This window comes from Pseudomonas sp. CGJS7 (assembly GCF_036961695.1).
Genome location: NZ_JBAMDI010000077.1, coordinates 1 through 53,823, shown reverse-complemented (window position 1 = coordinate 53,823; position 53,823 = coordinate 1). Strand labels below are relative to the sequence as shown.

Here is a 53,823-nt window from a genome sequence, read left to right as displayed (position 1 = left end):
GTGTAGGAGCGGGTTTACCCGCGAATACGGTAGCGGCGGCAACGGTGAACAGCAGGTGGAAATTGGCCACCAGGCCCGGCCCTTTCGCGGGTAAACCCGCTCCTACGGGGGTTCACAGCCGGCAAATCAGTAAAGATTAGGCTCCATCTCCAGCTCAACCCCAAACCGCTCGAAGATATCCGCCTGAATCTTGCGCGCCAGCGCATGCATCTGCGCCCCGCTCGCCTGGCCATAGTTGACCAGCACCAGCGACTGCAAGCGATGCACGCCAGCATCACCCTCACGATGGCCCTTCCAGCCCGCCTGCTCGATCAACCAGCCCGCCGCCAGTTTCACCTGGCCATCAGCCTGTGGGTATGCCACGACACCGGGATACTGCGCGCGAATACGCTCGACCAGATCAGCCGTTACCACCGGGTTCTTGAAGAAGCTCCCGGCATTGCCCAGCTCTGCCGGATCTGGCAGCTTCTCGCGGCGAATGCTGCAGATTGCATCACTGATCGCTTGCGCGGTCAGCTCGGTCACACCCCGCTCAGACAGGCGTTGGCGCACCGGGCCGTAATCCAGATGAGCGTGCAGGGTGCGGGTCAGGGCAAAGCGCACCCGCAGGATCAACCAGCGGCCAGGGTTGCGCTTGAAAAGGCTGTCGCGATAGGCGAAAGCGCATTCTGCCAAACCGAAGTCACGCAGCTCGCCCGTCTCACGGTCCAGGGCTGTCAGCCCGGCGAATACGTCCTTGATCTCCACCCCGTATGCGCCCACGTTCTGCATCGGCGCAGCACCGACGGTGCCGGGGATCAGGCTGAGGTTCTCCAACCCGCAATAGCCCTGCGCCAGCGCCCACTGCACAAACGCGTGCCACGGCTCACCGGCCTCGGCCTCGACCACGATACGCTCGCCATCGTCACTGAGCACACGCCGACCGCGGCTGGCCATGTGCAGCACCAGTGCATCGATATCGCGGGTCAGCAGCAGGTTGCTGCCACCCCCGATCACCAGTACCGGCAGGCCCCTTTGCTGTGCCTGGTCCAATGCCTGGCGCACCTGCTGGTCGTCCTGCACCTGACTGAAATAGCGCGCCTTCACGTCGATGCCGAAGGTATTGTAAGGCTTGAGCGATACCTGCTCCTGCCACTGCACTGTCATAGACGCCCCTTGATTTCCAGTACCAGCGCCTGGCAAGCCGCTTCCACCAGATCCAGCACCTGCTCGAAGCCGTCGGCGCCACCGTAGTACGGGTCTGGCACTTCATCCAGGGCTGCACCGTAGCGGCGCAGGAACAGGTCGAGTTCGCCCACTGCCGTGGACGGGCGCAAGGCCCGCAGATCGCGCAGGTTGTGCTCATCCATGGCCAACACCAGGTCGTATTCGGCGAAGTGCGATGCCTTGACCTGTTGGGCGCGTTGCTGCGACAGGTCGTAACCACGCGCCAGCGCCGCCTTGCAGGTGCGGCTGTCTGGCGCCTTGCCGACATGCCAATCGCCGGTGCCGGCAGAAGCCACCTGCACCTTGTCGGCGAGCCCGGCGGCCTGCAATTGATGGCGTAGCACGCCTTCGGCAGTGGGCGAGCGGCAGATGTTGCCCAGGCACACGAACAGGACGCGCATCAGGCCTCCAGCAAGCGCCGTACGCGCTCCAGATCCTCAGGGGTGTCGACACCCACGGCAGGCGCCTCGATGGCGTCCTCGATGTGAATGCGTACGCCGTGCCACAGGGCACGCAGCTGCTCCAGCGCTTCAGCCTGCTCGAGCCAGCATGGGCCCCAGCTGACGAAGTCGTGCAGGAAGCCGACACGGTAAGCGTACATGCCAATATGGCGGCGATATGGCACTCCTTCCGGCAGCACGTCGCGGGCCTTGGCGAAGGTATCGCGGGCCCAGGGCAGCGGCGCCCGGCTGAACGTCAGAGCCAGGCCGTTCTTGTCACTCACCACCTTGACCGCGTTAGGGTTGAACACGGTTTCCGGCTCATGGATAGGCTCGGCCAAGGTGGCGATGCCCGCTTCCGGATGCGCAGCCAGGTTGGCCGCCACCTGGTCGATGATCACCGGCGGGATCAGCGGCTCGTCGCCCTGCACGTTGACCACGATGGCGTCAGCCGGCAAGCCGAGGTACGCGGCCACTTCGGCCAGGCGGTCAGTGCCCGATTCATGATCGGCACGGGTCATCAGCACTTCGGCGCCGAAGGCCTGGCAGGCTTCAAGGATGCTGGTGTCGTCGGTGGCGATGACCACACGGCTGGCACCGCTCTTGCGGGCCTGCTCCCACACATGTTGCACCATCGGCTTGCCGGCAATCAGCAGCAGCGGTTTGCCTGGCAGGCGGGTGGAGCGCAGCCGGGCGGGGATTACTACCGTAAATTCCAGGCTCATTTGTCAAGACGCTCGTCGTCGGTCAGGGTGCGTGCCTCGCTTTCCAGCATGACCGGGATACCGTCGCGAATCGGGTAGGCCAGGCCAGCGCCTTTGCTGATCAGCTCGGTCTTGTCGGCGCTCAGCTTGAGCGGGCCCTTGGTGATCGGGCAGGCCAGGATATCGAGCAGTTTGGTGTCCATTGGAGGCTTCCTTTAGGCCAGGTGGCCGGAAATTGAAAACGGGCTCAGGGTTTGCGCAACAAGCGTTGCAGCTGGTTGTCGAACCAGGCGCTGAAAGCCGGCGTAGGCTGCGCTTCGACGGCCAGGTACCACCAGTCGTCAGCGGCAAAGGCCCGGCATTTCACCGCGTCCTTCTCGGTCATGACCAGCGGCAGTGGCGGGCTGAAAGCCAGGCTCCGGGCACTGAACTGCGCATGGTCGGCGAAGGGATGCGGCACCGGCTGCCAGTTTAGCCCCAGCAGGGTGTTGAAGAAACGTTGCGGGTTACCGATACCGGCCACCGCATGCAGGCGCTGGCCGGCGGGGAAATGGTCGAGCGCACGGCGCTCGCCACTGCGCACGTTGACCAGGGCGGATGGCTGCAGGCGGAAACCGAAACCATCGGTGCGGTCTTCGCTGGCGCCGTTGAACAGCACCGCGTCAGCCTCGCGCAAGCGGTCGGCCGGCTCACGCAAGGGCCCCGCCGGCAGGCAGCGGCCATTGCCCAGGCCGCGGGCAGCGTCGATCAGCACCAGTTCCAGGTCACGGGCCAGGCGGTAATGCTGCATACCGTCGTCGCACAGGATCAGGTCGAGGGGTTCGCTGGCCAGCAATGCCTGCACGGCACGGGAGCGATCCGGGTCGATCATCAGTGGCACGCCGGTGCGTTGCAAGATCAGCAGCGGCTCGTCGCCCGCCTGATCGGCCGCCTGATCGGCCTGCACCCGCCAGGGCAGCTGTGGAGGCTTGGCACCATAACCGCGGCTGACCACACCCACCTTCAGCCCCTGCTGGCGACAGTGTTCGATCAGCCAGAGGATCATCGGCGTCTTGCCGGTGCCACCGACGGTGATGTTGCCCACCACAATAACCGGTACCGGTGCCCGGTAGCTGGCACTGTCACCCCTTAGAAAACGCGCGCGCTTGCGCGTGACCACGCGGCGATACAAGGCCTCCAGCGGTCGCAGCAGCGCCAGCGCCGGGTGCCCGGCATACCAGGCAGCGAGCAAGCGGTCGGCGAACGCCATCAAGGCGTGCCCTGGGCCGCCTCGACGGTGGTCATGCGCAACTGGCTGAAACCGAGCTTGCCGGCAGCATCCATTGCGGTGACCACAGCCTGATGCGGGGTCTTGCCGTCGGCGCTGATGGCCAGCGGCAACTTGTTGTCTCCGCCCGACTCGCGCTCTATGGCCTCGCTCAGGGTGGCCAGGTCGCTTTTGGGTAGCAGGTGGTTGTTCACCGAATACACGCCTTCGGCGCTGATGGTGATTTCCACCAGCTTGCCCGGGTCGGCCGGCGCCGGCTCGGCGCTGGTAGCTTCGGGCAGCTCGACGCGAAGTTGCGTTTCGCGGGTGAAGGTGGTGGTAACCACGAAGAACAGCAGCAGGACGAACACCACGTCAATCAGCGACGCCAGGTTGATGTCGACGTTCTCCCGCTGGCGATTGCGCCGGAACTTCACGCCTTGCCTCCGGCCACTTCCACTTCACGGTCACCCTGGATCACTTCCACCAGCTTGATCGCCTCCTGCTCCATGCCGATGACCAGTTCATCGATGCGGCGCAGCAGGAAACGGTGGAAGAACACTGCCGGGATACCGACCATCAGGCCAGCCGCAGTGGTGACCAGGGCCTTGGAGATACCACTGGCCAGCACGGCGGCGTTGGCGGTCATCTGCGAGCCCATGAAGGCGCTGAAAATGTCGATCATGCCCAGCACGGTGCCCAGCAGGCCCAGCAGAGGCGCCATGGCGGCGATGGTGCCGAGGGTGCTGATGTAGCGCTCCAGTTCATGGATGACGCGCGAGGCGGCCTCCTCGATGCACTCTTTCATGATCTCCCGACCGTGACGCGAATTGGCCAGGCCCGCCGCGAGGATTTCACCCAGTGGCGAATCGGCACGCAGGGCCTTGAGCTTGTCACTGGTCAGTTGCTTGTCCTTGATCCACATCCATACCTGGCCCAGCAGGTGCGGCGGGGTGACGCGACTGGCGCGCAAGGTCCACAGGCGTTCGACGACGATAGCCATGGCAGCGATGGAGCTCAGAATGATCGGCAGCATCATCCAACCACCGGACTTGACCAATTCCCACACAATAAACGCCCCTTCGGAAAAAGGCCGCCACTCTACCATAGGCGCGCCGAGGGCTCATCTGCCGGAGGTCAGGGAATTGGGGTCTGGGCTGGCAGATGCCTGCCTCTGCCTCACTCCCCTCGAACCCGCCAGAACCGCCGCTGCCCCCTAACCCCCTCGACTACCCCATGCCGCCCCAGCACCAACCGCAATGCCCCCTCCACCGCCGTATCATGCATCACCACCCCATGCCGCCCATACCGTTCGACCACCTGCACGTGCGGGTGCCCGAAGCTGTTGTTGCGCCCCCGCGAAATCAATACCCCGCGCGGTGCGGTAGCCCGGACGAACGCCTCGGTGGACGAGCTGCGGCTGCCATGATGCGGCGCCTGCAGCCAGTCGATACGCGGCATTTCAGTGTCCGCCAGCCAGGCCCTTTCGGCAGCAGCTTCCATATCCCCCGCCAGCAGCAAGCGCTCGCCCTGCGCCTCGACCAACAACACACAGGAACGGTCATTACTGCTCTGCCCGTCCACCCAGCGCCACAGCGAAAAACGCACGCCATCCCAATCCCATTGCTCGCCACTGGCACAAGGCTGCAACGGAACATCAACCAGCGCTTCCCCACCGATTATCCGCTTGATCGGCAAACCACGCGCAATGGCCACGGCCCCGCCCGCATGATCGGCATGTGCATGGCTGATCACCATCACGTCAAGGCCGCCCACCCCCAGCTTGCGCAAGGTTGGCAACACCACGCGTTCCCCCAAGTCGCTTTCCCCCCTGGCCGGCCCGGCATCGTAGAGCAGGCTGTGATGCCGCGTACGCAAGAGCACCGCCAGCCCCTGGCCGACATCCAGCTGCCAGACCTCGACCTGGCCGAACGGCACCGGCTCCCGGGGCACCCACAGCGCCAGCAGCATCACCCCTCCCAACCCGCGCAGCGGCACACCACGGGGCAGTAAAACCAACAGCGCACCCAGACATACCAGCAGCCAAGCCCACAACGGCAGGGCCGCCGGAACCCATGCCGGACGCTGCTGCGCCACCAGCGCCAGCCCGCGGAACAGCACATCCAGCAGGCCACCTGCCAGCCAGAGCAACGCCTCGCCAACGCCCGCCAGCGGCAACATCAGCGTGCCCAGCAACGCCAACGGCAAGACCGCCAGGCTGACCCACGGCACCGCCACAAGGTTGGCCAGCGGCGCACTGAGGCTCACCGGCAAGCCCGTGGCCAGCAACACCGGCAGCAAGCCGACAGCGATCACCCATTGCGCTCGTGTCCAGGCCTGCCAGGGCCGCCAACCACCCAACCGGGCACTGAAGCAGTAGATGAGCGTGGCCACGGCGGCGAACGACAGCCAGAACCCAGGCAGCAACGCCGCCAGTGGCTCGAAGACAAGCACGGCGACCAGTGCAACCAGCAACGGAAAAAAAGCGCCAAGGTGGCGAAAGCGCAGACGCCAGAGCAACACCACGGCCAGCATCAGGCAGGCCCGCTGCACTGGCACCCCACCGCCAGCCAGCCACCCGTAGGCCAGCGCTGCGGCCATGGCCAGGCCGCAGGCCCAGGGCAACCACGGTAGCCTTGCCGGCCATAGCCCCCAACGCGCCAGCCCGGCGACCAGGCCATAGAGCAAACCGGCGACCAGGCCGATGTGCTGGCCGGAAATCACCAGCAGGTGCACCGTGCCGGTGGCCTGCAACGTCTGCCAGTCCTCCCGGGCCAGGCCCGCACCATCGCCAAGCACCAGGGCCACCAGCGCTGCCTGTCGGCCATTGGCTTCGACCATCAGCAAGCGCTGACGCAGTGCATCGCGCCAACCACCGGCGACTGGCGCCAGCAACTGCCCCGCCTTGACCGTACCCGTCGCGCCCACCCGTCGCGCCAGCAACTGCGCTTCACGGTCGGGCCCATGCGGGTTCAGCAGCCCGTCCGGGCGCTGCAAGGTCACGGCCAGCCGCCACTGCTCGCCCGCCCGCAGCGGCGGGCCGTCAAACCAGCTCAGTTGCAGGCGCTGAGGCAGTTCGGCCCGCCGCGAGCGTGGCGCTTCCAGCTCGAAACGCACACCGTGTGCAGTGCGGGCCGGCAAACCCGCCACCCGCCCCTCCAGCCACAAGGTGCGACCCTCCAGGCCGGCAGCCAGACGATCATCAAGGGCCTGCTGAGCAGACCCGCACGCCCAACACAAGCCCAGCAGAAACCAACCCAACGGCCATACGCGGGTAAACAGGCTGCCGACAGCGCAGGCTGTCAGGGTTATCAACCATCCGACCGATGGCAATGCGGGCAGAAAGCCCAGGCACAACAGCCCGAGCGCGAGCGCAAACATCCCTGTGCGCATGAGGTAGAGCTCCAGAAGGCGAATCACCTCCTGAGGCATAGCCCAATTGCCGGCAACGCTTGCTCAACAATTGTCACAAACTCTAAACGAGTCGGAGCAGGATTAAGGGCATACTGCCAGGGTCAACGCTCCGGGAGCCTACATGCCGCGCCGACTTTTCAAACGCTACATGCCGGACCCGACCAGCATTCGGGAACACAAATCCTTACGCTTTTTCGGCAAGTTGCTGCACGATCCCAACCTCTGGCACCTGAACCGCCATTCGGTGGCCAGAGCCATGGGTGTGGGCCTGTTCGCGGCGCTTATTCCCATCCCGATGCAGATGCTGCTGGCGGCGGCCCTGGCGATCCCGGTGCGCGGCAACCTGCCGGTCGCCGTCAGCCTGGTGTGGCTGACCAACCCGTTGACCATGCCGCCGGTGTTCTTCGTCACCTACATGACCGGTGCCTGGCTGATGCAGGTACCGCCGCGCACCCTGCCCGACGAGCTGACCTTCCAGTGGATCACCGACCAGCTGTCGACGCTGTGGCAACCCTTCCTGCTCGGCTCGGTGGTGTGCGGCGTGGTGCTGGGCATCCTTGCCTACTTCTCCACCATGTTCTACTGGCGCTGGTGGGTGGGCCGGCAGTGGCGTCGTCGCCAATGCCGGTGCAGGGCTTCAGGCACGCATGCCGCGGCCGCTGACCAGCAAGCGAACGCAAACAACGTAGAGCACCGCAGTGGCCACCAGCATGAAGGTGATCGCCGTGCCAATGCTGATATCCGACACCCCTAGAATGCCGTAGCGGAACGAGTTGACCATGTGCAGCACCGGGTTGGCTAACGACACGGTCTGCCAGAACGGCGGCAGCAGGTTGATCGAGTAGAACACGCCGCCCAGGTAGGTCAGCGGCGTCAGCACGAAGGTCGGGATGATCGAGATGTCGTCGAAGTTGCGCGCGAACACTGCGTTGACGAAGCCAAGCAGCGAAAAGATGGTGGCTGTCAGCAGCACCACCACCACGGTCACGCCCAGGTGGTGCACCTGCAGGTCGGTGAAGAACATCGACAGGATGGTCACGATCACACCCACCGCCAAACCACGCAGCACCCCACCCAGCACATAGCCGACGAGAATGGTGTGCGGCGACACCGGCGACACCATCAGTTCTTCGATCGAGCGCTGGAACTTGCTGCCGAAAAAGCTCGACACCACGTTGCCGTAGGAGTTGGTGATCACCGACATCATGATCAGCCCCGGCACGATGTACTGCATGTAGGTGAAGCCACCCATGTCGCCGATCTGCCGGCCAATCAGGTTACCGAAGATGACGAAGTACAGGACCATGGTGATCGCTGGCGGCAGCAACGTCTGCGGCCAGATGCGCAGGAAGCGCCGCACTTCGCGGTAGACGATGGTGTTCAGGGCGACCCAGTTGGTGCGCAGTTCCACACTCATACGGCCACCTTCGACAGGTTTTTTTCCACCAGGGACACGAACAGCTCCTCGAGTCGGTTGGTCTTGTTGCGCAGGCTCTGTACCTCGATGTTCTGCAGCGCCAGCTGGCCGAACAGTGCGGTGATGCCGATGTCCTTCTCCACCTGCACTTCCAGGGTATGCGGGGTCAGCAGTCGGCACGGGTAGCCCTGCAGTACCGGCGCGGCGGCCAGGTCCTGCTTGAGGTCGAGCACGAAGGTTTCGACATGCAGCTTGCCCAGCAACTGGCGCATGCTGGTGTTCTCGACGATGGTGCCATGGTCGATGATGCCGATGTTACGGCACAGCTGCTCAGCCTCTTCCAGGTAGTGGGTGGTGAGGATGATGGTGATGCCCTTCTGGTTCAGCTCGGTGAGGAAGCTCCACATCGAGCGGCGCAGCTCGATATCCACCCCGGCGGTGGGTTCGTCCAGGATCAGCAGGCGCGGTTCGTGGATCAATGCGCGGGCAATCATCAGGCGCCGCTTCATGCCGCCGGACAACGAACGCGACTGCACATCACGTTTGTCCCACAGGCCCAGCTGGGTCAGGTACTGCTCGGCGCGCTCCTTGGCCAGCTTGGGCGGGATGCCGTAGTACCCGGCCTGGGTCACGACGATGTCGAAGGTCTTTTCGAACTGGTTGAAGTTGAACTCTTGCGGCACCACGCCCAGGCAACGCTTGAGCGCGGAGGGCTCGCGGTCCAGGTCGTGACCGAACACGTTCACTGTGCCGCTGGTCTTGTTCACCAGGGTCGAGAGAATGCCAATGGTGGTGGATTTGCCGGCGCCGTTGGGGCCGAGCAAGGCGAAGAAGTCGCCTTCGGCAACATCAAGGTCGATGCCTTTGAGGGCCTGAAAGCCATTGCCGTAGGTCTTGGTCAGCTGTCGGATGGACAGGGCGGAACTCATAGCGGGTCACTTACCGAAGAAAAAGGTGCAGGACACGCCAGGTAAAGTCACTGGCGCAGTGAGTGCAGCCATGGTGCAAGGCCAGGCTGCACAAGTACAGTCACATCTATTGATAATGACTATCGAAGCGGGTTCAAGTGAGCGCGGTCATCACGGCGGCCTGGTAGGCCGGGCGTTGCTTCAGGCGTTCATACCAGGCTTGAAGGTGGTACATGTCCGGGCGCTCGATGGGCAGTTCGAACCAGGCATAGATGAAGCTACCCAGTGGGATGTCGCCCATGCCGATCTGGTCACCGGACAGGTATGGCTGACTGGCCAGGGTTTCGTCGGCAATGGCCAGCAATTGCGCGCACTGCTTGTGCGCGGCGTTGATCGCCACCCAGTCGCGCTGGTCTTCCGGCGTGCGCAGCAGGCCCCAGAACAGGGGCCGGAATGGGGTAGCGAAGGACGATGTGGTCCAGTCCATCCATTTGTCGGCCAGGGCGCGCTGGCGTGGGTCTGCCAGATACCAGCCCTGCTCCGTACCGTACTCCGCGCACAGGTAGCGGACGATGGTGTTGGATTCCCACAAGGTCAGGTCGCCGTCTTCGAGCATCGGCACCAGGCCGTTGGGGTTGCGGGCGCGGTAGTGCGGCTCGTTGACCACGCCGAAGGCGCCGCCGGCGTCGATGGATTCGAAGTCCAGGCCCAGCTCGTGGGCGATCCACAGCGCCTTGCGCACATTGCTCGAATTCTTGCGGCCCCAGATCTTCAGCATGGCAACATCCTTTTGAGTGCGGAGGTGGCACAGTCTACTCCAGACCTTCGCCGCCTGTACGGGCCTCTTCGCGGGCAAGCCGCCCCTACATCGCTCTGTAATGTTGCCACATACCGTCGTAGGAGCGGGTTCACCCGCGAAAGGGCCGGACCTGCCAGCCAATATCCCAGATCATTCACCGTCGCAGCACCATCGCATTCGCGGGCAAGCCCGCTCCCACATCGATCGGGGGCTCGCCACACCGTCGTAGGAGCGGGTTTACCCGCGAAGAGGCCGGTACAAGCGAACAAATGAACTGAAACTCCCCCCGCCACACCCTGTCACTGTTCTGAACATGCCGTTCACAGCATTGCGTCTAAGCTGTCTGGAATGGCTCAAGCCCTTGGTTCCAAGGAGGACCGATTATGTTGCTGTTGTGGTTGGTGGTGCTGGTGATCGGCGCGGCGTACCTCACGCACCGGCGCCTGGCGCCCTTGCAGATTCTCGGCATCGTGGCGGCCTATGTGCTGTTGATGGGCATTTTCAGCAGTGCCCCCGGCTGGCTGCTGGCGCTGATCTGGGTGGTGCTGGCCCTGAAGATCGCCCTGGTTGCGCTCCCGCAGTGGCGACGCAAAGTCTTTACCGCCCCGGTATTCCGCTGGTTCCAGCGCACTCTGCCACCCATGTCGCAGACCGAGCGCGAAGCCATCGACGCCGGCACCGTGTGGTGGGACGGCGAACTGTTCAGTGGCCGCCCCGACTGGCGGACTTTGCTGGCCTACCCGGCACCAAAGCTGACTGAAGAAGAGCAAGCCTTCATCGATGGCCCTACCGAAGCGCTGTGCGCCATGGTCAGCGACTGGCAGATCGGCCAGGACCTGGACCTGCCGCCCGAAGCCTGGGCACATATCAAGCAGCATGGCTTTTTCGCCTTGATCATCCCCAAGGAATACGGCGGCAAGGGCTTCTCCGCCTACGCCCACTCCCAGGTGGCGATGAAGCTGGCCACCCGCAGCGGTGACCTGGCCTCCACAGTGATGGTGCCCAACTCCCTGGGCCCTGCCGAACTGCTGCTGCACTACGGCACCGACGAACAACGCAATCACTACCTGCCGCGCCTGGCCCGAGGCGAGGAAATCCCCTGCTTCGCTCTCACCGGCCCACTGGCCGGCTCCGACGCTGGCGCCATGCCCGACACCGGCATCATCTGCAAAGGCCAGTGGCAAGGCGAAGAAGTGATCGGCCTGCGCCTGAACTGGGAAAAGCGCTACATCACCCTCGGCCCAGTCGCCACCCTGCTGGGCCTGGCATTCAAGGCCTACGACCCGGACCACCTGCTGGGCGATGAGGAAGAACTAGGCATCAGCCTGGCACTGATCCCCACCGATACCCCCGGGGTGGAAATCGGTAAACGCCACCTGCCACTGGGCGCCGCGTTCATGAATGGCCCCAACAGCGGCAAGGACGTGTTCGTCCCCCTGGACTTCCTCATTGGCGGCCAAGCCATGCTCGGCAAAGGCTGGATGATGCTGATGAACTGCCTGTCGGTAGGTCGCTCCATCTCACTGCCTGCCGTGGGTACAGGGGCCGCCAAGTACACCAGCCTGGTGACCGGCCAGTACGCCAATATCCGCGAGCAGTTCAACGTGCCACTGGCAGCCTTCGAAGGTATCCAGGAATCACTGGCACGCATCGGTGGCAACGCCTGGCTGATGGACAGTGCCCGCCTGCTGACCGCCAAGGCCGTGGACCTGGGCGAGAAACCCTCGGTGCTGTCGGCGATACTCAAGTACCACCTCACCGAGCGTGGCCGCGAATGCATCCAGCACGCCATGGACGTGCACGGTGGCAAGGGCATCATCATGGGCCCGAACAACTACCTGGGCCGCAACTGGCAAGGGGCGCCGATCTTCATCACGGTCGAAGGCGCCAACATCCTTTCGCGCAACCTGATGATCTTCGGCCAGGGCGCCATTCGCTGCCATCCGTTCGTGCTCAAGGAAATGGCATTGGCCGGGCGTGAAGACCACGATCAGGCGCTTCAGGAATTCGATGACCTGCTGATGAAACACATCCTGTTCGCCGCCGGCAATGCGGCCAGCACTTTGGTGTTCAACCTGGGGCTGGGGCTTTTCGAGAAAGTACCGGGGGACACGCTGAGCCAAGGCTACTTCCGGGCCCTCAACCGCCAGGCCGCCGCCTTTGCCCTGCTGGCCGACCTGTCGATGATGCTGCTGGGCGGGGCGCTCAAGCGCCGGGAGCGCCTGAGTGCGCGGCTGGGCGATGTACTCAGCTACCTGTACCTGTCCAGTGCCGCACTCAAGCGCTACCACGATCTCGGTTCGCCCGAGCACATGCAGCCCCTGCTGCGCTGGGCCATGGAAGAAAGCCTGGGCCAGGCGGAGCACGCCCTGGACCGGTTGCTCGACAACTTCCCCAACCGCTTCGTCGGCTGCGCGCTACGGGTGCTGGTGTTCCCCTTCGGCCGCCGTCACACCGGGCCGAGCGATGAACTGGACGCCGAGGTAGCAGCGCTGATCGGACGCAGCAAAGGCGACCCTGCGCTGGAAGAGCTGCTTGCCGGTTGCTTCAGGCCGCAAGCCGACGGCGACCCGGTGGCAGCCCTGCAACGGGCCTGCGACCTGCTGGAGGCGTCGACGCCGCTGCACAACGCGCTGCATCAGGCAATCAAGGAAGGCAAGGTACGACCGGCGCCCGGGCAGTCGGTGATCGATGCGGCAGTCGACAGTGGTGTACTTCAGCCTGATCAGGCGCAACGCCTGCATGCAGCCGAGCAAGCGCGCCGTGCGGTGATCGACGTGGATGCCTTCGACAAGGCACAGCTGCTGCCGGAGCAAGGCAAGATACGCTGAAACAGGGGCCGTTTTGCGGCCCCTTCCCCAACCGGCGTATACTCCGCGCCCCGTTTCAACCACCTCGAGGACCACCCCAATGGCTAACCCCCACCTGGAATATCACCTGCAACTGCTGAACCACCTGCGCACCATATTGGTGGCCCTGGGTGAAGCCGAGCAGGTGCCGGAGGAAAGCCACGCCCTGTTCCTCGAACGCTTCGACGAACTGCTGACCCTGCTGCCGCAAAACCCACTGGAAAGCCAATACCTGGGCCAGGACCTGATATGCCAGGTGATTCAGCGCTACCCGCAAATCGCCCACTTGGTGCCACGGGACCTGCTGTGGTTCTTCGGGGGCGACTGCCTGCACTACATGCCCGATGAAGAACTGTCCGTTTACCAGCAACTGGAGGAGCGCCGCTACGAGGCAGAGCAGAATGACGAACCCTTCGACTGGCATGCTGAAAAACAGCTATTGAGCCCAACCGGCCCAGCCTCCCGTCACTGATCTTTCCATGCACCCGGCGCTCTAGCCGGGTGCTTGTCGACATTTCAACACGCTGGTCGCACTCCGCCCTACATCCGCTTCGCCCCCCCGCCCGTACGCTGTCGCTCGTTTCAAGGATGCCCTGGCAACCCTGAGACGCTGCGTGCCTTTCACGCAGCCAGCCAACCTATCAACGTACGGATTGAACCATGAACAAGATCTTCATGACGCTAGCCTTGGGCCTGGCAAGTACCACGGCTTTTGCCGATGAAAGGGGCCAAATCCTTTTCAAAGGGCATATCAACGGCGGCGGTACTTGCCCGATCGAGATTGTCATACCGGGCTCGGGCGCAATTGGCGCCGTTGAGCTTGGAAACTACGCGGTCAAATACTTCGACACCAACACCGTCACCCCCGACATCCCATTCGCGTTACGCGTTGATGCAGATGTAGGCAGCTGCAATATTCCAAATCCTTACAAAAGCCAAGTCACATTCAACTCTCACCACGGCGATGCAGGCCCGGGAAATGCTCACTATGCCATTCGCAGCGGCGGTGGATTAGCGCAGGGCCTGGCGTTGACCATCAAGGATGATACGTTCACAAATATCGCTCCGCGAACGCCATCCAAGGACTACGACATTGCATCCACAGGCGTAACGGACCTCAAGTTCTACGCTTCGTACTTGAAGACCGGCACAGTGACCGATGGTGATGCCAACGCAGATGTGAACTTCAGTATCACGCTGCCTTGATGCCCTGCCAGGTGCCTTCGCGCACCTGGATCCCACTGTCACTCAAAATCGGTCATTTTCCATGCTCCCCGTCACCCGCACTTCGACGATGCTGGGCGGTTGCCTGCTGCTTCTGGCCAGCTTGCTGAACAGCGCCCAGGCCGCCCTTACCATCAGCAGCACGCGCATCATCTACGAAAGCAGTCAGCGCAGCGCTTCGGTGGTAGTTGCCAACCCCAGCCAACGCCCCTTCGCCGCCCAGACCTGGGTCAATACCCAGGCCGATGACACCACCACGGCCGTACCGCTCATGACCGCCCCGGCCTTGTTCAGGCTGGCTGCAGGCAAGGACCAGTCGGTTCAGATCAGCGGCCTGCCAAACGACCTGCCCCAGGACCGCGAATCGTTGTTCTTTTTCAACCTGCAAGAAATTCCCCAGGCCATCGACGGTAAACAGAACACCCTGAACATTGCCCTGCGCACGCGGATTAAATTGTTCTACCGCCCGACGCAGGTTCAAGGTAATCCGGTGCACAGGCTCAAGGAGCTACGCCTGGTCAGAACCCTGCGCGACGGCCGCCCACACCTGACTTTGCACAACCCCACGCCCTATCACTACACCTTCAACCGGCTGGACCTGGTCAAGGGCAAGCAACAGGAAGCCCTGCCGGGTGTAGACATGGTGCCCCCCATGTCCGAGCTCAGCTACCTGCTGCCACCCAGTCTGGAAGGCCCTGGCTTGCAGGCCATCGTAGCGGTGATCAATGACTACGGCGGCATCAGCAAACCGCTGACGCTTCCGGTGCACGACACCCCCTGACCTCCGGCTACTCCTGAAGGAACCACAATGATCCTGCAACCCCACGGGTGCAGGCGTATTCGCCTGCGCCACGTTTGCCCAATGGTTCTCTGCCTGGCGTCCGGCAAGGTGCTGGCAACACCCACACCACCGGTAGGCGCCGAGTTCGAGGCAAGCTTTCTGTACCTGTCCCCTGGGCAGCCCAGGACGAACGCCGCTCAGGCCCTGCACGCGCTGTCCGAACAGCAAGAGTTGCCGCCCGGGCGCTATCCCGTGCAAGTGCTGGTCAACCTGAGCCCCGCCGGCGTGCATGAACTTGTGTTCGAGCCGCCAGCTGGGGATGGGCAATTGCAGCCGTGCCTGCCCCCCGGCCTGATGGCCGAACTGGGGCTGCGACTGGATGCCATTTCTGACCCCACCACACTTGAAAACGCCTGCCTCGACCTGCCCAGGCTGGTGCCGGGCGCACGCGTCGACTTCGATGCCAGCCTATTGCAACTGGCTATTTCCATACCGCAAATCGCACTGCAGCGCGATATGGCAGGCCAGGTAGACCCGGCGCGCTGGGAAGATGGCATACCGGCCGCCTTCGTCAGTTACCAGGCGGCCACGCAGCAAAGCCAAAGCCGCGGACGCGGCAGCCAGAACAGCCAGGATTTGTTCCTGAACAGCGGCATCAACCTTGCCGGCTGGCGTTTGCGCAGCAACCAGTCCTGGCGCCGCGACGAGCAGGGCCGGCAAACCTGGGACCGTTCCTACACCTACGCCCAGCACGACCTGCCAGGCAGTTGGGGCAACATCACGCTGGGCGAAACCTTCACCAGCAGCGACATATTCCGCAGCGTGCCAGTCACCGGCGTGCGGCTTGCCTCCGATTTCGACATGCTGCCTGACGCGGTGCGCAGTTATGCCCCCACCCTGCGCGGCGTGGCGCAATCGCGCGCCAAACTCGAAGTGTGGCAGAACGGCTACCCGATCTACTCAACGTATGTCAGCCCTGGCCCGTACGCTATCGACGACCTGAACGTGGGCGCCACGGGCGAGCTGGAGGTGGTACTGACCGAAGCCGATGGCCAGGTGCGGCGGTTCATCCAGCCCTATGCCAGCATTACCAACCTGCTTCGTCCCGGGGTCTGGCGCTACAGCACCACGCTGGGCCGCTACAACCCGGCCCAAAGCCATGATGACCCGCTGCTGTGGCAAGGAACAATGGCATTGGGCATGGTCTGGAATGCCACCCTGTATGGCGGCTTGATGGCCAGCCAAGGCTACACCGCCGGCGCCATCGGCATCGCCCGGGACCTGGGGGCAATCGGGGCGCTTTCCTTCGATATCACCCATGCACGCAGCGATATCGCCCCCATGGAACATCGTTCCCTGCAAGGCATGAGCTATGGTGCCAGATACAGCAAAGCCTTCAACAACGGCACACACTTGCGCTTTGCCGGGTACCGCTATTCCACCCAAGGCTATCGAGACTTCGACGAGTGGGTCAGCCAGCGCAGCAGCGACCGATTGTTCCTGGGCAGCCGGCGTAGCCGAATAGAGGGCTCGATCAACCAGCGTGTGGGCGAGCGCAGCACACTCAGCCTTACGCTTTCGCAGCAGGATTACTGGCAACGCAGCGATAGCCAGCGTCAGTTCCAGCTCAATTTCAACACCTCGCACAACGGCGTCAGCTACAACCTCTACGGGTCGCAATCACTGACGCAAAACAGTTCGGGCAGTGACCGTCAGTTCGGCCTGAGCATATCGCTGCCGCTGGAGTTCGGCCGCAGCAGCAGTTTAAGCCTCGACTTGCAAAACTCTGCCCACGGTACTTCGCAGCGGGCAGCGTTGAACGGCCAAGTGGACCGCGTAAGCTACAATGCCACAGTCGCATCCAGCGAACAGCGGCAACAAAGCGCCGGCCTGTCCGTGGCCTACCAGGCACCTCAGGCAACCCTCGGCGCCGGCCTGTCAGTATCGGATGACTACAGCAGCCTGTCGCTGAACATGAGTGGCGCGGCATTGCTGCACGCTGATGGTTTGGAATTCGGGCCCTACCTGGGCGAAACCATTGGTCTGTTGCATGTCCCCGATACCGCTGACGTGGGGTTACAGAGCCACGGCGCCGTGCGCACCAACACCAAAGGCTATGCCCTGGTTCCCCATTTGCGTCCCTACCGGCTGAACCAGCTCGTGCTCGACACCGACCGGCTGAACCCGGAGGTCGAGATCAGCAATGGCATCGCCAATGCCATACCTCGCCGCGGCGCAGTCATCAAAACCCAGTTCCAGGCCCGTCGCGCCAACCGTGTGGTGCTGACCCTTGCCACCAAAGACCAGCAGCCTTTGCCCTTTGGCAGCCAGCTCCACGACGCCAATGAAAACGTGTTGGGCATGGTCGGCCCGGCAGGCCGCGTGATGGTGTCTGTTGCCGACGGCCTGCAGCGCCTCGAAGCCCGCTGGGGCGAAGCGTCCGAAAACCGCTGCAGCTTCGCGCTGGACCCGCAGACCATTGCTCAACAGCAAGGCTATCGCGTGCTATCGCTGACATGTGAATGACTTCACCCGCGCCCTTCTCGCCATGCAACTCGTGCCCAGAACGGCCGCTCAACACCAGGAACCGCGAATGAAACGCCTCATGCCTTGGGCGCTGCCCATAGCGCTGCTCAGCAGCTATCAAGCCCACGCCGCCGACCGCTGCAATTGGAACACTGGCAGCCAGCCAATGACCATAACCCGCATACTCAGCGGCGTGATGCATGTCCCTGCGAACGCCGAGCCAGGCAGCGCCATCGGCACACCCAACCTGTCCTCGTATACCCAGTCCATGCCACGATCGGAACTGCTCTGCTTCAACGATGGCGACGTACTCTGGCGTTTCGACATGAACGCCAGGGATGTATTTCCCGACCCGCTCCCCCCCGTTGAAGGTGAGCCCTCCGATGGCTATATCCTGAAAACCAACATCGACGGGGTCGGCGCGCGCATCCGGCTACGTGCACCTTTCAACGGCGCAGTCCCCACTTTCTTCATGCCAGAGGGTGGCCCACACAACCCTTTCATCCCGATGCGGTCGACCATGCAGGCCAACAACCAGCTTGGGGGCTTCAAGCTCAGCGGTATCACGAGCGAGGTCACCCTGGTCAAAACGGGGGATATTGCCCCCGGCCAGCATACGGTCGACACCGAATTGTTCACCGGGCATTTCGATGCCACAGGCTTGGGCCTGGTACTGCGCTATCGGTTACAGGCCCAGGTGTTGCAAACCCAATGCGCCCTCATCGGCGACCCGATAAGCGACACCCCCGTAGAGCTGCAGACATGGGACAAATCGCATTTCGTCGGCAAAGGCACCACAACAGCGACCGTGCCGTTTTCAATTACCCTGAGCAACTGCAAGACAGACCCGGGGGGACTGACCATGGCAACCATCGAACTCGACCCCACCAAGGGGTCGACCCCCGTACCGGGGCTGGACGGCGTATTCACGCTCACCACTGACTCCACGGCGGAAGGGGTTGGCATCCAGGTGCTGAAAGATGATGGCACCCCCCTACCGCTGCAACGGGAAGAGCACCTCCAGCCGATCCAGGAAAACACCACCGTGCTGAATTTTGGCGCACGCTTCTACCAGACTGACGAGGCCAGCGCAGTCGTTGCCGGCGACGCGTTCGGCGCTTTGAACTTCACCCTTCGCTACCGTTGAACCGAGCGGACAAAACGGCGCCCAATGTCCGTTAAGAACTTGGGCGCCGGATTGATCCAGGTTCAGGTTGCAGTATCAAGCCTCACTCTCGGTCGAACTCAGAATATTCTGCGGGTCATAACCGTACAGGCACTCCCCTTTTTCAGGGTCTGTCACCTTGATCAGACGGTTGAGCGCATCATATTCCAGAATACGACCAGCTTCGTCGTGTGTCAGGTTGCCATTTTCATCGTAATGAAGCTCTGTATAGGTGGGCTCAAGATCGTCGACTCTGTTTTCAATGCCTGAAAGCTGAGCAGGATCCGCAGGGTTTTTGAAATGGTAGATCGCCAGATTACGCCCACCGCCGTCATATTGCGTCACCACCTGACGAATGTTATCCACCGCGTCAAAGCCAAACACCTGGCGGGCTATCTTCTTGCCATGAGGGTCAATTGGGCACAGGTCGCCCTCGCAGTTATAATCGACCAGCCGACCGCGCAAATCATACCTGTACGTTTCTTTCCGCAATACGGTGGGCGGTGTCGCAGGGCCTTCTGCAAGAACGCGCTCAATGATGCGGTCAAATTCGTCATATTCCTGGGTCAGTACTTGCTCGGGCCCTTGGCTGAAGGTGAACGTTCGCGAACGCTCGCGCTCCAGATCATCATATTCCAACGTCGTTTTAAGCGTATTGACCGGTTCGCTTGATGCATCGGTGGTTGCATAGCTCGCTGTACGCCCTAGCTCGTCGTATGCGAATTGGCTCGACAGGTCTCCCAGCGTGGTGGTATCAAGTCGACCCACATTATCGTATTCATTGATCTGGGTCTGGTTCAGCACATCCCGGTACGATTCGATTCGCCCCCTGTAGCTGTAGCCATACTCCATGTCGTAATTACCACGCGTTTCAACGCGTACTTCACCCGTGCTGTAGTACGTGCGCGAAATCGATTGCCCTTGGGCCTCGACACAGCTTTCCAGGCGTGCGTTCTGCTTGTCGAATACATAATTGGCTTCTTTGCCCCCCAGTCTTCGTAGCACAGGTTCTTCTGTGAGGTAGGGACGATAATCGTATTCGATAACACCCAATGGCGTGCTTACCTTGTTGGGTTTGAGCTCACCCGTCTTGTATTCATATTCCTGTAAACGGCCACCGGTTTTCGACCAATCCATCAGGTCCAGGCCGTTGAAGTGTTGCTCACCCAGCAGCTCAAGGTCATTCACCCGAATGGTGATGGGTAAATCCTTGTCGGTGTGTGCCGCAAAGGTTCTGTAAACAACCTCATCCTTACGTAGTTCATGAGCCAGCAGGCGATCGAAACCATCGTAGGTGAATTTTTCTCTCTGCTTTTGCTCCGCGTTACCCAGCCCTGACTCTTCCTGATGTTTGCGACCCAATCCATCGTATTGGGTCAGCGTTTCGCTCTTGAGTACGGTTTCCTGTTCATCAGTCGGCTTCTCCTTCACCCACCGTCGAACCTGCACAGGCAACTCAAAGCGGTTCAGCTGGGTTTCAGTGACCCCGGTCTTGGCGCCGTTTTCCAGTTCGTTCCCCTCATCGTCCAGCACCTTCTGCCGCCACTCGCGTTTGATCGGGCCGGTTTCTCCATCGCCGATCGGGTTGGTTTGCGCGAACTCGCCGACGCCATCAGGGCCGATGACACATAATTGCTCACCCCAGGCATCGTACTTGTAGCGGCTTTTCAAAGGCAGGTCACGGCCCTTGAGCCAGTCAATTTCAGTCTCTTCCAGCAACCTGCCCCATGCGTCGAAACGGGCCGTGTAGATGGGTTTGGTATTTCCTTTGGGCAGACCATTGTCCGGGTCTTCCCGTTCTTCCCTGATCGTGCGATGAGCACCATCGAAATAGGCCACAGTCATCACACCCTTCACATCGTATTGTGTCTGGGTGGCCTGAACGCCCTCGTCGTTGCTCAGTTGGTATTCGTAGCGTTTAAATGCCTCTTCTTCCTTGCCCGGGCTGACGATCTCCCGCTCGACGCGCAGAAGTGCGTCCCATACGGTCATGATTTCCGTATTGGTTTCATCACGGCTGAGCACCGTTTCTCCCGATGCCAGGGAGCGCTGTACTCTGATTTCCTTGCTGGTGCCGTCGTAGCCGGTCAGTAGCTGCTTGTCCTGCAGCACTTTCATGGTCCCCTTGACCAAGGGGCCCCGACCCCTGGCAGCATCCCAGCTGAGTGTTTCGAAGGTGTAAGTGTGCGCCATCAGGGTGTCGAGCGTGTCCGGTTCGTTCGGTTCACCCTTTTTCGGGTTCGGGTAGCGCGTTTGCTGGCTCTTGAGGCGGCCATGTTGCAATGGTTTATCAGCCTCATTGCCCGTTTCATCCTTAGCCTGCTCAAAAGCATGGTGTGTAGCTTTTGTTTCATTGCCACTGGTATAGGTTTCCACCTGCACTTCCAGCCAGTCCTGCTGCTGGGTATGCGGTTGGGCACTGGTCAGCGTTGGCAACTGCTGATAGGTGTAATGCGTGGTGCGTACCGGAGCACTGCCGGGATAGCCGGCTGCCGGCTTCTGGATTTTTTCTTTAAGGTAGGTAACGAAGCCTTCTGCATGGCCTGGGAAGCCCGGCTCTTCTGCCTCATACCAAGTGTAAGTCTCTTCAATACCAGTGACGGCCCTATGCGTCTTCAGGTTGCCGTGATCGTCGTAGGTGCTGGCTTCCGCCAGCCTGAACCTGGCGGACGGGTCGTCCTTCAACCACCAGGACGTATCGATGCTGTGGACCAATTGACAATACTTGGGCTGCTCCTTGAACAGGGCGCCAGGCTTGAGGTTATACCCCGTCTGGACTTCCTTGATCTGGTTGCCGATAACTTCGGTTTCGTCGGCATTCAGCGCCTCGCCTACATAGGTCGTTTCCCTGGTAAGCAGGTGGAACTTGTTGAACTCGCGGACGGTGCTGCGTACGGGCTTATCATCAACCCAGAGTGTCTCTGTGGTGGCATAGTCATAGTCGATGACCTGGCGGAACAGATTGTCCAGGCCATCGTTTACCCAGGTCAGCGGTGCATTGCCACCCAGGAAATTGTAACCGTTGCTGGAATAGGTATAACGCGTGTCGATCGAGGGTTGCTCATGGCCTGGGTGCTGCACATGCCGGGTTACCCGAGGCAACGGGTCCAGGCCCGAACCGATCGGGAACTGGTGGCCGCCATCACCATAAGTGAGTTCATCCTTACCGTCCGAAGGGGTGTAGACCGTGCTGATGCAATCGATATTTCTGATGCGGCTATACGTAAAGTGCCACCTCGGCGGTTTTACAGTGCGCAGCCCGGCGCCGCCCTCCGGGTTGTCGATGGGCAGCTCGATGCGGTCCACCCGGTTGCCGGTACCCAGCACCAGAGTATAGGTGGCGATACCCGTATCTGTTGGCATCGTCAACTGCACGTTGTCATTGCGAACGACTTCCAACAACGTGTCATTGCGCATGTCGGTAATCTTGGTCAACATCGGGAAGCCGTTATGAGTGCCGTATTCCAGGTTCAGCCAATGGCCCTGGCGACTGAAGATGCGGGTCGGCACTGCCCTGACGTTCGGGCTCGAACCTTTTAGCTCGAGCACTTCCACCACGCCGGAGCGGTGCACCACCCGCCAGCGGTCTTCAGCGTCCTCATAAAGGTGGAACGTGTCGATCTTTTTCTCGGACATCGTCAACTGGTTGGTAGTGCCGGCACGGCCATCGGCTTTGAACGTTTCGCCATTGGCCAGGGAAATGATCCGGCGGTTCTGGGCAGGGTCGAATTCGGTGGTGCGCAGGTTCCAGCCTGTACCAAAACCACTGTCGGCAAGACTGAGCGGGCTATAGCGCAACGTCACGTCAAACTCGGGCCCCGACTGGTCGTTGCCCGAAATGCTGCGAAGCTTGGCGGTGAAAGTGTACAAGCCTGTGCGTGAATCGACGCCGCCCGTCAAGTGGCTCATGAAATTGAAGGCGTTGGAATGCACCGAACGTTCATCGGACATCATCGTTCTCCTTGGAGTAGCTCGGGATTAGAGGTCGATTTTGACGCAAGAGAGTTTACCGCCCACTTGTTGATCATCTTCATACTTCTTTAAATCAAGAAGAATACCGGCCGTAATAATAGAATTTACTGGGGCCGGCGCCAAATCTGCAATCTTTCGCCATGTGGTCGTTGTCGGCTGTATATATGTTCTAATTTTGAACCACCACGACTTTTCATTGCGGCAATCAGCCTCGGAGTACAGTGTAATCAATGTACCCGACGGGGCGTTCTCGATTCGATACCAATACATATCGTCGTTTTTACAACCCTCATCCGGAAAATCATATTCATGAGGTCCATCCGGTTTGATTTCGATTGAGCAGGTATTTCCAGAATCAGGCTCATCCTTACCTCCCGCTAAATACAGTTGTGCCGTGCCTTTCGTCTCAGAAGGCTTGTCAAGTGCATAAACACCTGCGGCCACTGAAAGCAAAGCTGAGAGCATAACGACACGCCACGCAGACTGGCAGAATCTCATGATTTCACTCCTTTCTATATATTGAACAGGCCGCCCGCGCAACAGGTGGCCCATCCGCTTAAACTGGTGTGAACAAAGTATGTTCGATGTAGTTTCGATGACCGAGCGTAGTGGCGCCTCTGTAGGCGAAGCGCCGATAATGGGCATTACCCTGTCGATCCCGTAGCAAAACCACTATGGATCTCGAAAGCTGATCACGCGTAGCGTTCTCTCCCCCGACGTAGAGGAAATCCATCACCCGATGATTAGTGATTACCAAAGTGCCCTGTTCAAAAGCATCGTCAAATACCGTGCTTTTCAGTTCCTCTCGGCCGGACATGAGCTTTGACAAGTTCTCATCAAAGTCGATCGGGACGCTATTAGGCACCCCCGACTTCCATTTATCGGCGTCCTTGGCTTCGCTGTCCCGGAAGATAGAACCGGTAAAACTTAACATTACCTCGTTTTTGTTTTGGGACTCCCAACGAATCATGGAAGTGCTGATATGGGGGTCTGATTCGTTACGCGCCAGAAACTCGATGGTTTCGAAGCGGCTGTTAATCAACTTGAGTATCCAGTAATCCTGCGTAACCAAATTATAATCGAACGCCGGGTCACCGGGTTCGTTAGGGAGACCCGTACTGCCTTCTACGCGCACGCGCGTCCAAGAATAGTGTTGTTCCCCGAAGTCAGGAGGTAATTTTGGCGTTACTTCAATCGTGGCCCCCACGCTGCCGCTGTTATCATCGGATTTATAGGTCCCCCCCGTGTCGGCCATGAACATGCTGTAGAAGGTGGTGGCCTGCCCCGCCCTCGCCTTGGTATGAAGGTAGAGATCCTGCCGGGTTGTCGTCTCTTCGTTTCTGGCAGGAAGTGCCTCGGCCAATTGCGAATACACCAAATCAAAACGGTTAGCCACGCGACGGGTACCCCATTCCCTCTTGTCAGCTGCATCCAAGCCGCCACTGGGGTTGTTGTGATCAGGCAGCGAAGCCACTTCCTGTTTATCTTGCTTGATGGTCAAGCCGATGGTGGCGCGTTCGTCTTCAGTCAATTTGTAGTATTGGCCATCCACAGGCTCGGTTTCGATAACTACCTGCAGCCGTAAAGACTGGAACCCGTTCCTCAGCAGTTCGCCCTTGGCACCTTGCTCGGTCCCTCCCGGTACGGTGATGGTATAGCTCGTCAACCTGACCCAGGAGCCTTCTTCCACCAATTGCGCTTCGCCAAATTCGAGCAAGCTGTAGCCTGACGCCAGCACCACGCCATTCTCCACCAACTCGCAGGTCACGACACTGGCGCCCTGTTCTTCACCTGAAGGGGCGATATAGTTACCTTCGCCATCCAGGGTACCCGGGCCGATCAGTTTCCAGCGCCGACGTGCGTCTGGCAGTAATTCCGGGTCTCGCTCTATCAGCGGCACGACCTCACCTGGCTTCAGGCCGGTTGCACGTACAGGGTCGATGACCATCGATTGCAAACCATTGAGCATGACCAGTGTCGACATACGCTGCTGGCTGCCTGTGGCTTGCACTTGCTGGACAGTCAGCTGGCGCCGGCTGGCGGCCTTTTCGGCGGTATAGGAATTTCGGTGGCCGTTGGTCTGCGCAAGCTGACCGCGCGGCTCTCCGAGCAGCGACCACTCGATATTGCCCCCCGGCATGGCCGCGCTCAGTGCAATCGGCGTGCGCGCTGCAAACACACCCACCCGCGGCGCGATCTGCACCTGCTCGAACTGCACGATCAGTTGGGTGGTCACGCGATGCGTTTTCTTACCATCGTCAGAATCAAGCTCGGCTGTAATCAAGATTGTCAGGCTGTGATGGCCAATATCCTCAAGCCCAACAGCCTGGTAGAAACCATCAGGGCCGATTTCACCATCGCCCACCGCCAAATGGCTCTGGCGGCTGCGGGCATACCATTGGCTGGCTTGCACCTCCTCCCCAGCCTGATCGCGCAGGGTAAACTTGACTGATCCGCCCGCAGGCACGGTAGTGGTGGGCGAGTCGATGGTATATAACGGGGGTACAGCGACAATATTGCCAAATACTGCGAGGTCGTGCGGGGTATGCCGTTCGCGCTCCTCGAACTTGTGCAACGTCCCGAACAGTATCGATGCCAGAACATCCAGGTTGTCGTCACGCACATGGCCTAGCAGGGCTTTGTCCACAACGATGGTTGCCGAATAAAGCTCGCTTCCGTCTTCGTCCAGGTCATCGGGAATCAGGTAGGGAAACAACTTTGGTATCTGGCCTGGCTGCGTATTTGCCCGCAACTGAATGAAGGTGAGTACCGCACCGTCGCCATAATTGTCCGCCCCCAAGACGTTGGCGCCTGGCGCCGGCTGAGTCAGGATAGTGAAGTTGACGGGCGACAAAGCCGAGTAGCCTGAGAAGTCAATCATGCCCAGTTCGAACTGGCCTTGGTGCGCGGGTAACCGTTTGAACCAATCCTGCATGGCGGCAGTGATCAGGCCATTGAGGTGCTCGTCTTCACCCCCCAGGTTGCAGCTGAAACTGGACGCCTCCGCCAGGTCTAGCGAGACCCTCCCGCGCCGGTCGATCTCGCCGGTCACCAGCTTGAGGTCGACGTTCATCACCAGCGAATAACCCATGGACGCATCGATGATGAAGCGCGTCTGCAGGTTCTCTGCCAATGGCGATTGACGCCTGTAGACCCCGGCCAGGATAGGGAAGGTCAGCTGTGCTGTGGAGTTCTCCAGCGACGCATTGGCAAATGAAAGCAGCGGCGGGCCAAATTCGATCTTGCGCAACACACTTCGTGTGCGGATATGGTCTTCATGGTCGACATCTGCATTGAACAGCGGAACGAAACTCAACGCACTAAAACGCTGTTTGTATTGCTCGAGCAGCACGTCGTTAAGGCGCGCGCGGCTGAACGCCGCAACGGCACCCCAACCTTCTGTGATGTTGTGCTTGTCCATCCGCTGCAACACATAGGAAATGGGGTTTGACATGTCATTCTCCTGTCAGTGAACGCGAGTGGGTCATACCGAGCGCGTCTTCGATGCCAGCATCTGTTGGCACAAGCCAGTAAAGCGGCTGGGCTGCGAGGGCATGACCAGGTGCCCTTCAAAGAGCCCGTACCCCTCTGATTCATGGGAGGCAATCACCACAATGCCGGGGGATTGCGGCCCACTCTGCGCGGGCACGTACAGGCCGGTGTCAGGGTCGATTTGCCCCGTCCCCACTGCCAGGCGCCACTGTGCGGCCACCGGGTCTTTGTTCGAACCTACATAAGCCTCAAATTGCATGCTGCCATCGCGCTGGGGTGCAGTGGCCAACGTCACCCTGAGCATGGGCTGCCGCAGGGTGACCAGCGCATGTACGGCCTGCTTGCCGGCGGGCTCTTCGAGCTCCACCTCAAACGATTCCACCCAATAGGTTTGTTCTTCGTTCGAATCGGCTGCCTTGGCCGTGTAGCGGCAACGACGCCCCTGGTCTTCTTCCACCTTCTCGCCGCTGTACTTAGGGTCAGGATTGACCATCGTCCATTTCAGCGGTTTGGTGTCGAGGGACGCTTCGTCCAGCACCCCTGCATTCAAAAGGCGCTGTGTGCCGGCTTGCATCACGGTGATGAAGGGGTTGACCGTCAGTGGCTGGCGCAGCACCGTAACGACGGCAACGCTTCTCTGGCCAGCCGCGTTGGAGGCGATCACCAGCACTTGCCCCGAGCGCCTCTGCAAGGTGTGCGCAGGAGGTGCCCGGAATTTGCCATCGACGAAGCTGCCAGGGTCGGAAGGCCCGCCAGGGAGGGTTTCCAATGTCCAGGTCAGCGCCTCGTTTTGCGGGTTATCCACTATGAATTCATGAAAGCCGCCCGCGAGCACATTCACATCGTCATCGCGAATGCGAAACGCAGCATCGTGGCTCAGCGAACCCGAAGCCAACAGCGCACCGGGAAACGCCAGGTCGGCAGGGTTGAACTTTATGGTATGGCCACCCCCGATTGTCAGCGCTTCCATCCACTGCTCCGGGGCTGCAGGGTTGAGTTTTTTCGCAATCGCCAGCAGGATTGCCCGCTTCACCGCGTAGGCCGCAAAGTCCCCTGCCTGCAAGCGCAGTTCCTCGTATTCATCACCCTCGGGAAGGCCGCGCCGGGCATGGGCTTCCTGTGCTTCCGGCCAGGGGGAGAAAAACTGCCCCTCCAGCAAGCCCTGATCGTTTTCAATGTTGGGTAGCAAATAGAAACGGTGTCGCAGTGACAGGGCAAAATCCGCCTTGAACTCCGAAGGGACCTCTTCACCCTTGGCTAGGCAGCTGAAGTCAATCGTAGCCTCGCCATGCCACTGCAAGGTGATCAGGTCCAGCTCGAAAGTGGCTGCAACCCCACCTGCCGCCCCTATTTGGAAGGGCTTGGCGGCAAAGATATATCCTTGGGACTCATAATTCGTAGGCGGTATCTGCAAGGTGCCCGCTTCAGCAACCACCTCGACAAGCCGCCCGTCTTCACTGCGGTGGCTGAAACGCCCCCCGTCCAACAGCTGGGTGAAACCAGCGAGGAAGGCATTACGGTGTAGCACACGTGAACTGAGCAACTGCACCGCATCTTCTGGCCCAGGCGGGTCTGGCAGCAGACGTGGGAAATCGCCATTGATATTGGGCAAGTCCCCCGCACTGCCATATTGCGAAGAAGCAAACACGACCAAGGTGTCACCCTTGTCCTGGGCATCCGCCTGTGTGGCAAGCTGGGCAACCCTCAATTCAAGCTCCGGTTGCCCCTGCAACCCCTTGACCAGCGGGTACTCAAGTTTTTCGGCCTCTACTGGCAATTGCTGACGCAACCAGGCACCCGCCAACAGTTGTTCGCTGTCGTACTCACTCACTGCAAGGCGCATGTCTTCGCCTTTGGACACATCCAGCACCAATGCGCCATTCTTGAAATCTGCGCTGGCTTGTTGTTTAAGCTCAAGGCCTTGTAGCGCATCATGCTCGGATAGGCTGAGCACTTTATTGCCGCCTTCGGTCATGACAAGGGTTCCACCATGCAAGTTGGCCACCATTTCCAACCGGGTGCTCTCGTAACTCGCGCGCTTAATACCCACTTGTGGCCCTGACAACTGGTACCCTGCAAAGTGGTAAACGATATCGCTCATGTCAATTTCAAGCTGGCCAGATAAACCTGCAATTTCGTGTCCCTGGCTTAGATGGGTGGCATGGGTTTGCCGAAGCGCGGTATTGCCTGCGGTCAGGCACACGCCCGTAATACTGTCCCATTTCATCAGGTCCGGGTTATCGACCAACCAATCACCCAGCAATGACGGTTTGTTCATGCTCATGACGAGTCTTCCTTTATACTTTGGGCAGTTGGAAAGCACCTACGCCGCGCACAGCCTCCTCCAGCCTCGCCGGGGGCAAAGTTTGCACCACATACTGGTGGGAAACTCCGTAATAAACCGTATCATGCGTTGCTGTTATCACAGCAAATGGATCACTGCTGGACGCATCATGGGTATAGATACCGGTAATGGGGTCGATGACACCCGAGCCGTACACTACTTTCCATTGGGCTTGATCCGGAGTTAATTCAACGTTACCCACCTTGGCTTTCAATTGCACAGTTCCAGCCGCAACATCCACTTCACGCGTAATTTTCATTGGCAGCCCCGCATTGCCTTCGGTGATTACCAATGCGACGCGCGCGGTCTCCCCATCAGTGGAATCACTCAGCGTAATTTTATCGAGCGCGAAAGAGGCAGACTCGTCAGGGTAGTCATCCAGGGGGGGCATCACTGCAGGGGGGGTATAAACTGCAGTCTTACCGTCGGCGGTCAACTGGCCGTATTGAGGCGGCTCCCACTTCAGGTTCGTGACATCACCCAGGTAGCCGGCTCGCAAGTTGACCGTGGGGGGCGTGCTGTTGACCTGTGTCACATAGAGGAGCGGACTGATGTGCAAACCCGACCTCAAGACAGTCATCAGTGCCGAACTGCTGAAGTCGGTGTCTATGTGTCGCGCATTGACACGCAGCCGTACAAAGTCGCCATCGAAGTCCGAGGCAGCCGGCGGTGTGTACAAGCCGGTATGTTCATCGATCGAACCGATCTGCCCGTTGGAAACAGAATCCAGTACAGGCTCGCACGTCCAGCGAATCAGGCCGGGGTGTGCCGGGACCGTGTTGAACTGCAAGGGCGCGCTTCCCGCCACCAGGGTATGTTGCATGGGATCGATGGCGAACGCGGTTACGGTGGGATTGACAGCGCCAAAGAAAGCGATATCACGTGGCGCGAATTGGTCTTGACCGATGAGGGCATTGCCAAAATTGAGCTTGATGGTCTGATCGACCAATTCCCGCAGGTTGCTGGTGAACTTAAAGTTTTTCTCGAAAGCCTCACGCAAGATGCCCTCGACACTGGGAACTTCGACATCTATTCCCTTAAAGAAATTGTGAAACAAAGCCCACATTACGGTAATTATCGGAGCAAGCATTAAATCCAGCAAGGCAAAAAAGTACGCTTCCTCCGAGTCAACTGGCGGCCGCTTTATTACTTTAATTTCTCCGAGCACAGGCGCTGCAGCCTTGTGTTCTAGCACCTCCAGAGAAACGAACTTCAAGCGCCCTCCATCCACATCCTCGAGCTCATAGGTGCTTGTAAATGTGTAGCTAAAATCATCCTCGGTATACCTAAAAAACTCCGAAGAATCAAAGAATCCAGAGTCCAGCATCCGCTTTATGAAATTCGTTTGATCGTTGAAGTAAGCTGGTATCATGCCTAGTACACCCTCGATTTTCCACTTGATTTCCACCTTATTTCCATTTATCGAAACCTCGAATTCTTGCCCAAGTTTCAGAACAATTTTCGGCACGTAAGCTATGAAGGTCACCAGCAGGGGTATCCCCTGGATGGGCTCTGACCAGAACATGTGCGTTAGAGTCTGCTCCTCAATGATCATTTCTCCATTCTTGGCAACTGCCCCTATCAGCCTGCCCTCTTCGTCGTGACGAAGATCAAACTCGACGTTACTCACGATCGTTTTCAGGGACTGCACCAACTGCGCCAACATGATTCGAGTGGGTCCAAACAACACCGTCGCGTCATAGGGCCTGTCGCTGGGAAGGAGGTAGCGAAAATCATTGCCAGGGATGTGCCCTTCTTCATCCCCTTCAAAGCGCACCATGGCCAGTACCGCGCCTTCGTCATCGTCTGCGTCCCGCATGCGTGCCTGCGTGCGCAAGGCAAACGATTTGGCGCGCAGTAACGGATCACCGCCTGCTTCTATCTGGCCAAGCGTAAATACACGTTCTGGGGCCTCCAGCCCGTCAAACTTTTGCTTGAACCACTCACCCACCAGCCGTTGCTCACCGGGATCGTCTGACACGTTGATGCTAAAATCGGAGCTTTCTTTCAAATCAAGTCGCACGCGCCCCTCTTCACCCACCACACCGGGCACGTTGGCCAACAGCAGTTTCAGGTGAAGTTCCGGCCCCAGCAGCGGACTGGTTTCGCGTATTTCCCGAACCTCCCACTCCCCGGCTGCGTTACGCAGACCCAACTGTGTTCCCGACATGATCTGTGTGGTCAAGCGCGCGGTGGAATCGTTGGCGTGACCACCCAGGAAGCCCAATCGCGGCCAATCCAGGGTAAACTGGTTCAGTGCAAAACGCCGGTCCGCGCCATTCTCGATACTTCCGGTCAAGGGCTTGAGGTAAGAGTCTGTTTTGAACCGACGAATGTAAACCTGCAGCAGCAGACGATTCAGTTTCTCTCTGTCCATGAAAGAAATCATTCCCCAGTTCAGGCTGCGCTCCTCCTCTTTCAGCCACGCATACAGTTGCTCAAAGTTATATTCAGCCATGGTTCTATCCTCATAAAAACTCAGATCGTTGATACTTATCAATCACGACTCTTCGCAACCAAAACTTGCCATATGACCTCGAACTCAAGGCACCACCTTAAACTCGGCAGTCTGGCCTTGGACAAAGCTTGTACCTTCATCGAAACTGACTTTTACGTACACATGGAAAGGGGTATTCGCCTCGAGCTTCAACAGATATTCCTTGCTCAGGCTCATTCGCAACAACCCCTCTTTCCATTCATCCGCAGAGACCGGCTTGTCATCGCGTATCACTTCATCTGGCAAGGAAGGCTCACCCGGCTTTGACTTCCCCGTAACATAAACGCGTACAATCTGGCCCTGCGCGAAGAAATGCCAGCTATTACTGTTCAAAGTAAAAGTCACACTATCGATGACCTGCGACACTGGAATGTCCGAGGTCGCAAAGTCCGGGCACTGAACCGCTTGAAAAGCATCGGATGTCAGTGGTTGAATTTTCAAGCCATAGGCAGGTGAGCGCTGCTCGCCATCATCAGCATCTTTAACGGTATAAAACACTTTGACCCGCTTGCCAAAATTGGCAGGTACCACAGCACGGGGAATCTGGAACTCCCAGGGATTACCTATGGTCGGTGTATCGGTTTGGTACTTACCTGTAGTACCAAACCCCTCCCAGTACATGGTTATCTTGCCATCATTGGTCTCCGACTCCTGCGGCACCCGGATTTTTGTCCCCAACGTCAAAAGACTCGGGCTGATGTAAGCGAATGAAACCATCTCTGGATCAACTTCCTCGCCGGATCAGGTTCTTGCTGTGTAGCATCCGGGTTGAACGGTGGTTTAAGAACCAACGGCTTCTTCAAGATAAGGTCCAAGGGTGTGGAGTCGGCCGCCCCGCCCACCCTGGCCCATTGCCAAGTCAGCTTTACCGCTTCACCGATGTGTTCTTGCAACCATTGCGCCGGCACAAGAAAACGCAAACGCTTGCTGTCCAGAATTGAACGGTCTATACGCAGCATGTGTCGGCTAACCTTCTTGCTCACAGCCGTAAGCAGCAGTTCATCACCGTGTCGAATGCCGTAATCATCCACTTCAACCGGTAAGCCGTCCCCATACTTGGCCGGGTCAAGCCAGTCGTCACTGTGCCCCGGTATTACCGGGGGGGGCAAACTTGGCGACTGCCCCGCGTTTTGCTTGATGGTGAAGCGCTGGACCGGAGACTGGCTTTTTCCACCGTCTTTATAGTTGACGGTATAGCTCAGCTCGCACCACCCACCGGCTATTAAAAACTTGATTTCGTCAATTACCCAAAGCAATGGCTCATCAGAACCCTCAGCCAACTCTTTGGTGTATTCTTCGGAATTACCTAATTCGTCGCGCCATGAAAGCACAACGTTATCACCCGCTGTCATGAAGGGATAATGGGTGGTCACAACACGGCCATCCCCCTTCAAGCGTGCGAGGTCAATTACAAGACCGTCACTGTCCATGAAGTGCGGCGGCGGCAACATCAGAGCAGGCTCAACTTGCTTGTTGATGTAAAAAAACAGCCGGCTGGATGACTCTTCCAGGGCAGGGCCTGGTATGACGTTACCCCGAATATCGGTTCGCGCGTATGAATAGAACGCATAGCCCTTGTTCAGGCCTTGCAGCAGGCCATTATCTATTTCAATCAAGAAACTGCCATCAGGCTCCAGATCAGTCACAGGTAGCGGGTTTGGGTCACGGTCGTGAATTTCCCCCAGTGCGCCACACCCGAAAAAGCGCGGAGCGACGAAATGCCCCAGGTCTATTCCTGGGTACTTGATGTACGTTTTCAGCGCTTCAGCCCCTAAGTCTTCAAGGCTCAGCGAATCACCCTTCAATAACGGAATCTCGGGGCGCGGCAGCGCCGCAGTTGAAGCCAATAAGCCCTCTGATTGCTCGCCATGCCGCTTGCGAAGTTTCATTCACTAATCCCCACCGTATTAATTGCTTTGATCAGCACTGGTTTTAACTGCTGATCTCGATGGGGATTTTTTACACCTTGGCCTGACTTGCCGAAACTAGCACTTTTAACAGGTGGCAACGGTTATGCCGTTTGCTAGTGTCCGTGCTTATGCATCCCGTACCTCTCACCCGGAGCGCTCTTCATCATGGCCACCGAATCCAGTATCAATTCCAATGCTTTCAATTTTTTCAATCACATGCAGAGCGGTGTTGACTCGCGAACGGGCCTTTATTCCTTTCAAATCGCCCTGTCCGCGTTTTACGGCAGTGACCTGTTGGCGCCTGAAATCGAATTGAACCTACGCTACAGCCAACTGAACACGCAGGACCGCGGCTTTGGCAGGGGCTGGAGCCTGCCCACCACCGAGTTCGACCCTGCCCAGAAACGCAGGATCATTTCTCTGGCCAATGGCGAAACGTTCAAAGCCGACGGCCGTGTTGGCACTACCAACCAGTTGACGATGTCGGAGAAAAAGATCGACACGTTCCACCTTTACGAGGACGCTGAAGACCGCTGGCGGGTGGTGCACCGCTCCGGCATGGTGGAAGTGCTCGAGCGAAAAGGTTCAAGCGCGAATGGCAGGGCGGTGCCGACCCGCATCTTCAGCCGCCAGGGGCATTGGCTGAACCTGGAATACGGCACCCATAACGGCTTCCCGATGTTGACCAAGATCACCGACATGCGCGGCGTCACGCTGCTGGAGGCCGTTCGCAACAGAGATGTGCAGTTGAGGATGCCAACTGACACGGGAAACGCCACCTATACCATGGTGTTGGGCACCGACAACCGGGTAACCCGCATCGAATTGCCCACCGACAACCAGGCGAGCTGGCGTTTTTCCTATATCCGCGTCAGGAATGTCGATTGCATCAGCACGGTGTACACCCCTGCGGGCGGTTTCGAAGAACTGAAATACGATGATTACGGCCACGAGTTCCCGATCGGTTCGGGCCTGGACCCGCTGCCTCGAGTAACCCGGCATGTGCAGCACCCAGGCAATAAGCAACCCCCGATCGACACGCGTTACACCTATTCCAGCAACGGTCACAACTTCCTGGGTGGCAATGCACCACTGGAGTGGATAGACGATGGCCTGGACAACCTGTTCCGCAAGGATATCGACTATGACTATGCCACCACAGAGACACTCTGGGTGGATGAAAGGCCCGTACGCAGCACCGTCCGAGAGTTCAACAAGTTTCACCTGAACACCCGTGAAGCTGTGTATCGGGGCACCAAGCTGAACGCCGACAACACTGAAGTCATCGGCAATTTCATTGAAGAGAAAATCACGACGTATAACCTGAAGCCCGGGCGCTTCGAGGAGCAAGTGAACGCCTGTCAGTACCCGATCAAGATCGAAACCCGTTGGCGGCTGCGCGATAGCGGCCGTCAACACGTGGAAACCATCAGGGCCGAGTACGACGATCACGGAAATGTGTTGATGCAGCAAGCAGCGACCGGCGTCGTGGAGACAAACCGTTGGTACCGGAATGGGGATGCGGGTTACCCAGGCAATGCTGAAAACTTTGTGTGCGACCTACACACGAAAACCGTGACACCGGCGGCTGGGCACGGTGGAAACGCCCCAACACTGGTCACGACGCATACGTACAATCAAATCAAAGTACTGGCCAGCAGCAGCGAAGCGACCGGGCAGGAAAGCTGGTGTGCCCTTCATAGCGAAACACTGAGCCACAACGATCGCACACTGAAAGTCACGGCCTATGACTATCACGAGCAGGAAAATGAAGAAGTGCAACAGGCAGAGCCATTGCAACATGGTCGCCTGCAAAAACGCACCACGGGCTTCCCGAACCCCGCCTTTGGCGAGCCGGGCCAGCCTGAAATGCTGGAAAGCACTGTTGACTATGCCTACCAGTTCGAGACGCTCGATTGGGACAAGATGCGCGACGAGCGTTTGCATGATTTGGCTCCAATTACCGTGCTGAAAACGGTGCATGACACCGTGGGGCATGACCAGGCCAGCATGCAGACCAGCGAAGGGCACTCACTGTTCTCTGGCGAACTGGTGCTGAGCACCGACGAGGACAGGGTAGAGAGACGCATCGTCACCGACAAACTGCACCGCAAGATCTTTGAAGTCGTGGCAGGGGGTGGCGCCAGCGAAGCCGTGCGCAGTAATGAGTATGCGCTTTGTGCCGAAGAGGGTGAGCAGGCGAGCCAGCGCTATACCTCACCTACATCCGTGATCACTGAAACGCGGTTCGATGGTTTGGGCCGCGTGCACCAGGTGCTGGCGAGCCATATAGACCCGACAAGGCCCAACGCTTTGTTCCAGGTCCAGGAACTGGTGCACGACGCCTGGGGACGCGAAATTGAAGACAGGCAGTACGACTGGCTGGAGGGCAAACCCTTCCCTGCCGACGTGCCGTTCCTGGCCCAGCGATACCTGTACGACAACTGGGAAGGGCGCAGTGTGGTGATCCGCCACGACAACGTTCAGGAACACACGCTTTTCGACCCCACCGTGGAAGATCAAAACAGGAACGTGTGCAAGACCACATGGTTGCAGGTGGCGCAGCAAACGGAGAAAAGCGAGAAGGTCAGGACCTGGAGCAATGCGTTCGAGAAGGAGGTACGGATAGAACGCCTGAGCCCTGACGATATGATCGAGGCGGAACAGGTGATGCACTACGACGGCCTTGGCCGATGCGTGAGCAAAATCGATGAACGCCAGTATGAGACAACATTCGAATACGACCCGTTCGGCCGCTTGAGTGCCAGCACGCGGCCAACCGAAACGCGTATCGAGCATCGTTATGCCCACCACACGGACGCCGAATGGTCGACCAGTATCACCGCCTTTTCCAACCGCGAGTCCGACCCTCCCTTCGAGGTGGGCAGCCAGTGCTATAACGGGGTAGGCAAGGTGACTTCGCGCACCATTGGCAAGCGCACCGAGGAGTTGCGGTACAAACCCGGCCAATCGAAACCAGCGGCCATGATCACCGGCGCACGCGATACCATCAGCTACGAGTACGACCTGGCGCTCTCCCCTCTTCCTACCCATATGCGCGTGAATGCTGACGAAGAAGGCGACGAGTACATCTATGACCCGATCACAGCGAGGATGAAGGAGTCGCGCGGTGCCAACGGCAAACGGGTCTATCACTACAATGCGCATGATCAGTTGACCGGCGAAACCCTCGAAACGGCAGGCGATGTGCCGCGCACGGCCGAGTATGTCAGCACCTTCCACAACCGCCTGACATCGAGCAAAGATGCCGGGGGCATGACTGCCGTCCATGAATACGACGAGAAAGGGCTCATCACCGCAACACGCCAAGGCAACCTGCTGGCATCCTTCGGCTACAACGGCCTGGGCAGGCTGATATCACTAACCAGCACCGACACAGTTAGCAACAGCACACTGACCACATCTCTTGAGTACGACGACCACGGGCGTGAAATCAAGCGCACCCAGCAGCTAGACACAAGGCCTTTGCCTACGTTGACTCAGGTGTGGGGCAAGGACAATTTGCTCGAAAGCCGCGTATTGCGCGACGGGCCCGGGCCTGATGATGTTGTGCTCAAGGAAGCATTCCGCTACGACCGGCTGGGGCGACTGAGCACAGTCGAATACAGCGGCCGCGAGATCCCCAAAGACGAGGCAGGCCGCACCCCCAGCCAACAGGCATTCGATTACGACAGCATTGACAATATTCGTGTTTGCTTCACCCGCTTTGATGACGGCACCAGTGAGAGTGCGACGTATGAATACAACAAAGACGACCGTTTCCTGCTGAAAACGTTGACGCTCTCCGCGAGCGGCAGTACGCCAGAAACCTTCACATTCTTCCATGATGCCAATGGTAACCTGACGGTCGACCAGCATGGCCGCGTGCTGGAGTACGACGAAGAAAGCCGGTTGTTGCAAATCAGAGGTAAAAGCCAATATCAATACGACGGTGAAGGGCAACTACTGACCAGCCAGGCAGCCAGTGGCTCGCCAAGGCAACTGTGGTTCGACGAGAACCGGCTGAGTCTGGCCATCCAGGACGGCAACTACACACGATTTAGCTTCCATGCCGATATACCACTGGCCCAGCAAAGCGATGCCCCCGCCAGAACGTTGTTGCTGCAAACCGATTCCAGCCACAGTGTCATCGCCGAATGCGAAGCTGGCGCGGTTCGCGACATACGCTATAGCGCCTACGGTCAGCGGCACGTCACGGTGCCTGTCCACAGCAACTTGGGCTTCAACGGTGAGGCACTGGATGAAGGCAGTGACTGGTACCTGCTGGGGCGGGGCGTGCGCGCCTATAATCCGGGGCTTAGGCGCTTCAACAGCCCCGATCCGCGTAGCGTGTTCGACACCGGTGAACTGAACCCCTATACCTACTGCCTGAACAACCCGATCGCCTTGCGCGACCCCAGCGGCTTGACTGCCACGGGCGACGGTGGCAGACCGCGGCGCCCTGACGAAGATGACCCGAACTGGCTGGGGCGCAGGAAGCCTGGTGGCGGCACATTGAACTGGATCATGTTGGGCCTTGGGGTAGTGCTTACCGTCGCAGCAGTTTTTACCGCAGGTGCGTCACTGGCTGCGGTAGGGGCACTCGGCGCTGCCGCGAAAGCCGGGATGAGCGCTGCTACCCTGGCCGTCAGAGCAGGTACCGCCAGCTTCCTGCAAAAAGTACTGGTCAAGGTTGCAGCTACCTCCATTAAAGCAGCGCTCATGAACACCCTCTTTGCAGGGCTGTCCCTTGGCGGTACCGCAGCGCAGGCAGTTTCAGTCATCAACAACGATGAGGCTGCGGGAACGGCGGCAATGATTCTGGGTATAGCAGCTGCCTCCACGGCAATTGCACGAGTGACATACAGTGTGGGCAAGTTGGCTTTCTCTGGCAGCAAAGCGGTTAATGTATCACCACTGGGGGTAGTGCAGGAGGTAGCTGAGAATGTAGACGACGCTGCTGGTGGTGCAACTGGTGGTGCAACTGGTGCTTATAATACTCAGTTTTTACGTAAGAACTTTATAGCCAGATACCCAATTTTTAATCGTTTTTCTCGCATGCCTCACCGCTGACCGAGCGATACGATCCACTAGTGTTTGTTTAAAACTAAAACAACTCCATCTTAAATCACAAATAGATACCACCTAAAACGCCGGCCCAGCAAGTACCTGCAACCCTAATCCTGGGCTGCAGCCTAAACTGGGCTGGCTTTTTATTTTCTTATTCTTCTCATCGCCCCACCTAGCATTTTTACCAGTATCCACAACTTCCACTCCACGCTAGCCTTCTCTCACCAACAACCGGTAGCAGGCCAACCCGGCCCCTCCTTATCGTGATGTGTATGGGAGCACTTCGCATGAGTAATGACTCGGCACGTCTACTTGCAGCAAAGGCACGTCTTGACTATCAAAAGCAGCGTGTTGCCAGGTTGGCGGCGCAGCAGGTCGATGCCCTGGCGCCCCCTGAAGTTCAAGGGATAGTCGACCCAGCGGACGGGACCTTGAACAAGGACGTCCTCGATGCGGACCTTGATGTGGTCATACAGGAATGGCTAAACCTGCCCGACCCAATCCTGGGTGACAAGGACACATTGCAACTGGAAATGGCTATCGTTGACGGGCAGGGTGTCGGTGACTTTCTGGAAGTTGGCGCCAGCGCCCAATACGATAAGGACAGTGTATTCCCTACGACGCTGCAGATACCCAAAGCTGATTACCCCCATGACGGCAAGCGCCAACTGCGCTATAGAATCGACAGGTACAATACGCCTACGCCAGAATACTCTCCCGCAATCGATCTGATATTCGATAAAACACCGCCGTGGGATGCTGTTGAACCTGAAGCAGCGGCACTCAATGGAAACGTGGTGACAGACGCTTTTTTCGGCACCAACCCAACCGGCCTGACAGTAACATTACCGCCTTATACTGACCAGGACGTAAAGGATACTTACGCACTTTATTACTCTGACACCGTTCCGGTTGAGGGGCAAATACCACCCGCCATTGGTTATGGCCCACTACCCGCGAACCGGGAACTACTAATAACCAAGGCCGACATAGAAAGGCTGAGTGACGGTCACTTCTACATTGTTTATATCCTGTTGGATAAAGCCACCAACCGCAGCCGCATCTCCAAGATCGCGGAGGTTTATGTAAACCTTGGGTCATTACCCACCGCGCTGCAAGCGCCAGTAGTACCCCTCGCCCAAGGTGATGGCTTGATCGACCTGGCCGATGCGCAGGCAGGCGTCACGGTTGAAGTCGACTATACCAACTACCGAAGAAGCGACATTGTCGAGGTCACCTGGGGCACCTCCAAACCTTTCACCGAAGAGATCGGCTCGCGTGAGCTGCCGCTTTCCATCAGTGTCCCCCACGATCGCCTGCGTGAAGCCTATGGCGCCGCAGATACCGAACTAGAGACCGATGTCAGTTATCGTGTACTGCGCCATGGCGTTCCCTATGGCCCGGAAAGCACCACGCTGAAGGTTGATTTCTCTGTCGCAGGCCCCGACCGCCCCGACCCCGACCCCACTTGGCCAGACCCCATCAACAGCAAACTCGACGCCCCTGCGGTCTGGGGCAAGAACTCTCAACAGGAAAACGTGCTGGATCGGAGTGATTCCGGCGAGGAGGCCACGTTCAAGGTCAAACGTCATGACGATGCCAAAGATACTGACATCATGGATTTCTATTGGGCCGGCACGCTGGTCACCGAGGCCACGTACTCTGTCGATTTAAGCGACCCTGCAGATATCGAGCGACCGCTTCCCTGGACCTACATACTTAATGCCAGCAATAACCCCACGCTACCGGTGCACTACACCATCCGCAAAGCGACTGGGGCAGGTAACGAGCAAAACTCGCCTACTGCAGTGGTCAATGCCAACGCCGTTGTCATTGAGCCGGACGCTCCCGAGTTTCAACGTCTGTACAATAATAGATTCCTCAACTGTGAATCCCTTTGGGAAGACCCCCTGAACCCAACTGGCGACCCTGCGTTCAAGGTGTTCGTGCCACCGCTGAACCAGTACCTGCCCAATGGCGGTGAGGTAACCCTGACATGGACTGGATGGGGTGGCTACACCGGGGATAATGAGATCCCGGCAGCCAGATTGACCGAGCCCCGCACAATCAGCGAAGCAGAAGCGGCCGCAGGCTTTTATTGGGAAGTCAAACCCTACAATCCCCACATCCTCAGTATCTATGACCCCACTGGTCATGGCGCGGATGGTCGCGGCCGCGTCCAGTACAGCTTCCAGCATGGGGGAGAAACCGTCACATCGAAAACAGCCGAAGCTGTGGTCAGCCTGGGCACAGGATCAGGCACCTGTGCGATTCCATGAACGGGGCGCCCATGGACGGGCTGGCAAGGTAGCCCGCGCTCATAGATAGGAAAAGCCGCGAGCTTAATCAGGCTTTTCCTACAGGAAATGTCCGCTAAATCCATAGACTTCGGCACCAATGGCCAGCCTGCAACAGGCGCTGGCCGGTTCCGACTTGGACAAGACACAGGTATTCGCATGTCAGCATTCTCCCCCTTGCCCCTACGCCAGGTTCTGCGCGCAGCCACATTCGCCCCTGCGCTCCTGCTCAGCCCGGACAGCTGGGCACAGACACTGATCAAGAATGACACAACGATCGATGGCAGCGCAGCACTTGACAACTACACGGTAATGAACGGCGCCACCCTCACGGCCAACGGCGCCATTACCCGTGACATCAGGGTGCAGGAGGGCTCAAGGCTGGTGCTCAATGGTAGCCAGGTAAACGCCACTGGCAACGCCGCAGGCCTGCGCATCAGCGCGGCCGGGGCCACTATCAGCAACAGCCGCGTGACGTCTGCCTTCCAGGGCCTGTCCATAGGCAGCGACGCACGGGTTGACGCGGTTGACAGCACCATCAGCGGCGGCGCAGTGGGTGCGGTCATCAACAATAGCTTGCTGACGCTGTCAGGCAGCCAAGTCACTGGCACCAACACCAACAGTGCCGGGATCAACCTGTTCGATGGCAACCTGCAGGCCACTGCAGGCAGCCGCATCGTCGGCGACCAGGATGGCCTCCGGGTGCGTGGCGACAGCGGCCAGCCCGCCGGAACCAGCACAGTGGTACTGGATGCCAGCCACGTAGAGGGCCTGAACGGTTCTGCCATTGCCGTCGCCACGGCGGGGAACGCACCGGCGAGCGCCAGTATCAAGATATTGAACGGCTCCACCCTCAAGGCCGGTAATGGCACACTGGTGGAAGTCGGCGCCGTCGGCACCGCCGAAATCCTGGTCAGCGCCAGCGCCCTGGAGGGCGATATCGTCGTCGCCGAAGGCGGCAGCGGCAAGCTGACCTTGGCCAACCAGGCAACCCTCAAAGGCCGCCTGGACAACCTTGACCTGCTGGCCTTGAACAGCGGTGGCCAATGGACCATGACTGGCGACGCACAGCTCAAGGACCTGGCCCTGGACGGCGGTGCAGTGGCGTTTGGTGATAATGGCGAGTTCTATACCTTGCAGGTGGCCAACCTAGAAGGTAGCGGCACCTTCATCATGAACGCCGACTTTGCCGACGGCAAAAGCGACCTGCTCGAGGTGACGGGTACCGCCACCGGCAACCATGAGATCCGCGTGACCAGCACAGGCAAAGACCCGCTGGCCGACACCGAACTGCATCTGGTGCATACCGCCGCAGGCGATGCGAGCTTCTCGCTGGCGGGCGGCCCGGTTGACCTGGGCACCTTCGCCTATGGCCTGACCCAGCGCGGCAATGACTGGTACCTGGACGCCTCGATGCGCTCGCTCAGTAATGGCACCAAGACCATCCTGGCACTGGCCAATACCGCCCCTACCGTCTGGTATGGCGAACTTACCACCTTGCGCAGCCGCATGGGTGAGGTACGCCGTAACGACGGCGCAGCGGGTGGCTGGATGCGCAGCTATGGCAACCAGTTCAACGCTTCTACCTCCGGCTTCGGCTACAAGCAGCAGCAACAAGGGCTGTCGTTCGGTGCCGACGGTCGCCTGCCAATCGGCGATGGCAACTGGCTGGTCGGGGTCACAGCGGGCTACAGCAACTCAGACCTCAACTTGCAGGGCGGCAGCTCGGGCAAGGTCGACAGCTACCACATGGGGGCCTACACCACTTGGCTCGACTCGCAAAACGGCTACTACTTCGATGGCGTTGTAAAAGTCAACCGCTACCAGAACCGTGCCGATGTGCAGTTGAGTGATGGCAGCAAGACCAAAGGCGACTACAGCAATCACGGCATCGGGGTGTCACTGGAGGCCGGTCGGCATATCAAGCTGGAGGATGGTTACTTCATCGAGCCTTATGCCCAACTGGCAGCCATGACCATCGAAGGTCAGTCGTATCACCTGGCCAATGGCTTGCAGGCCAGCGGTGACGACACCCGCTCGCTGCAGGGCAAGCTGGGTACAACTGCCGGGCGCACCTTCGACTACGGCCAGGGCCGCATGATTCAGCCTTATGTACGGGTTGCCGGGGCTCACGAGTTCGTCAACAACAACCGCGTGAAGGTGAACGGCAACAGCCTCGACAATGACCTGGCGGGCTCGCGCGCCGAACTGGGCGCCGGTGTGGTGGCAGCCTGGGACCAGCAATGGCAGGTACATGCGGAGTTCGACTATGCCAACGGCGAGCAGCTCGAACAGCCTTGGGGGGTGAGCGTGGGCGTCCGTTACAACTGGTGATTGCAGCACCCTGCGGCGCCGTCCGGCGCACGCAGGGCACAAATCAGCACTCAATGCTTGTCCTTGACAGGAGACCAAGCCATGCCATTGATTACCCTGATCCGTTCACTCTGGTCCTCGCTCAAGGGGCGGACCACTCAGGCAGACCCACTCGATCCACCCGAGATCGCGGCGCTGCTACCAGACCTTGAGGGTGGCGAAACCCACTTGCTGCGCTTCAGCGCAACCCATCAGCCGCTTGAGGTCAGGTTCAAGATGTGGAAGAACTCCAATCCCGCAATGGATGAGGAAACGCTGACGCTGTACTGGGACGATACAGCAGTCGCTCAAAAGTCATGGACAGCGCCGGTACCCGAGGACGACCTGTTCCTCCATGTACCGCAACACCTGCTGCTCAGCGAGGGGAGACATACCTTGTTTCATGATGTGGAGCTCTACAACGGCAACCATTCGTCTTCACTACCCTTTCACATCACCATCGACCGAACGCCCCCTCAACTACCGGCGGACAACATGCTGGTGTTCGACCCTGAGGTGGTCCAAAACGGTGTCACCGACGCCTATCTGGTGGAGCACAATGAAGAACTGGAGGCCACTGTGCCGCTTTATTCAGGTATCCGTGTAGGTGATGTGCTGACCTGGTATTGGTCCACCTCCCCCTCCGGCATGCACCAGGCGGGGAGCAGGCCCGTAACACAGGAAGACATCAACAAACCGCTGAAGGTGATCATTCCAGGCAAGCACATCCGTGATATGGCTGACGGCCTGCGCTATGCGCGGTACACGGTTCAGGATTATGTGGGCACGCCAGAGCTGCAGTCGCAAATTGTGCTGCTGGACGCCAAACCCACTCCGTTACCCGTGAACTTCTCCACACCCTACCTGAAGGAAACGGGCAGTACGGGAAGCAGCAGCACGCTGGACCCGGTTCGGGCCTCGAATGGCGCAACCGTCATCATAAAAGCGGGTAACCCCTTCGAGCCCGCTGACAGCGTGAGGGTTTACTGGGCAAACCCGGGGGAACACGGCGCCTATGACGCACCCGTCGAGGTGGCTACCGGCGACATTGCCTGCCCCATCCCCAGAACCAACGTTGCGGCACGCATGGGCAGTAGCCTTGCGCTGTATTACACGGTAACCCGTCGCGGCACAACTCATACATCCGGGCTTCACACGCTGACGGTACGAGCCCCCAACAATCTGCCCGCACCTCAGTGTGAGGCGATCCAGGGCGGTGAACTGAGCCTGACTGGGATGGGAGCCCAAGCCACCTTTACCCTCAACATCTGGCCACTCAGGGATACCAGTCAGTTCGTCAGGCTGCACATCACCGGCAAGCGTAACGATGGAGGCAACGGTCCTGTCGTGGTCACAGACGCGACCCCGGTAACGTCGGCAACAGGGATCATGACGGTAGGTTCGGTAACCCCGGCAGCGCTGGGCGTGTTCACGGTCTCTCTTCAGATCGACATCCTGTGCTATTTCAGCGTGGACAACAAACTCACCTGGATCCCGTTCCCTCACGTACCCGTGAAACTGGTGGATTGACAAAACCACTCCCTTGGCTGCTCAAGGAAACCGGCTTCGACAAAGAACCACGCCCTCATAGCCCCCGCAGGCTTTGCACTGTTCGTCTGTGCGAAGGGCGCCTAGCAGTGGCACTTTGAATTTCAAGGCTGATGATGGATTCAGGCAAACTGCGCTGAAACGAAAAAAGACGCCGAAGCGTCTTTTTTCGAGGACTTACAGAATCTCATGCGACTCTGTAGATCTTGATTTGGAGCGGGAAACGAGACTCGAACTCGCGACCCCGACCTTGGCAAGGTCGTGCTCTACCAACTGAGCTATTCCCGCAATTTGAAGCATTACCACGTTCGGCGTGAAGCGCCTTTACAGCCTTCACCACCACTGCACCGCATAGACGCCACAGTATTTAAACTGGAGCGGGAAACGAGACTCGAACTCGCGACCCCGACCTTGGCAAGGTCGTGCTCTACCAACTGAGCTATTCCCGCATTTGGCGTCCCCTAGGGGACTCGAACCCCTGTTACCGCCGTGAAAGGGCGGTGTCCTAGGCCACTAGACGAAGGGGACACACAACACTTTTCAGTGCACCAGAACATGAACCTCACGATTCAGCCTGGATTTTCTTTTCCTGCCCCGCCGTTAAGCAGTGCCGGAGAAACTGGAGCGGGAAACGAGACTCGAACTCGCGACCCCGACCTTGGCAAGGTCGTGCTCTACCAACTGAGCTATTCCCGCATTGGCGTCCCCTAGGGGACTCGAACCCCTGTTACCGCCGTGAAAGGGCGGTGTCCTAGGCCACTAGACGAAGGGGACACGCTGCTGGCATTACTGCCTGCTTTCACTCCCTGCCGCGTTTCGCTGTGTGCTTTACGCTGCAAGTGGCGCGCATTCTATGGATGGTTCGGGAAGGCGTCAACCCCTTTGTAGAAATTTATTTAAATCAATGACTTCCGGGTACACCCAGCGCTGTTTTGGCAAGCCTGCTGGGGTTTGGCGTTGATTTTCTGGCGTCAAGTCAGCATTAATGTGCCAGCATCCAGTCATGGCACAGTTTGCCGATAGAAAAAGAGAATGGCTGTCAGGGCCTCTCGCGAGCACGCTCGCTCCTACACTCAATCATGCAAACCTATTCATGAGGCATTAACGGTGACACCACTTCTGATCACCCTGCTCATCGTGGCGGGCATCGCGTTGCTGATCGTGATCGGCTACCTCAACAATGTGGTCGAGAATGGCAAGCTTGAGCGCGCCCGGATGAAGATCGAGCTCGCCGACCGCCTGCGTCGCTGTGGCGAGATCACCGAGACGTTCCCCGGCCAGTTCATGACCCCGGCCCTCAAGTTGCTGCTGACCCGCCTGGAGCTGAACCTCAACCAGCGCCTGCTGGCGGTGGACAAGCGCAATGCCGAATTCAAGGCGCGCATCGCCGAACTGGAAGGGCTGATTGCCCTGGGTGACAAGATCCCGGTCAACAACCCACCTAACCCGATCCACACCGAGATCAAGGCCAAGGACGTACGCTTCTTGCTGGAGGCGCTGCACAACCAGGTGACCCGCGCTGCCCATGAGGGCTTCTTGCCCGCCGTCGAGGCCAAGCATTGGGTCAAGGAAATCCGCCATATCCTGGTGCTGCTGCATATAGAGTTCTTCAACAACCTCGGCCAACAGGCCCTGCAAAAAGGCCAGCCCGGCCAGGCGCGCCTGGCCTTCGAGCGCGGCGTGCAGTATTTGCGCAAGCAGCCGGAGCCGAAGGTGTATGAAGAGCAGCTGACGTATCTTGAGAAACTGCTGACCCGGGCCAATGCCCAGGTGCTGGACCGCATGGCACCGGCGGAGGACGAGCACAACGAATTGACCGATGGGCTCAAGACCGATGAGGAAGAAACCTGGAAGAAGAAGGTGATCTACGACTGATTGGTTAACCTGTACCCGCGAAAGGGCCGGGGCTGCTGGCCTATATCCCTGGTCATTCATCGTTGCCGCCGCCACCGTATTCGCGGGTAAACCCGCTCCTACAAGCGAAGAGGCCGGCACAGGCAACATCGATCAGCAGTCAGTCAACGCCAGAAAGATCCCTGCCAACCGCTCCAGCCCCACTTGGTCCGCCTCGCTGAACCGCCCGACCGTCGGGCTGTCCAGGTCCAGCACGCCAATCAACCTGCCGTCCTTCACCAACGGGATCACCAGCTCGCTGTTGGAAGCGCTGTCACAGGCAATGTGGCCCGGGAATGCATGAACATCCTCGACCCGCTGGGTCTGCCGCGTTGCCGCCGCAGCCCCGCACACACCTTTACTGAACGGAATACGCACACACGCCACCTGGCCCTGGAACGGGCCCAGTACCAGCTCTTCGTTGCGGTTGAGGTAGAACCCCGCCCAGTTCAGGTCGTCCACCTGGTTATACAGAAACGCGGAAAACTGCGCGGCGTTGGCGATGAAGTCACGCTCGTCGGCGAACAGCGCCTGCACTTGCGCCGCCAGCAGGTTATAGCCGTCGAGGCCGGCGCCACTGGCATTGAGGTCGATCATTTACTTTTGCTCCAGCAATTGCAGCCCGACCCAGTAGCGGGCGAACTGATAGGCACAACGGCCATTACGGTTACCGCGGCCGGTGGCCCAGCGCACGGCGAGGATGTCGAGTTCTTCGGTGCGCTGCCACACAAGGCCCGCAGGTTGTGCCAACTGGCCAATCCAGTGCTCGACAACGTTCAGGAAATGGTCCTGGGTGAACGGGTAGAACGACAGCCACAGGCCAAAACGGTCAGACAGGGCAATCTTGTCCTCCACGGCTTCGCTGGGGTGCAGCTCGCCGTCGACACGCTTCCAGTTCTCGTTGTCGCTTTCCTTCTCGGGCACCAGGTGGCGGCGGTTGGAGGTGGCGTACAGCAGCACATTGTCCGGGGCCTGCTCCAGCGAGCCGTCGAGCACGCTCTTGAGCACCCGGTAGTCGCCCTCCCCGGCTTCGAACGACAGATCGTCGCAGAACAGGATGAAGCGTTGCGGCAGCTTCTGCAGCTGCTCGACCACCCGTGGCAGGTCGGCCAGGTGGTCACGTTCGATTTCGATCAGGCGCAGGCCGGCGCTGGCGTGCTCGGCCAGCAGGGCACGTACCAGCGACGACTTGCCGGTACCACGCGAGCCCCACAGCAACGCGTGGTTGGCTGGCAGGCCGTTGATGAACTGGTGGGTGTTGCGGCCCAGCTGGTCGCGCTGTTTGTCGACGCCGATCAGGTCGGTCAGGCGGATGTCCAGGCTGACGTCCAGCGGCAGCAGGTAGCCGCTGCGGCCATCACGCTGCCAGCGCGCGGCCAGTGTGGTGCCCCAGTCGATGTGCGGGCGTTGTGCCGGCAACAGGGGTTCAAGGCGCGCCAGTACCGATTCGGCGCGGTCCAGAAAAGCGATCAAGCGAGCGTCCATGACGACTCCTAACAATTTCAGTTTTTTGGGGGCCGCTGCGCGCCCCTTCGCGGGCTTGCCCGCTCCCACAGGGCTTGCAGCCTGGGGCTAAGCTGTACCTGTGGGAGCGGGCAAGCCCGCGAAGGGGCGCCAAGCGACCCCCGCTTGGCGATCAACTGAAATGAACAGACAGACCCACCAGCAGCCGGGGCTATTCGGCTATGCTTGCGCAGCGCAAGGAACGGGAAACCGGCTCGGGACTCATGGATATCAAGTTCACCAATCGCCTGTCATACAAGCAAGCCCGGTTGACAGTCCTGGTCGGCTTCATCCTGGGAACATTGCTCAGTCTCATCCAGATCGGCATCGATTATGCCAGCGAAGACGCGTCCATCAACCGTGAAGTGAACGCGTTGCTGCAAATCAGCCACAACCCGGCCTCGCGCATCGCCTACAACATCGACTCGGAACTGGCGCTGGAGCTGACCCGCGGCCTGCTGCAGTCGCCGGCCGTCATCCGCGCGCGGCTGATCGACAACAACGAAACGGTGCTGGCCGATGTCGAGCGGCCAAAACTGCAGGACCGCTCCCGGCCACTCAGCGACTTCCTGTTCGGCGAGCAACGCCAGTTCAAGGAGCGCCTGTACCTGACCCACATGCCAGAGGAATACCTGGGCACCCTGTACCTGGACATCGACACCTTCGCCTTCGGCAGCCGCTTTCTCGACCGTGCCGGCATCACCCTGCTCAATGGCTTTGCCCGCAGCCTGGTGCTCACCGGCCTCCTGCTGGCGCTGTTCTACATGATGCTGACCAAGCCGCTGGTGACGGTGATTGGCGCACTCAGCGGCAGCGATCCGCGCAAACCCCGGCAAACTCGCCTGGAATGCCCACACGGACACGAGCATGACGAAATCGGCGTGCTGGTGAAGGTCGCCAACCAGCAGTTCGTCAGCATGGCCACCGAGATCGAACAGCGGCGCACCGCGGAAAACCGCCTGACCCAGTACCTGAACGAGCTGGAAGACATCGTGTCGGCGCGCACCAACGAGCTCAAGGCCAGCAACAGCAGCCTGAGCCTGTCCAACCAGGAGCTGGAACAAGCCCGCAGCCGAGCGCTGGACATGGCCCAGGCACGCGCCGCCTTCCTGGCCAACATGAGCCACGAAATCCGCACCCCGCTCAACGGCATGCTCGGCATGATCGCCCTGGCGCTGGACAACCCGCTGCCCAGCGAGCAACGCCAGCAACTGGCTATCGCCCATGACTCGGGCAAGGTGCTGGTAGAGCTGCTGAACGATATTCTCGACTTGTCCAAGTTCGATGCCGGCCAGCTGGAGCTGGAACGCATTGCGTTCGACATGGGCTCGATGGTGGAAGACACCGCCAACCTGCTGTCGCAGAACACCGCGCAAAGCGTGGAGCTGACCTGCCTGATCGACAGCGACTTCCCCAGCAGCGTGCTTGGCGACCCCACGCGTGTGCGGCAGATCGTCAGCAACCTGCTGTCCAACGCGCTGAAATTCACCCGCTTCGGCCGCGTCGACGTGCGCCTGGCGGCCATTGTCGGTGGTGTGCGTCTGGAGGTACGGGATACCGGCATCGGCATCCCCGAAGACGCCCAGGCGCGCATCTTCCAGCCTTTCACCCAGGCCGGCGCCGGCATCACCCGCCAGTACGGTGGCACCGGCCTGGGCCTGGCGCTGACGCGCAACCTGTGCAAGGCCATGCAGGGCCACCTGCACATTCGCTCCGAGCCGGGCTTTGGCAGCTGTTTTACCGCCGAGTTGCCACTGACCGTGCACACCGAAGCCATCCCGCCAGTGCCCTTGCATGGCCGCGTGGCCGCACTGAGCGCAGCCGGCAGCGGGCTCAATGAACTGTTGCAGCACTTGTTGCCCGCCTGGGGCCTGACCTACCAGCGCCATGACAGTTGCACCACGCTGGATGCGGCAGTGATCGACCTGTTGATCACCGACGACGTCGAGCACCTGTTCGAACTGCGCCCGGCATTGAAAACCCCGATTCTGCTGGTGACTGCCTACGGCAACTTCCTGCCCAACGAGCAGTCCCTGGCTTTGGCCCCGCTGCACCAGTTGGCCCGACCATTGGCACGCAACGCCCTGTACCAGACCCTGCGCCGCACCTTGCAAGGCCATGAGCCCGAACACCCGCTGGCCATCCCGGCCATTACCCAGGAACAAGGCCGTGCGAGGATCCTGCTGGTAGAGGACAACCCGGTGAACCAGCTGGTGGCCAAGGGCATGCTGGCCAAGCTCGGCTGCCAGGTGCAACTGGCCACCCAGGGCGCGGAGGCCCTTGAGCTGCTGGCGCGTGAGGAATTCGACCTGGTGCTGATGGACTGCAACATGCCGGTGATGGACGGCTACGAGGCCAGCCGGCGTATCCGCCAAAGCGGCCGCTGGCCCGAGTTGCCCATCGTCGCCCTCACCGCCAACGCCATGCCCGAAGAACGCGAACGCTGCCGGGCGGCGGGCATGAACGACTACCTGGCCAAGCCATTCCGCCGCGAAGAGCTAATGGCCCTGGTCGACCATTGGGTGCCCTTCAGCGGCTGAGCAAACGCTCGATGTCCGCCTCCAGGGCCTGTGGCTTGGTGGTGGGGGCATAGCGCTTGACCTGGCCACTGGCCGGGTCGACCAGAAACTTGGTGAAGTTCCACTTGATCTTCTGGCTACCCAAAATACCCGGCGCGCGCTGCTTGAGTTCGACGAACAGAGGGTGAGCGCCCGGGCCGTTGACCTCGACCTTGCGAAACAGCGGAAAACTCACGCCGAAATTACGCTCACAGAACTGCGCAATTTCCCGCGCATCGCCAGGTTCCTGCTTGCCGAACTGGTTGCACGGGAAACCCAGTACCATCAGGCCACGGTCGCGGTAGGCCTGCCACAGTTGCTCCAGGCCCTTGTACTGCGGGGTAAAACCGCACTGGCTGGCGGTATTGACCACCAACAGCACCTTGCCCGGGAAGTCGCCGAGCGTCTTGTGCTCGCCGCCCAGGGTCACGCAGGGAATGTTCAGCATCGTTGCAGCCATGGTCGGGCTCCGGTCAGTCGCGCGGACGAAGGTCGATGCACACCGAGTTGATGCAGTAGCGCAGGCCGGTCGGTGGCGGGCCATCAGGGAACACATGCCCCAGGTGCGCGTCGCAACGGGCGCAGGTGACCTCGGTGCGGATCATGCCGTGGGACGTGTCGCGGATCTCGATCATCGCGCTGTCCTCGATCGGCGCGTAGAAGCTCGGCCAGCCGCAGCCGGCGTCGAACTTGGTCTGCGCATCGAACAGCGGCAGGCCGCAACAGATGCAGTGGTAGATGCCGTCGCGGCGCTCGCTGTTGTACTTGCCGCTGAATGGCCGTTCGGTGCCCTTGAGGCGGCAGACCTGGTACTGCTCGGGGTCGAGCATCGACCGCCATTCGTCCAGGGTTTTTTCGATCTTTTTCATGTAGGGACCTCGGCAGGCTGAATTTCACCCCGCACCGTCTTTTCCGGGGCGCGGGTGGCACGTATATTAGTTGGCTTCGTGTGCCAGGCGTTCAGTCTGGCACCCGCTTCCTGCCCTTTCAAACCTTTCGGCGGGGCGTAGCGCGTTTTCTCAATCGGGATCCCATCATGCAGTTCAGCAAATCGAACAAGCTCGCCAATGTCTGCTACGACATTCGCGGCCCAGTGCTCAAGCACGCCAAACGCCTGGAGGAGGAAGGTCACCGCATCCTCAAGCTGAACATCGGCAACCCGGCGCCGTTTGGCTTCGAGGCGCCTGATGAAATCCTTCAGGATGTGATCCGCAACCTGCCCACCGCACAGGGCTACAGCGACTCCAAAGGCCTGTTCAGCGCACGCAAGGCGGTGATGCAGTACTGCCAGCAGAAAGAAATCGAAGGCGTCACCATCGAGGACATCTACCTGGGTAATGGTGTGTCCGAGCTGATCGTCATGTCGATGCAGGCGCTGCTCAACAACGGCGACGAAGTGCTGATCCCGGCCCCCGACTACCCACTGTGGACAGCCGCCGTGAGCCTGGCCGGCGGCAAGCCGGTGCACTACCTGTGCGACGAGCAGGCCGACTGGTTCCCGGACCTTGAGGACATCAAGGCCAAGATCACCCCGAACACCAAGGCGCTGGTGATCATCAACCCGAACAACCCGACCGGCGCGGTCTACTCCAAGGAGCTGCTGCTGGGCATGCTGGAGCTGGCGCGCCAGCACAACCTGGTGGTGTTCTCCGACGAGATCTACGACAAGATCCTGTACGACGAAGCCGTGCACATCAGCACCGCCTCGCTGGCCCCGGACCTGCTGTGCCTGACCTTCAACGGCTTGTCCAAGTCGTACCGGGTGGCGGGTTTCCGCTCCGGCTGGCTGATCATCTCCGGGCCCAAGCACCACGCACAAAGCTACATCGAAGGCATCGACATGCTGGCCAACATGCGCCTGTGCGCCAACGTGCCGGCCCAGCATGCCATCCAGACCGCGCTGGGCGGCTACCAGAGCATCAACGACCTGGTGCTGCCGCCGGGCCGCCTGCTGGAGCAACGCAACCGCACCTACGAACTGCTCAACGACATCCCTGGCGTCAGCTGCGTGAAGCCGATGGGTGCGCTGTATGCGTTCCCGCGGATCGACCCGAAGGTTTGCCCGATCCTCAACGACGAGAAGTTCGCCCTTGACCTGCTACTGTCGGAGAAGCTGCTGATCGTACAAGGAACGGCGTTCAACTGGCCCTGGCCGGACCACTTCCGCGTGGTGACCTTGCCGCGGGTGGATGACCTGGAAGCGGCAATTGGCCGGATCGGCAATTTCCTGAAGGGTTATTCGCAGTAGGGTTCGACGGGGGGGGCGCCGGGGGGCGCCGGGGGCGACGAGAGGTTCGACGCGGGGTTGGTGGTGGGGCGTAGATCGAGCGCCGCCCGCGCGGCGCTTCGCGGGTAAACCCGCTCCTACGTTTGTTTCGGGCCAGTCCATCCTGTGCCAGGCGCGCGCGATCGCCTTGTTTGTACGACGCGATATCGAGGCATGCGCCAGGGCGTTCGCGCGCAAATCCCACAGGCATAATTGGCCCGAAACAAACGTAGGAGCGGGTTTACCCGCGAAGCGCCGCGCGGGCGGCGCTCGATCTCACAGGCGCCACACCACTTGCGGCAAACCCCCAGCGGCCTTGACGCAGCCCCAAGCCGAATGTTTCTTACATCCTGCAACGCTCTATCCCACAGCCCCCACGCCATCCTCTGCCATACTCCGCCGTACACAGTTTGAAATAGTCCCCCGATTGAATCGGCGCGGCAGGCCCCTTATATACCCCGCAGTAAGCGACAACTCATCCGTCAGGAGAACGTAACAACCATGATGCGCATTCTGTTGTTTGTAGCCACCAACCTCGCGGTGGTGCTGGTTGCAAGCATTACCCTGAGCCTGTTCGGTTTCAACGGGTTCATGGCCGCCAACGGGGTCGACCTGAACCTCAGCAGCCTGCTGGTGTTCTGCGCCGTGTTCGGCTTTGCCGGCTCCCTCGTCTCGCTGTTCATCTCCAAGTGGATGGCGAAGATGACCACCGGCACCCAGATCATCAGCCAGCCGCGCACCCGCCACGAGCAGTGGCTGCTGCAAACGGTCGAAGAGCTGTCCCGCGAAGCGGGCATCAAAATGCCTGAGGTGGGTATCTTCCCGGCTTACGAGGCCAACGCCTTCGCCACCGGCTGGAACCGCAACGACGCGCTGGTCGCGGTGTCCCAGGGCCTGCTGGAGCGCTTCTCGCCCGATGAAGTGCGCGCGGTACTGGCCCACGAAATCGGCCACGTTGCCAACGGCGACATGGTCACCCTGGCGCTGGTGCAGGGCGTGGTGAACACCTTCGTGATGTTCTTTGCGCGCATCATCGGCAACTTTGTGGACAAGGTCATCTTCAAGAATGAAGAGGGCCAAGGCATTGCCTACTATGTGGCGACCATTGTTGCCGAGCTGATCCTTGGCATCCTGGCCAGCATGATCGTGATGTGGTTCTCGCGCCGCCGCGAATTCCGCGCCGACGAAGCCGGTGCGCAGTTGGCCGGTACCGCGGCAATGATCGGCGCCCTGCAGCGCCTGCGCGTGGAACAAGGCCTGCCAGTGCACATGCCGGACACCATGAAGGCTTTCGGCATCAATGGCGGCCTCAAGCACGGCCTGGCCGGGTTGCTGATGAGCCACCCACCGCTGGAAGACCGCATCGAGGCCCTGCGTCAGCGCGGCTGATTCACCTGAGAAAACAAAGGGCGACTTCGGTCGCCCTTTTTTATTCCCGGCCT

The 53,823-nt window shown here is 59.7% G+C and carries 36 protein-coding genes, 5 tRNA genes and 1 pseudogene; 15 read left to right on the top strand and 27 right to left on the bottom strand.

What is annotated here, in order from left to right:
- Positions 1-126 precede the first annotated feature (126 nt).
- The 8 genes from murB to V7787_RS33790 form a co-directional block, all read right to left on the bottom strand.
- Positions 127-1,146, bottom strand: coding sequence for a UDP-N-acetylmuramate dehydrogenase (gene murB, locus V7787_RS33825; RefSeq protein ID WP_064491352.1), 1,020 nt, complete (start codon positions 1,144-1,146; stop codon positions 127-129).
- Positions 1,143-1,607: a low molecular weight protein-tyrosine-phosphatase gene (locus tag V7787_RS33820; protein ID WP_064491353.1), complete on the bottom strand. Its 465-nt coding sequence runs from the start codon at positions 1,605-1,607 to the stop codon at positions 1,143-1,145. Before V7787_RS33820 ends, murB begins: the two co-directional genes overlap by 4 nt.
- On the bottom strand, positions 1,607-2,371 hold the full coding sequence (gene kdsB, locus V7787_RS33815; RefSeq protein WP_003247143.1) for a 3-deoxy-manno-octulosonate cytidylyltransferase: 765 nt from the start codon (positions 2,369-2,371) through the stop codon (positions 1,607-1,609). Before kdsB ends, V7787_RS33820 begins: the two co-directional genes overlap by 1 nt.
- A complete protein-coding gene (locus V7787_RS33810; protein ID WP_003247142.1) occupies positions 2,368-2,553 on the bottom strand; it encodes a Trm112 family protein in 186 nt (61 codons plus the stop codon). The genes kdsB and V7787_RS33810 overlap by 4 nt, the downstream gene beginning before the upstream one ends.
- A 44-nt stretch (positions 2,554-2,597) precedes the next feature.
- Positions 2,598-3,599 (bottom strand): tetraacyldisaccharide 4'-kinase, encoded by a 1,002-nt coding sequence (lpxK, locus tag V7787_RS33805; RefSeq protein WP_336091733.1) that lies wholly within the window; start codon positions 3,597-3,599, stop codon positions 2,598-2,600.
- Positions 3,599-4,033 (bottom strand): ExbD/TolR family protein, encoded by a 435-nt coding sequence (locus V7787_RS33800; RefSeq protein WP_010952926.1) that lies wholly within the window; start codon positions 4,031-4,033, stop codon positions 3,599-3,601. The genes lpxK and V7787_RS33800 overlap by 1 nt, the downstream gene beginning before the upstream one ends.
- Positions 4,030-4,665, bottom strand: a complete 636-nt coding sequence (locus tag V7787_RS33795) for a MotA/TolQ/ExbB proton channel family protein (protein WP_026031862.1) — start codon at positions 4,663-4,665, stop codon at positions 4,030-4,032. Before V7787_RS33795 ends, V7787_RS33800 begins: the two co-directional genes overlap by 4 nt.
- Before the next feature lie 110 nt (positions 4,666-4,775).
- Entirely contained in the window at positions 4,776-6,989 is a 2,214-nt protein-coding gene (locus V7787_RS33790) for a DNA internalization-related competence protein ComEC/Rec2 (RefSeq protein WP_336091730.1), read from the bottom strand.
- A 142-nt stretch (positions 6,990-7,131) separates the two neighbouring features.
- On the opposite strand from V7787_RS33790, the pseudogene V7787_RS33785 reads away from it, so the two are divergent.
- Positions 7,132-7,644: pseudogene (locus V7787_RS33785) on the top strand (DUF2062 domain-containing protein); the annotation flags it as partial.
- Positions 7,645-7,647: 3 nt separating this feature from the next.
- Here V7787_RS33785 and V7787_RS33780 read toward each other — a convergent pair.
- The 3 genes from V7787_RS33780 to V7787_RS33770 form a co-directional block, all read right to left on the bottom strand.
- Entirely contained in the window at positions 7,648-8,427 is a 780-nt protein-coding gene (locus V7787_RS33780) for an ABC transporter permease (RefSeq protein WP_003247128.1), read from the bottom strand.
- Positions 8,424-9,356: an ABC transporter ATP-binding protein gene (locus tag V7787_RS33775; protein ID WP_010952922.1), complete on the bottom strand. Its 933-nt coding sequence runs from the start codon at positions 9,354-9,356 to the stop codon at positions 8,424-8,426. Before V7787_RS33775 ends, V7787_RS33780 begins: the two co-directional genes overlap by 4 nt.
- 133 nt (positions 9,357-9,489) lie before the next feature.
- Positions 9,490-10,113 carry a glutathione S-transferase gene (locus V7787_RS33770; RefSeq protein ID WP_010952921.1) on the bottom strand — a complete coding sequence of 208 codons (624 nt, stop codon included), beginning with the start codon at positions 10,111-10,113 and terminating at the stop codon, positions 9,490-9,492.
- A gap of 404 nt (positions 10,114-10,517) precedes the next feature.
- On the opposite strand from V7787_RS33770, the gene V7787_RS33765 reads away from it, so the two are divergent.
- From V7787_RS33765 to V7787_RS33740, 6 genes are all read left to right on the top strand, one after another.
- Entirely contained in the window at positions 10,518-12,965 is a 2,448-nt protein-coding gene (locus V7787_RS33765) for an acyl-CoA dehydrogenase (RefSeq protein ID WP_064491464.1), read from the top strand.
- Between the two features lie 79 nt (positions 12,966-13,044).
- Positions 13,045-13,455 (top strand): PA2817 family protein, encoded by a 411-nt coding sequence (locus V7787_RS33760; RefSeq protein ID WP_064491463.1) that lies wholly within the window; start codon positions 13,045-13,047, stop codon positions 13,453-13,455.
- A 188-nt stretch (positions 13,456-13,643) separates the two neighbouring features.
- On the top strand, positions 13,644-14,189 hold the full coding sequence (locus V7787_RS33755; RefSeq protein ID WP_064491462.1) for a fimbrial protein: 546 nt from the start codon (positions 13,644-13,646) through the stop codon (positions 14,187-14,189).
- 61 nt (positions 14,190-14,250) lie between these two features.
- Positions 14,251-14,988: a fimbrial biogenesis chaperone gene (locus V7787_RS33750; RefSeq protein WP_064491461.1), complete on the top strand. Its 738-nt coding sequence runs from the start codon at positions 14,251-14,253 to the stop codon at positions 14,986-14,988.
- 27 nt (positions 14,989-15,015) lie between these two features.
- A complete protein-coding gene (locus V7787_RS33745; protein ID WP_064491460.1) occupies positions 15,016-17,514 on the top strand; it encodes a fimbria/pilus outer membrane usher protein in 2,499 nt (832 codons plus the stop codon).
- 67 nt (positions 17,515-17,581) lie between these two features.
- Positions 17,582-18,661, top strand: coding sequence for a fimbrial protein (locus V7787_RS33740; RefSeq protein ID WP_104887221.1), 1,080 nt, complete (start codon positions 17,582-17,584; stop codon positions 18,659-18,661).
- Between the two features lie 75 nt (positions 18,662-18,736).
- Here V7787_RS33740 and V7787_RS33735 read toward each other — a convergent pair whose 3' ends face one another.
- From V7787_RS33735 to V7787_RS33705, 7 genes are all read right to left on the bottom strand, one after another.
- Positions 18,737-22,630 carry an RHS repeat domain-containing protein gene (locus V7787_RS33735; protein ID WP_336091722.1) on the bottom strand — a complete coding sequence of 1,298 codons (3,894 nt, stop codon included), beginning with the start codon at positions 22,628-22,630 and terminating at the stop codon, positions 18,737-18,739.
- Positions 22,631-22,657: 27 nt separating this feature from the next.
- Positions 22,658-23,149: a hypothetical protein gene (locus V7787_RS33730; RefSeq protein WP_104887219.1), complete on the bottom strand. Its 492-nt coding sequence runs from the start codon at positions 23,147-23,149 to the stop codon at positions 22,658-22,660.
- A gap of 58 nt (positions 23,150-23,207) precedes the next feature.
- Entirely contained in the window at positions 23,208-26,105 is a 2,898-nt protein-coding gene (locus tag V7787_RS33725) for a hypothetical protein (protein WP_104887218.1), read from the bottom strand.
- Positions 26,106-26,135: 30 nt separating this feature from the next.
- Positions 26,136-28,427 (bottom strand): hypothetical protein, encoded by a 2,292-nt coding sequence (locus tag V7787_RS33720; RefSeq protein ID WP_104887217.1) that lies wholly within the window; start codon positions 28,425-28,427, stop codon positions 26,136-26,138.
- A gap of 13 nt (positions 28,428-28,440) precedes the next feature.
- Positions 28,441-30,945: a hypothetical protein gene (locus tag V7787_RS33715; RefSeq protein WP_336091719.1), complete on the bottom strand. Its 2,505-nt coding sequence runs from the start codon at positions 30,943-30,945 to the stop codon at positions 28,441-28,443.
- An 84-nt stretch (positions 30,946-31,029) separates the two neighbouring features.
- Positions 31,030-31,701 (bottom strand): hypothetical protein, encoded by a 672-nt coding sequence (locus V7787_RS33710; RefSeq protein WP_336091718.1) that lies wholly within the window; start codon positions 31,699-31,701, stop codon positions 31,030-31,032.
- Positions 31,665-32,873 (bottom strand): hypothetical protein, encoded by a 1,209-nt coding sequence (locus tag V7787_RS33705; RefSeq protein ID WP_336091716.1) that lies wholly within the window; start codon positions 32,871-32,873, stop codon positions 31,665-31,667. The genes V7787_RS33710 and V7787_RS33705 overlap by 37 nt, the downstream gene beginning before the upstream one ends.
- A gap of 186 nt (positions 32,874-33,059) precedes the next feature.
- On the opposite strand from V7787_RS33705, the gene V7787_RS33700 reads away from it, so the two are divergent.
- The 4 genes from V7787_RS33700 (at position 33,060) to V7787_RS33685 (ending at position 44,143) form a co-directional block, all read left to right on the top strand.
- Entirely contained in the window at positions 33,060-37,967 is a 4,908-nt protein-coding gene (locus V7787_RS33700) for an RHS repeat domain-containing protein (protein ID WP_336091714.1), read from the top strand.
- Positions 37,968-38,251: 284 nt separating this feature from the next.
- Complete coding sequence (locus tag V7787_RS33695) at positions 38,252-40,243, top strand: hypothetical protein (protein ID WP_336091712.1); 1,992 nt, start codon at positions 38,252-38,254, stop codon at positions 40,241-40,243.
- A gap of 177 nt (positions 40,244-40,420) precedes the next feature.
- Positions 40,421-42,595 (top strand): autotransporter outer membrane beta-barrel domain-containing protein, encoded by a 2,175-nt coding sequence (locus tag V7787_RS33690; protein WP_336091711.1) that lies wholly within the window; start codon positions 40,421-40,423, stop codon positions 42,593-42,595.
- Between the two features lie 81 nt (positions 42,596-42,676).
- Positions 42,677-44,143 carry a hypothetical protein gene (locus V7787_RS33685; protein ID WP_104887211.1) on the top strand — a complete coding sequence of 489 codons (1,467 nt, stop codon included), beginning with the start codon at positions 42,677-42,679 and terminating at the stop codon, positions 44,141-44,143.
- 230 nt (positions 44,144-44,373) lie between these two features.
- On the opposite strand, the gene V7787_RS33680 is transcribed toward V7787_RS33685, so the two are convergent.
- The 5 genes from V7787_RS33680 to V7787_RS33660 all read right to left on the bottom strand — a co-directional run bounded on the left by V7787_RS33680 (position 44,374) and on the right by V7787_RS33660 (position 44,935).
- Positions 44,374-44,449 (bottom strand) — tRNA-Gly (locus V7787_RS33680).
- A gap of 85 nt (positions 44,450-44,534) precedes the next feature.
- Positions 44,535-44,610, bottom strand: a tRNA-Gly gene (locus tag V7787_RS33675).
- A 3-nt stretch (positions 44,611-44,613) separates the two neighbouring features.
- Positions 44,614-44,689 (bottom strand) — tRNA-Glu (locus V7787_RS33670).
- A 92-nt stretch (positions 44,690-44,781) separates the two neighbouring features.
- Positions 44,782-44,857, bottom strand: a tRNA-Gly gene (locus V7787_RS33665).
- A gap of 2 nt (positions 44,858-44,859) precedes the next feature.
- A tRNA-Glu gene (locus V7787_RS33660) sits at positions 44,860-44,935 on the bottom strand.
- 333 nt (positions 44,936-45,268) lie between these two features.
- On the opposite strand from V7787_RS33660, the gene V7787_RS33655 reads away from it, so the two are divergent.
- On the top strand, positions 45,269-46,036 hold the full coding sequence (locus V7787_RS33655) for a hypothetical protein (protein ID WP_064491457.1): 768 nt from the start codon (positions 45,269-45,271) through the stop codon (positions 46,034-46,036).
- 132 nt (positions 46,037-46,168) lie between these two features.
- Here the strand turns inward: V7787_RS33655 and V7787_RS33650 are convergent, their stop codons facing one another.
- Complete coding sequence (locus tag V7787_RS33650; RefSeq protein ID WP_064491526.1) at positions 46,169-46,651, bottom strand: GAF domain-containing protein; 483 nt, start codon at positions 46,649-46,651, stop codon at positions 46,169-46,171.
- On the bottom strand, positions 46,652-47,539 hold the full coding sequence (locus tag V7787_RS33645; protein WP_020191217.1) for an ATP-binding protein: 888 nt from the start codon (positions 47,537-47,539) through the stop codon (positions 46,652-46,654).
- Between the two features lie 200 nt (positions 47,540-47,739).
- On the opposite strand from V7787_RS33645, the gene V7787_RS33640 reads away from it, so the two are divergent.
- The gene (locus tag V7787_RS33640; protein WP_064491527.1) at positions 47,740-50,097 is read left to right on the top strand and encodes a hybrid sensor histidine kinase/response regulator; all 2,358 of its coding nucleotides are present in this window, start codon (positions 47,740-47,742) and stop codon (positions 50,095-50,097) included.
- Here V7787_RS33640 and V7787_RS33635 read toward each other — a convergent pair.
- Together V7787_RS33635 and msrB are read right to left on the bottom strand one after the other, a co-directional pair.
- Positions 50,087-50,575, bottom strand: a complete 489-nt coding sequence (locus tag V7787_RS33635; RefSeq protein WP_064491528.1) for a glutathione peroxidase — start codon at positions 50,573-50,575, stop codon at positions 50,087-50,089. The genes V7787_RS33640 and V7787_RS33635 overlap by 11 nt on opposite strands.
- Positions 50,576-50,588: 13 nt before the next feature.
- A complete protein-coding gene (gene msrB / locus V7787_RS33630) occupies positions 50,589-50,984 on the bottom strand; it encodes a peptide-methionine (R)-S-oxide reductase MsrB (RefSeq protein ID WP_010952901.1) in 396 nt (131 codons plus the stop codon).
- 167 nt (positions 50,985-51,151) lie between these two features.
- On the opposite strand from msrB, the gene V7787_RS33625 reads away from it, so the two are divergent.
- Positions 51,152-52,363 carry a pyridoxal phosphate-dependent aminotransferase gene (locus V7787_RS33625; RefSeq protein WP_012271123.1) on the top strand — a complete coding sequence of 404 codons (1,212 nt, stop codon included), beginning with the start codon at positions 51,152-51,154 and terminating at the stop codon, positions 52,361-52,363.
- 519 nt (positions 52,364-52,882) lie between these two features.
- Positions 52,883-53,770, top strand: coding sequence for a protease HtpX (gene htpX, locus V7787_RS33620; protein WP_010952899.1), 888 nt, complete (start codon positions 52,883-52,885; stop codon positions 53,768-53,770).
- Positions 53,771-53,823 lie beyond the last annotated feature (53 nt).

Bases quoted from the DNA above. Each gene is read 5' to 3' on its own strand.
- murB (WP_064491352.1), bottom strand. From the start codon at position 1,146: ATGACAGTGCAGTGGCAGGAGCAGGTATCGCTCAAGCCTTACAATACC.
- V7787_RS33820 (WP_064491353.1), bottom strand. From the start codon at position 1,607: ATGCGCGTCCTGTTCGTGTGCCTGGGCAACATCTGCCGCTCGCCCACT.
- kdsB (WP_003247143.1), bottom strand. From the start codon at position 2,371: ATGAGCCTGGAATTTACGGTAGTAATCCCCGCCCGGCTGCGCTCCACC.
- V7787_RS33810 (WP_003247142.1), bottom strand. From the start codon at position 2,553: ATGGACACCAAACTGCTCGATATCCTGGCCTGCCCGATCACCAAGGGC.
- lpxK (WP_336091733.1), bottom strand. From the start codon at position 3,599: ATGGCGTTCGCCGACCGCTTGCTCGCTGCCTGGTATGCCGGGCACCCG.
- V7787_RS33790 (WP_336091730.1), bottom strand. From the start codon at position 6,989: ATGCGCACAGGGATGTTTGCGCTCGCGCTCGGGCTGTTGTGCCTGGGC.
- V7787_RS33780 (WP_003247128.1), bottom strand. From the start codon at position 8,427: ATGAGTGTGGAACTGCGCACCAACTGGGTCGCCCTGAACACCATCGTC.
- V7787_RS33775 (WP_010952922.1), bottom strand. From the start codon at position 9,356: ATGAGTTCCGCCCTGTCCATCCGACAGCTGACCAAGACCTACGGCAAT.
- V7787_RS33770 (WP_010952921.1), bottom strand. From the start codon at position 10,113: ATGCTGAAGATCTGGGGCCGCAAGAATTCGAGCAATGTGCGCAAGGCG.
- V7787_RS33765 (WP_064491464.1), top strand. From the start codon at position 10,518: ATGTTGCTGTTGTGGTTGGTGGTGCTGGTGATCGGCGCGGCGTACCTC.
- V7787_RS33760 (WP_064491463.1), top strand. From the start codon at position 13,045: ATGGCTAACCCCCACCTGGAATATCACCTGCAACTGCTGAACCACCTG.
- V7787_RS33755 (WP_064491462.1), top strand. From the start codon at position 13,644: ATGAACAAGATCTTCATGACGCTAGCCTTGGGCCTGGCAAGTACCACG.
- V7787_RS33750 (WP_064491461.1), top strand. From the start codon at position 14,251: ATGCTCCCCGTCACCCGCACTTCGACGATGCTGGGCGGTTGCCTGCTG.
- V7787_RS33745 (WP_064491460.1), top strand. From the start codon at position 15,016: ATGATCCTGCAACCCCACGGGTGCAGGCGTATTCGCCTGCGCCACGTT.
- V7787_RS33740 (WP_104887221.1), top strand. From the start codon at position 17,582: ATGAAACGCCTCATGCCTTGGGCGCTGCCCATAGCGCTGCTCAGCAGC.
- V7787_RS33735 (WP_336091722.1), bottom strand. From the start codon at position 22,630: ATGTCCGATGAACGTTCGGTGCATTCCAACGCCTTCAATTTCATGAGC.
- V7787_RS33730 (WP_104887219.1), bottom strand. From the start codon at position 23,149: ATGAGATTCTGCCAGTCTGCGTGGCGTGTCGTTATGCTCTCAGCTTTG.
- V7787_RS33725 (WP_104887218.1), bottom strand. From the start codon at position 26,105: ATGTCAAACCCCATTTCCTATGTGTTGCAGCGGATGGACAAGCACAAC.
- V7787_RS33720 (WP_104887217.1), bottom strand. From the start codon at position 28,427: ATGAGCATGAACAAACCGTCATTGCTGGGTGATTGGTTGGTCGATAAC.
- V7787_RS33715 (WP_336091719.1), bottom strand. From the start codon at position 30,945: ATGGCTGAATATAACTTTGAGCAACTGTATGCGTGGCTGAAAGAGGAG.
- V7787_RS33710 (WP_336091718.1), bottom strand. From the start codon at position 31,701: ATGGTTTCATTCGCTTACATCAGCCCGAGTCTTTTGACGTTGGGGACA.
- V7787_RS33705 (WP_336091716.1), bottom strand. From the start codon at position 32,873: ATGAAACTTCGCAAGCGGCATGGCGAGCAATCAGAGGGCTTATTGGCT.
- V7787_RS33700 (WP_336091714.1), top strand. From the start codon at position 33,060: ATGGCCACCGAATCCAGTATCAATTCCAATGCTTTCAATTTTTTCAAT.
- V7787_RS33695 (WP_336091712.1), top strand. From the start codon at position 38,252: ATGAGTAATGACTCGGCACGTCTACTTGCAGCAAAGGCACGTCTTGAC.
- V7787_RS33690 (WP_336091711.1), top strand. From the start codon at position 40,421: ATGTCAGCATTCTCCCCCTTGCCCCTACGCCAGGTTCTGCGCGCAGCC.
- V7787_RS33685 (WP_104887211.1), top strand. From the start codon at position 42,677: ATGCCATTGATTACCCTGATCCGTTCACTCTGGTCCTCGCTCAAGGGG.
- V7787_RS33650 (WP_064491526.1), bottom strand. From the start codon at position 46,651: ATGATCGACCTCAATGCCAGTGGCGCCGGCCTCGACGGCTATAACCTG.
- V7787_RS33645 (WP_020191217.1), bottom strand. From the start codon at position 47,539: ATGGACGCTCGCTTGATCGCTTTTCTGGACCGCGCCGAATCGGTACTG.
- V7787_RS33640 (WP_064491527.1), top strand. From the start codon at position 47,740: ATGCTTGCGCAGCGCAAGGAACGGGAAACCGGCTCGGGACTCATGGAT.
- V7787_RS33635 (WP_064491528.1), bottom strand. From the start codon at position 50,575: ATGGCTGCAACGATGCTGAACATTCCCTGCGTGACCCTGGGCGGCGAG.
- msrB (WP_010952901.1), bottom strand. From the start codon at position 50,984: ATGAAAAAGATCGAAAAAACCCTGGACGAATGGCGGTCGATGCTCGAC.
- V7787_RS33625 (WP_012271123.1), top strand. From the start codon at position 51,152: ATGCAGTTCAGCAAATCGAACAAGCTCGCCAATGTCTGCTACGACATT.
- htpX (WP_010952899.1), top strand. From the start codon at position 52,883: ATGATGCGCATTCTGTTGTTTGTAGCCACCAACCTCGCGGTGGTGCTG.